Genomic DNA, 54,790 nt, shown 5'->3' with positions numbered 1-54,790 from the left:
AACACTAAGGTCAATACACTTGCGAATGACAATTATGAAGTTGAATTATTCATCACTATTACGGTTAAAAGTGCGGATAAGGTAGCTTTTTTGGTGGAGGTCAAGCAAGCAGGGGTGTTTTTTATCCAAGGTTATGCGCAAGAACAGATCAACCATCTGCTGGCTGCTTATTGTCCTAACATCTTGTTCCCATATGCGCGGGAAGTTATTGCCAGCTTGGTGTCTAAGGGCAGCTTCCCTGAATTGCATCTGTCGCCGATTAATTTTGACGCATTGTACGCCCGCCGTCTGCAGGAAGAGCAGGCGAAAGCCAGCGTGGCATGATGGTGGCGGGCATCCAGTCTGTCGCGGTTTATGGGGCTGGTTCGTGGGGGACTGCACTGGCTTTGCAATTGGCGCGTAATGGACTGGATGTATCATTGTGGGACATCAACTCTCAGCATATTGGCGCGATTAACCGCCAGCGCGAGAACAGTCACTACCTGCCGGGGATTCCATTCCCTGATAATTTGGTTTGTTCCAATGACTTGCAAGCAGTTGCCGCGTTTTCCAATTACCATTTAATTGTGGTGCCTAGTCATGGTTTCCGCAGTTTATTGCATCAGCTCTCAACATTGCTGACAGACCAGGATGCCGTGATTTGGGCGACTAAAGGGCTGGAATTGGACACGGGCAAACTGTTGCATCAGGTGTTGGAGGAGGAGCTGCCCCAGTGTTCCGCTTACGGTGTCGTTTCTGGGCCGACCTTTGCGGCGGAGGTGGCGCGGGGCATGCCGACCGCAATGACTGTGGCGGCCACTCATCATGAGTTGGCGCAGGTTGTGGCCGCAGCATTCCAAGGTTCCAATTACCGGGTTTATTTCAGCCAAGATATTGTTGGGGTGGAATTGGGCGGTGCGGTCAAAAACGTGTTGGCGATTGCGGCAGGCATTTCTGATGGGTTGGGATTTGGCGCTAACGCCAGGGTGGCGATAGTCACGCGCGGTTTGGCGGAGATTATGCGCCTTGGGGTTGGAATGGGTGCCCAGCCGGAAACGTTGATGGGGCTGGCGGGGGTTGGAGATCTGGTGCTGACGTGCACCGATAATCAGTCGCGCAACCGTCGCCTTGGCCTGGCGTTGGGGCAGGGCAAGGACATGGAAACCGCCATTGCAGAAATTGGTCAGGCGGTGGAAGGTGCCAAATCGGCGCGCTCCATCGGTAAACTGGCTGCGCTGGTGGGGGTGGAAATGCCTATTTGTGAAGTGGTTTACCGCATTCTTTATGAACAGCTCCCGCCCCGGCAAGCTGTCCAAGAGTTGATTTCCCGCGACATGAAGGCGGAATTTTAAGTCAAGACAGGGTTGTTACCCATGCAGCAAGCACTCTCTTACGCCGTCGGCGTCATCATGGATCCCATCAGTAGCATCAACATCAAAAAAGACAGCACCTTCGCGATGATGTTGGAAGCGCGGCGGCGCGGATTGCCGTTGTTTCATATCCGGCAGGGTGACCTGTTCGTTGATGATGGCGTGGTCTATGCCAGCATGAATCCCGTCACGGTAACAGATGATCCAGCGGGTTGGTTTGAATTTGGCGCAACAATGGTCAGGCCGTTGCATGAATTGCCGGTGGTGCTGATGCGCAAGGATCCACCTTTTGACATGGAGTACATTTACAGCACCTATCTGCTGGAGTTGGCGCAACGGCGGGGGACGCTGGTCGTCAACCGCCCTGAGAGTATCCGCGCCGCCAATGAAAAATTGTTCGCCACCTGGTTTCCCCAATATTGTCCGCCGACGCGGGTTACCCGTGACATGGGGCGTATCCGCGAGTTTCTGGCGGCGCAACAGCATATTGTGGTGAAGCCGCTGGATGGTATGGGCGGTTCGATGATTTTTCAGATTAGGCAGGGTGACCCCAATAGTAATGTGATCCTGGAAACCATTACTGCTTATGGTCAGCGCACGGTGATGGCGCAACGTTTTTTGCCGGAGTACAAGCAAGGGGATAAGCGGATTTTGTTGATAGATGGGGAGCCATTTCCGCATGCGCTGGCAAGGATTCCGGCGGAAGGTGAGGGGCGGGCGAACCTTGCGGCAGGCGGGACTGGGGTTGGCGTCGATCTGACAGCGCGAGAATTTGAAATCTGTGCAGCAATTGCTCCTGTGCTGCGTGCTATGGGGCTGATGTTTGTGGGGTTGGATGTGATTGGTGATTATATAACGGAAATCAATGTGACCAGCCCTACTTGTATTCGGGAATTGGACAAAATTTATTCCGCCAACATCGCCAGCTTGCTGTTTGATGCCATTGGCCGCAAGCTGGCGCTACCTGTTCAATAAGGCAAAATTTTAGCCAGCTTCCCGTAACATGCCATACAATTCATCTTTCAAGTGCAGGCGGCGTAATTTCAGTTCCTCCACGAAGTCATCTGCGTGAACTTCAATTTCCTGCTCAATCCGGTGTAGCTGTGCATCTACCTCATTATATTCGTCATATAAGCGGGCAAAGTGCCGGTTGTCCTGTTTCAGGGCATGGATTAGCTCCTTGTATTCCGGAAACTCAATCGCCAGATCGTGAGACTCGCCAAACATTTATTACTCTCCTTCATTGAAATTACCAGTTCAGCCTAGCTCGGAGTTTGATGGTTGGCGGGCGTTAAGTCAAAACTATTGTATGTTAACATCAGCCTTTTTCCAGGATAGGAGCGCAACGTGAAAGCCAGGGTCAAGTGGTTGGATAACATGAGTTTCGTCGGCGAATCCGGCAGTGGCCATTCAGTCGTGATGGATGGGCCGCCGGAATTGGGCGGGCGCAATTTGGGGGTGCGCCCGATGGAAATGCTCCTGCTGGGTTTGGGCGGGTGCTCTTCATTTGACGTTGTGCTGATCCTGCAAAAATCCAAGCAGCAGGTGATTGACTGTGAAGTGCAGATTGAAGCGGAGCGGGCGGATAAGGAGCCCAAGGTGTTCACGCGCATTCACCTGCATTTCATTATCAGCGGGCGTAATTTGGCGGTGGACAAAGTGGGGCGCGCCATCAAGCTGTCAGCGGAAAAGTATTGTTCGGCTTCCATCATGCTGGCGAAAACGGCGGAAGTGACACATGACTTTGAAATCGTGGAGGCCGCTTGAAGCATTAATTTCACTTGCACGCATGGGCAGAGTTTTGCATAGTTCACTCCCATGCTGGTTGGGTGCCAACCAGCTATTTTTTTATGCCCATTGAATGAAGAGGATGATGAGAATTGGTTGAGCGTCATCAGAAGCAGATTCGCCTGCACGGGTTCAACAACCTGACCAAGACCCTGAGTTTCAATATTTATGACATCTGTTATGCAAGGAGCCCGGCACACCGGGAAGAGTATCTTGCTTACATTGATGAAGAATATAATGCTGACCGATTGACCAGGATTCTCACGGATGTGGCTGATATCATTGGTGCCAATATCCTGAATGTGGCGCGCCAAGATTATGACCCTCAAGGGGCCAGTGTCACGATTCTGGTGTCTGAGGAGCAGATCATTCCCGAAGAAAAGCTTTCCAACACAGCCCGGCCTGGCCCTTATCCGGAGGATGTGGTGGCGCATCTGGATAAGAGCCATTTGACAGTGCACACTTATCCGGAAAGTCATCCTGACAATGGCATCAGCACATTCCGGGCGGATATCGACGTTTCTACCTGCGGGCGCATTTCTCCGCTGAAAGCATTGAATTATTTAATACATAGTTTCGAGTCCGATATTGTCATCATGGACTATCGGGTGCGTGGTTTTACCCGTGATGTGAAGGGTAAGAAACATTTTATCGACCATAAGATCAATTCCATCCAGAACTTCTTGTCGCCTGAAACAAAGCGCATCTACTCCATGATTGATGTCAATGTCTATCAGGAAAATATTTTTCACACCAAAATGATGCTGAAAGACTTTGATCTAGATAACTATCTGTTTGGCCTGGGGAAAAATGACTATTTTGAGCGTGATATCAAGCAAATCGAAATGCAGTTGCGTAAGGAGCTGAAGGAAATTTTCTACGGGCGCAATATTGGCAGCCTGTAAGGCAGCGTGCATCAAATCATCCCGTTGCCGGGTATATTTTAAAAGTTTTTGATTGGATTATTTTGGGAATAAAAATTAGATAACAATTCAAAGTGTATTGCTTAAACAACAAAGTGGTGTGGTTAGAACAATTGAAACATTCAATGAAAGAATTGATTAAATGTCACTCTTTTATATTGTTTCCTTAATAGAAATGCGGTTAACTTCTCCCCGTTACTTCCCTAGTATGCTTAGTGAATATACTAGGGTCCTGTTAAGGGAAACGTTCTGACTGGAACATGAATAAAAGGTTATAAACTAGATATGAGTAGTGTTAGTGCGAAATCGTTGGTTCTGTGTTTGATGGGATCAGCGGTGCTGTTACTGGCGGGGTGTAACTCTGAAACTGTCAAAACTTCGGATGCCGAAGAGAGTGGCAAGTATAAAGTCCAGCTGGCGCATGCCAAAAATATGGAGCCTGTGGTAAGCCGTATACCGGTTGACAGCAGCAAGGAAGTGACCCTTCTTGACCGCGCTGCATGGGTCGCCCAGAAACAGCAAGGCAAAATGTACCGCTTCGGTGGTGAGAGCCCTAAAACTGGTTTTGATTGTAGTGGCCTTACCCAATTTGCTTTCGGTGAAGGTGCTGGTGTTTCCATTCCACGCACTGCTGCCGAACAGTATGACGCTTCTGTCCGGGTTTCGAAGACACAAGCCGCCAAAGGCGACCTGGTGTTTTTCAGCACTAGGGGACGGCGTGTAGGGCATGTGGGGATTTACTTGGGCGATGGTAAGTTTGTCCATGCACCGCGTGCGGGCAAGGCTATCACCACAGAAAAACTGGAAGGCTATTGGGCCGCTAGGCTAGTGGGCTTTGGGCGCATTCCAGGTGCATGCAAGCCTGCGTATTCTTGATGAGTTCCTAAAAAAAAGGCCGTATCTTCGGCCTTTTTTATGTTTGTCTGTTTAGGGCTTGTTACTGCACACAATAGCGGTTGTTTTTCGGCCTTTGAGTTGAAGTTGTTGGGTCGCCGATATGCTGCCTTTTCGCTTCGGAGCGCCAACTCAGTCCAATGTGCCCGCATGGGTATAGTTGCCCATCCTTTGCAACCAAACTTATCCCTTCTTTTACGGGCGGAAGCATCTGTCCAATCCATATGGATACTCCGGCAATGCGTGATGAAGACGCAGCCGCGGGGCTATTCAGTAATCATGGCCGCCATCATTCAGTGTGATAATCTGACGTTCCGGATGGCGGCGCAAGTTTCAACGCCACAGCCTGTCTGCATCTGTGACTAGGCATGGCATTGGATGTTCTTAACCCAGAAGGAAATATGATCCTGAGTTCATTTTTTTTCTTCCGGTGTGGGTGGTTGTCCGGTGGGTGTGGGCGTTGTTTGGTCAGAATTGACTGATGGGAACGGTGGTGGTGCTGGAATTGGCGCAGGCGCTGTTGGCGCTATCGGGGCTGATGCTGGCTCTGGGGCTGCTGGCGCGGGGGCTGTTGGCTCCGTTGGGGCGGGTTCCGGCGTTGGCGCAGCAGGTGCTTGCCCTGGAGGGGGCGGTGCGGCTAAGGTTTCAGGCTCGGGGGCATTGGTGGGTGGAGCTGCTGGAGTTGTCGGTGCTGGCGTTGTGGCAGCGGTTTCAGGTGCAGGGGTTGGCGCTGGCGTTGTGGCTGTGGCTGTGGTTTCAGGCGCAGGGGCTGTTGCTGGCGCTGGCGTCGTGGCAGTGGTTTCAGGCGCAGGGATATTGGCGGATGGGGCTGCAACCGGTGCTGCTGCCGCGCTTTCAGGCGGGGTGGCATTATCGGCGGTTGGAGCGGCAGGTGTTGCACTGCTTGCTTGGGGAGTCTGGTTAGTTGGTGTTGCGGTGGGGGTTGATTGTGCGGGAGCCGCTTCTGCCGATGTGGATACTTCCACCGGTGGGCGCATAATCATCAAAACCAACACTGCAACCGAGGCGACCGTGTATAGGGCTGCGGCAGCTTTCATTAATACCTCTCCTTAGAAACAAAACAGCGTATTTGTTAAAATCGAATGAAACGTTCAAAATATACGATTGGCAGGGCGTCGTACTTTTGCTTAGAGTACAACGCACTGATCAGTTTAATCAACCACACAACCGAGGAGTCCATCCATGGAACTGAAGGGAAGTAAAACCGAGGGCAACCTGAAAGCCGCATTTGCAGGTGAATCCCAGGCAAACCGCCGTTACCTGTATTTCGCAGCCAAGGCTGATGTAGAAGGCTACAACGACGTGTCGACTGTTTTCCGTTCCACTGCCGAAGGTGAAACCGGCCACGCCCACGGTCATTTGGAGTATTTGGAAGCTGCGGGTGACCCTGCCACTGGCCTGCCGATCGGTGCCACTTCCGATAACCTGCGTGCGGCCATCGCAGGCGAAACCCATGAATACACCGACATGTATCCAGGCATGGCGAAAGAAGCGCGTGATGAAGGCTTCGATGAAATCGCCGACTGGTTTGAAACCTTGGCCAAGGCTGAACGTTCCCACGCCAACCGTTTCCAGAAAGCGCTGGACAGTCTGGACGCTTGATGCTTCCCAAAAAGGGGTGGATGATATTCACCCCTTTGTCCTGTTGTTACGGAGAATAACAAATGGCAACCCCGAAACGCGAAGGCAGCCTCGAAGCCCCCACCCGTCATCCGCTCGACTGGAAAAATCCCGAATTCTACAACGAAGAAGCCGTCCTCAAGGAAATGGAGCGCGTCTTCGACCTGTGCCATGGTTGCCGCCGTTGCGTCAGCCTGTGTAACTCCTTCCCCACACTGTTTGACCTCGTTGACAATTCCGAGAGCATGGAGGTGGATGGGGTCAAGAAAGAAGATTATTGGCAGATCGTGGATCACTGTTATCTCTGCGATTTGTGTTACATGACAAAGTGCCCGTATATTCCGCCGCATGATTGGAACATCGATTTCCCGCATCTGATGCTGCGCGCCAAGGCGGTGAAGTTCAAAAAGGGCGATGTCAAATTCCGCGACAAGGTGCTGAGTTCCACCGATATGGTCGGCAAGCTGGCCGGGATTCCGGTGGTTGCGGATGTGGTCAATAAAGTCAACCAGCATCCGGCCTTCCGGGCGCAATTGGACAAAGTGCTGGGCGTGCATCCGGACGCCAAGATTCCAAGCTATCATAGCGATAAGGGGCGTGACCGCGTTGCCCGCCATAAGACGCTGGATGCCGCCAAAGCGGTTCCGGTAGGGCGCACGACCGGCAAGGTTGCTCTTTTCGCCACCTGCTATGGCAACTATAACGAGCCGCATATCGTCGAAGACCTGCGCAAGGTGTTTGAGCACAACGGCATTCCGGTCACGTTGCTGGACAAGGAGCAGTGTTGCGGCATGCCCAAGTTGGAGCTGGGTGATTTGGAGGCGGTGGCGAACGCCAAGGAAGTCAACATTCCGGCAATGATGAAGCTTGTCAATGATGGTTGGGATATTGTCGGGCCAGTGCCGTCCTGTGTGTTGATGTTCAAGCAGGAATTGCCGTTGATGTTCCCGGATGATGCCGATGTGCAGACGGTGAAAGGGCGTATCTTTGATCCGTTTGAGTACCTGATGCTGCGCCACAAGGAAGGCAAGCTCAACACCAATTTCACTAAACCGTTGGGCAAGGTTAATTATCATACGGCTTGCCACATCCGCGTGCAGAATATCGGTTATAAAACCCGCGAACTGCTGGAGCTGGTTCCTGGCACCAAGGTGGAGTTGTTGGAGCGCTGTTCCGGGCATGACGGCACGTATGCGGTGAAAAGCGAGTTCCACACTATTTCAATGAAAATCTGCCGCCCTATTGTCACCAAGGTCAATCAGGCCAAGCCGGATTACTATGGCAGTGACTGCCCGATGGCGGGGCATCAGATTGAAAATGGCCTGGGTGACGGCGCGCAGGAGCCTACCCATCCATTGACCATGTTGCGGATTGCTTATGGGTTGTGACAACCCGGGAGTATGAGGAAATGGACAAACTGACACGCGCAGACTTGATGGGTCTGGAGCAGTATGCGGTGGAGCGTAAGGCGTTCCGCGAGAAGGTGATTGCGCATAAGGCCAGCCGCAAGGTGCATATTGGCCCGAATGCGACCCTGTATTTCGAAGACCGCCTGACCATGCAGTACCAGATTCAGGAAATGCTGCGCATCGAAAAGATTTTCGAGGCGGCGGGGATTGAAGAGGAGTTGGAAGCCTACAATCCGTTGATTCCGGATGGCTCCAACTGGAAAGCCACGTTCATGGTGGAGTTTCCGGATGTGGATGAGCGCAAGCAGCAGCTGTCGAAGCTGATCGGCATTGAGAAAAAGGTTTGGGTGCAGGTGGAAGGTTTCGATAAGGTTTTCCCGATCGCCAATGAGGATTTGGCGCGGGAAACGGATGAAAAAACCTCTTCCGTGCATTTCCTGCGCTTTGAGCTGACCCCGGATATGGCGGTGGCGGCGCGTGACCGTTCGCCGCTGCATATGGGGGTTGCGCACCCTCACTATGCTTATGAGGTGGAGGTGTCGGCGGCTGTCCGTGATTCGTTGGCGGCGGATTTGCGCTGACGCACAAGCATACGTTGGCGGCGGATTTGCGCTGACGCACAAGCATACGTTGGCGGCGGATTTGCGCTGACGCACAAGCATACGTTGGCGGCGTGGAAATGTTCTACAATTTCTGCGCCGCGTGTCATTTGCCACTTTTATAAGACAGCATTGTTGCGTAGACTGTAATCCAACCTTTCTAGTAATAACAAAAATTTAAAGACGGTTGGAAAATGATTACAACACTCACGTCCCCCCAGATATATGTCGATGACACGGGTAGCTGTGATGGTTTGTTCCAGCACATCGGTGCAGCCATCAATGCCGGGGCGCAAAGCCTGCTGTTGTTGGCCTGTGACGCCAATGCCTTTTCCCCCTTGCAATTGGATGAGCGTCTGCGCAATACGCCGGTTCCGGTGTTTGGCGGCATCTTTCCGCAAATCGTGGTGGGCGAGCGGAAGTTGGAACAAGGCAGCGTCGTGTGTGGGCTGCCTGTTGCGGCCAGTGTCCATTATGTTGAGCGGCTGTCCGATCCCGATGAGGATTACCTGCTGCAAACCCAGGATTTGGCTGCTGACATTCCGCAAGGTTCTGCTTTGGTCACCTTGGTTGATGGCTTGAGCAAGCGCATTTCCGCACTGCTGGAAAGCCTTTATGAGGTGATGGGGGATGGTTGCCAATATGTCGGCGGTGGGGCTGGTTCCTTGAGTTTCGAGCAAAAGCCCTGCCTGTTCAGCAATCAGGGCCTATTGAAAGATTGCGCCCAAATTACGGTGCTCGATTTGCCTGTCAGTGTTGGCATCAGGCATGGCTGGCACAAATTCGCCGGGCCGTTTTTCGTCACGGGGGCGCATGACAACACCATTGTCACGCTGGATTACCGGCCTGCGTTCGAGGTCTACCGTGAGGTGGTGGAGGCTGACAGTGGCAAGCGTTTCAATACGACCGCTTTTTTTGACCTTGCCAAAGCTTACCCGTTTGGCCTGGATAGGCTGAAAGGCGATGTCGTCGTGCGGGACCCGTTGCTCCATGTGGGCGAGTGTTTGGTGTGTGTGGGGGAAGTGCCAGCCAACCATATGATTTACATCCTCAAGGGCGAGGACGAAAACCTGTTGGAGGCTTCCCGGCAATGCGCACTTGATACGGCCAGGGCGCATTCTGCAAGTCTGGCGTTGTTGTTTGACTGCATCAGCCGGACGCTTTTCTTGCAAGGCCGTTTTTCTGAGGAAATCCACAACATCCACTCACGCTTGCCGGAGGGCGTCCCGCTGGTGGGGGTGTTGTCCCTGGGTGAAATTGCCGACGCAGGCAATGCTTGTCTGGAATTCTTCAATAAAACGATTGTGTTGGGTGTTTTGGCCGAGCAAGAAGGGGTGGCTGCATGAATGGCGAAATGAATTCCACCTTTGAGTTGGTTTCAATCCAGTATGCGTTGGCGTTGTTGGTTGGGAAAGACCTGGATTTGCGGGGCATGTTGCGCAAGTTTCTGCCGCCCGCCCTTAAATTGTTGAACTGCCGCAGCGGCTATATCTGGCTGCACACCGGGGATGTGGCAGTGTGCGGGGAACTGGAGCCGTGTTACAGCTATCCGGCGTTGAATGCGCCGCTGGCTGAACGTTGGCCGGAAGTGGCGGGCCGTTTGCAGGCGATTGCCGCCGATGGTTGGCGGGTCAAGCAGTTGGAGGATGTCATCCAAGTGCAGGAATCCTGCTTCCATTTCTTGCCGATAGGTTCCAGTGGCTTGCTGGCGCTGCAACGCAACCCACCTTTGCCATATTCACATTTGCTGGCGTTGGTTCCCGTGTTGCAGCGGTTGGAAACGGCTTGCCTGGCCTGCCAGCAGCATGCCTATGTGGAAATTGCCCGCAAGGAGGCGTTGCAGGCCAAGGAGGCGGCTGAACAGGCGCACCGGGACGCTTTGCAGGCGAAGGAAATTGCTGAACAGGCCAGCAAGGCCAAAAGCGATTTTCTGGCGATGATCAGCCATGAAATCCGCACCCCCATGAATGGGGTGATCGGCTTGACGGATCTGATGCTGTACAGCGAGGTTTCGTCTTCGCAGCGGGAGTACCTCACCATGATCCGCTCCTCCTCCAATGCGCTGTTGGACATTATCAATGAAATCCTTGATTTCTCACGCATTGAGGCGGGGACGTTGACGCTTGCCGTGGCGCCTTTGCGGCTGCGGGATTTGGTGCGGGACACGTTTGTGCCATTGGCGGTGCGGGCGCAGGAAAAGTCGCTGGCCTTCCATTGGGAGGTTGCGCCGAATGTGCCGGATACGCTGGATGGTGATGCAGGCCGTCTGCGGCAGATCATGATCAACTTGGTTGGGAATGCGATCAAGTTTACGGAAAGCGGGGAGGTGAATGTTTCCATTACCCAGCAAAGCGGTGCGCCGGAAGGGCAGGTTTGCCTGCTGTTCGCCGTGCGGGATACCGGCATTGGCATTCCATTGGAGAAGCAGGCCGCGATCTTCCAGCCTTTCCAGCAGGCGGACAATTCCATCAGCCGCCGCTATGGCGGCACCGGGCTGGGCCTGGCGATTTCATCCCAACTGATTGGCATGATGGGTGGGAAATTGCTGGTGGAAAGTGACCCTGGCAATGGCAGCATTTTTCATTTCAGCGCGCCGTTCCAGAAAACTGTCCAGGCGCAAACCCCGCCACCGGAGGGAAGGCGCCATGTATTGGCGCAGGCGGCGCGGCCACTTGACATCCTGTTGGCGGAGGACAACGCCGTCAACAGGATGCTGGCGGTGCGTCTGCTCAACAAGGTTGGTCACCAAGTGACGGTGGCGGAAAATGGCCGCGTCGCGCTGGATAGTTGGATCAGTAAAAAGCCGGACGTTATCCTGATGGATGTGCAAATGCCGGTCATGGATGGATTGGAAGCCACGCAGCAAATTCGCCAGCAGGAGCAGTTGGCTGGCGGGCGTACCCCAATTATCGCGTTGACTGCCAACGCCATGAGCAGCGACCGCGAGAAATGTTTGCAGGCGGGGATGGATGATTTCCTTAGCAAGCCTTTCAATGTGCAGGATTTGCTTGATGTGCTGGAGCGTTGCGCTTCAGCGCCGGTAGTGGAGGATGCCTGCGGTCAGGGCGACGCTGCGGTCGCTTCTGCGGCTGCGGCCTGAGCAGTGAAAGATGGATGAATCAGCGGGATTTTAAAGTGGTCGGAGAGACAGGATTCGAACCTGCGACCCCTACGTCCCGAACGTAGTGCTCTACCAGGTTGAGCTACTCTCCGAGCGTGAATGCTTCTAGTGACTGCGGTTGGTGGCGAACCACGCCAATGCTTCAAGCGCTTGCCGGTGTTCGCTGTTGGGCAGGCATTGTAGGCTGGCGATCGCCTGCTCGGTTTCACCCTTCGCTAGCTCCAAAGTGTAATCAATCGCTTGGGTGTCGGCAATGGCCTGCATGATGACGTCGATGTGCTCCAGTCCACCTTCTTCAATGGATTTGCGCAACAATGCGGCAATTTCTGCTGGGCTGCGCTGCATGGCGATGATGAGCGGAAGGGTTGGTTTGCCTTCGGCGAGGTCATCCCCAACATTTTTGCCCATTTCTTCGGCGTCAGCGGTATAGTCCAACACATCGTCCACCAATTGGAAAGCGGTGCCAAGGTGCATGCCGAAACGCGCCATGGCTTGTTCTTTTTCCTGGCCCAGTCCGGCCAATACCGCCCCTAGCTGGCAGGCGGCCTCAAACAGCTTGGCGGTTTTGGAGTGGATCACTTCCATGTAGCGCTCTTCGCTGGTGTCAGGGTCATGGCAGTTGAGCAATTGAAGGACTTCGCCTTCCGCGATGGTGTTGGTGGTGGTGGACAGGATTTCCATGACACGCATGCTGCCCACATCCACCATCATTTCAAATGAACGCGAATACAGGAAATCGCCGACTAATACAGCAGCTTGGTTGCCCCAGACGTTGTTGGCGGTTTCCTTGCCGCGCCGCATATTGGATTCATCCACCACATCATCATGTAACAAGGTCGCGGTATGGATAAATTCCACAATGGCGGCGACATCGACGTGTCTTTCGCCCTGATAGCCGCAAGCGCGGGCAACCAGCAGTGCGAGCAGGGGGCGCAGGCGCTTGCCGCCACTGCTGATGATGTAGTGGCTGAGTTGGTTGATAAGCACAACTTCAGAGTGCAGGCGGCGCTGGATCAGCGCATTGACGGCCTGCATGTCGGCGTCGGCTAATTGGCGTATTGAATTGAAATCCATGATAATGCAGGGTGCTGAAAGTCCCGAATGCTAGGAACACCCCTACGCCATGTCAAGCGATACCCTCAAACACTGATAATATTTTATTTCCCGTTTGCTTTTGGGTAGTGGTGAAGGTAGAATTCTGCGGCTCTTTAACAGGACATTTTTCTGGAGATTCGTCATCATGTATGCGGTTATCGTAACAGGCGGCAAACAATACCGCGTCGCTCAAGGCGACACGCTTCTGGTTGAAAAACTGGATGCGGAAGAAGGCGCAAGCATTGATTTCGAGAATGTCCTGATGGTCGGGGAAGGTGACGACGTGCAAATCGGCGCACCTTACGTTGCAGGCGGTAAGGTGACTGCAACTGTTAAGGCCCAGACTCGCGGCGAAAAAGTGCGGATCATGAAATTCCGCCGCCGTAAGCACCATCAGAAATGTACTGGTCACCGCCAGTACCTGACACAGATCGAAATCACTGGCATTTCAGCGTAAGGGGAAACAGCAATGGCACACAAAAAGGCAGGCGGTAGTACCCGCAACGGCCGCGATTCAGAATCCAAGCGGCTTGGCGTCAAACGTTTTGGTGGTCAGTTCGTTTTGGCTGGCAATATTCTGGTGCGTCAGCGTGGCACCCAATTCCATCCCGGCGAGAATGTCGGTATCGGCAAAGACCATACCCTGTTCGCGAAAGCGGACGGCGTCGTGGTTTTCCAGCAGAAAGGTGAAAAAAATCGCAGGTTTATCAGCATCCAGCCAGTTGAAGGCTGCGCTAACTGATAGGCACCCGTGAAGCGAATTGTTTAAAGCCCCGCTGGTCGGGGCTTTTTGCGTATATAGGCGCGGGAAGGTAGGAAGGTATGCAGTTTGTTGATGAAGCAATAATCCGCGTCAAGGCGGGCGACGGCGGTAACGGATGCGTCAGTTTCCGCCGCGAAAAATACATCGAATACGGTGGCCCCAATGGTGGCGATGGCGGTGATGGCGGCGATGTTTATCTGGTGGCCGAGCGTAATCTGAATACGTTGGTTGATTTCCGGCATGAACGTTACTACGAGGCGCAGCGTGGCGAAAACGGCATGGGCAACAACATGACCGGCAAGCGCGGCGATGACAAGGAAATCAGCGTGCCGGTCGGCACAGTCGCTTACGATGATGAAACCGGCGAGCTGATCGGCGATTTGACAGGGCCGGGCCAGCGTTTGCTGGTGGCCAAAGGCGGCTGGCATGGCCTCGGCAACTTGCGTTATAAAAGTTCGGTCAACCGTGCGCCGCGCCAGTCCAAGCCCGGCACGCCCGGTGAATTGCGCATCCTGCGCCTGGAGTTGAAGTTGCTGGCGGATGTCGGTTTGTTGGGTTTGCCCAATGCCGGGAAGTCCACCTTGATTAGCGCTGTTTCTGCCGCCCGCCCTAAAATTGCCGATTATCCCTTCACCACCTTGTACCCGAATCTGGGGGTGGTGCGGGTTGGCGAATTGCAAAGTTTCGTCATGGCGGATATTCCCGGCCTGATCGAAGGCGCTGCGGAAGGTGCTGGTCTTGGCATTCAGTTTCTGCGCCATCTTGCCCGCACCAGTTTGTTGCTGCATGTCGTGGACGTGGCCCCGCTGGCGGAGGAGAATGAGCCAGTGCGCGCGGTGCGCACCATTGAGCAGGAACTGGAAAAGTACAGTGACGAGCTTGCCGCCTACCCGCGTTGGCTGGTGTTGAACAAGATTGATGTGTTGCCACCGGAAGAGCGCGGCGCGCATTGCCAGCAAGTGGTTGATGCCCTCGGTTGGACGGGGCTGACCTTCCGTATCTCCGCAGCCACCGGGGAAGGTGTGCAAGACTTGTGTTTTCATATTATGCAGTATCTGGATGAACATGCAGAACAACCATCACCGCAGTGAATTCATGCCCAAAACCCAGCGCTGGGTGGTCAAGATTGGCAGCGCCCTGCTGACCCGCGATGGGCAGGGGTTGGATCGTGAAGCGCTGGCCGACTGGGCTGGGCAGATGGCGCGTTTGCACAAGCAGGGCGTCGAAATAGTGCTGGTTTCCTCCGGGGCGGTCGCCGAAGGCATGAGCCGCATGGGTTGGAAAACCAAGCCCAAGGCGCTGTTTGAAAAGCAGGCCGCCGCCGCCATTGGGCAGATGGGCTTGATTCATGCCTATGAGTCCGTATTTCTGCAACATGGTTTCCATTCCGCGCAAGTGCTCTTGACCCATGATGATTTGGCCAATCGCCGCCGTTATCTCAATGCCCGCAGCACACTTACCGCCTTGATTGAACTTAGGGTTATTCCGGTGATCAATGAAAATGACACGGTGGCCTTTGATGAAATCCGGCTGGGTGACAATGACACGCTGGGGGCATTGGTGGCGAATCTGGTGGAGGCCGATGTGCTGGTCATCCTGACAGACCAGCAAGGTTTGTATGACAAGGATCCACGCAAGTTTGCCGATGCGCAGATGATCCACGAAGGCCGCGCCAACAATCCCGATTATGTGGCGTTCGCCGGTGGGGCGGGAACCTTGATCGGTAGCGGCGGGATGCGCACCAAAGTGCTGGCGGCGCAACGCGCCTCCCGTTCTGGTTGCGCCACGCTCATCGCATCCGGACGTGAGCCTGGGGTGCTGGAGCGGCTGCGGAAGGGCGAGCTGTTGGGGACCTTGCTGTTGCCGGATGCAGCGCCACTGGCTGCCCGCAAGCAGTGGATTGCGGGACAGTTGGCCGCCAAGGGAACCCTGTGGCTGGATTCCGGGGCTGCGGACGCGATCCTGAAAACGGGCAAAAGCTTGTTGCCGGTCGGCGTCACACGGGTGGAAGGCGTCTTTGACCGGGGTGAAGTGGTCAGTTGTGTGGCTGAAGATGGCCGTCTGGTAGCCAAAGGATTGGTGAATTACTCCAGTGAAGAAGCCATTCGCATCAAGCGGCAGCCCAGCAAATCAATTGAACAGGTTTTAGGCTATGTGGATGCGCCAGAGCTGATTCACCGCGATAATTTGGTATTGTTGTAAAAAGTTTGCATTGGTCGGATTTTATTGCCGCGAATGCTGAAAGTGCTATATGTTCTGGCGCAGAGTGTGTGTATGGAGAAACAGGATATGGATGGCGAACGTTACAATATCCAGGTGTCGGTGGAAACCCAGTTCATTGAAAAGGAATCCGACCCGGACCAGGCGCGTTATGTGTTTGCATATACCGTGACTATTGTGAATCAGGGCAGTATTCCCGCCAAATTGCTGACGCGGCATTGGATTATTTCGGATGCGGAAGGGCGTACTCAGGAAGTGCGTGGGGAAGGCGTTGTTGGCGAACAGCCGTATCTTCAGCCTGGGGAAGGCTTCCGCTACACAAGCGGCACCATTCTGGATACGCCGCTAGGGGTCATGCATGGCTCTTATCAAATGCTTGCAGACGACGGGGAGCGCTTTGATGCAGAAGTTTCCCCATTCCGTTTGGTTGATCCGCGAGTGCTTCATTAAATCCAGATAGGCTGCTGACTGAAAAGGCTACACATCGGTGTGTCAGTGTCTGTTGTGCGGTCAGCCTTGTTGCCCTTGTGGATTCCGCAAAATGGTTATGGAGAAATGCTTGCGGTTGGGTGGAGGGTCGGTCGAGGAAAAATCAATCGGCCACTCATCATTCGCCTGCTGGACAGGCATCAAAATGCCGGGATATAGTGACAATAGATTTAATGATTTAAATAAATAGATTGGATATTGGTTGTGTCTGCCAATAGTCGGACAAGCCCATTAAATCAAAAGCTATAAGAACAAAAAGTGGTAACACAATGAAAACCCCAAACAAACCAGATTATGGAAAAAGTCTTCTGGCTTTGATGTGTGTGTGCGGTGGGGTCGCTTATAGTCAAGCGACACAAGCCGCAATCTATACCTATGTTGATAAAGACGGCACGCGCTGGTTAACCAATACGCCAAAAAAAGGTAATAAATATAAATTGGTCGCCAAATATGGCGCGCCGCAGAAAAAGCAGCCGCCCAAAATCGTTAGCCAGGCTCCCGCTCCCATACCCAGCAGCACTCTATTGCCTGTTACGGGCGGTATTTCCAGAGGGCATTGTGGCGGCCTGAGCCAGGAGCAGCTGGAGCGCAAACTGGAGCCACATCTGGATTCCATTCGTGCCCATGCGCGGCGTTACGGCGTGGATGAAAATCTGGTGCGCGCAGTCATGAAGCAAGAGTCCTGTTTCAATCCCAGTGCTGTCTCAAAGGCCGGAGCTGTAGGCCTGATGCAGCTGATGCCAGGCACGGCTGACATGATGGGGGTCGATAACGCCTGGGATCCGCACGAAAACATCATGGGTGGCGTCAAGTACCTGAGCCAAATGTTGCAGGAATTCAACGGCGACAAACAGTTGGCGCTGGCGGCTTACAATGCAGGCCCTGGGGCTGTGCGGAAATACAATGGCATCCCTCCTTACCGTGAAACCCAGACTTATGTTTCCCGGATTATGGGTGAATACAACCGTTTGCAAGGCGCCACCAGTGGGCTGGCGACCGGCTTCCAGCGTACAGCCAAGGTCAGCACAGCGGCTACGCGTGGCTATGGTTGGGCAAAGCCGGTGCAGGAATTTACGGTTTTTCGCGGGCTTGAGCCAAGGTAACTGACGTTTTTCCCGTTAAGTCTCATTGTGTGCTTTTCTCCAGCCCTGTTGAGTTTCACAGGGCTTCTTTTTGTGGGGCGCATGTTGCGTATACTGGCAACAATGCAATGCTGAGTGTATGCTCTATCGTTTCATTTTGACCTGTGGAGATAAGCAATGTCGATGTCTGACCGCGATGGCCTAATCTGGCTGGACGGTGAAATGGTGCCATGGCGTGAGGCCAAGACCCATGTGCTGACCCATACCCTGCATTATGGTATGGGGGTGTTTGAAGGCGTGCGCGCATACAAGACCGACCAGGGCACTGCTATCTTCCGTTTGCAGGAGCATACCGACCGCCTGTTCAATTCCGCCAAAATCATGCGTATGCCAATGCCGTTCAGCAAGGAGCAATTGAACGAAGCGCAACGCGCTGCGGTGCGGGAAAATCAACTGGATTCCGCCTACATCCGCCCAATGTGCTTTTACGGCTCCGAAGGCATGGGCTTGCGTGCTGATAACCTGAAGGTGCATGCAATGGTGGCGGCTTGGACATGGGGCGCTTACCTCGGCGCGGAAAACATGGAAAGGGGCATCCGCATCAAGACGTCTTCCTTTACCCGCCATCACGTCAACATCACCATGTGCAAGGCCAAGGCGAACGGCAACTACATGAATTCCATGCTGGCGTTGCGTGAAGCGCTGGATGACGGTTATGACGAAGCCCTGCTGCTGGACGCCGAAGGCTATGTGGCGGAAGGCAGCGGTGAGAATTTCTTCCTGGTGAAGGATGGCGTCATCTACACGCCAGACCTGACCTCCGCACTGGATGGCATTACCCGCAAGACGCTGTTGCAGATGGCGACGGATTTGGGTCTGGAAATCCGTGAAAAGCGCATCACCCGCGATGAGGTATACATCGCTGACGAAGCTTTCTTCACCGGCACAGCGGCGGAAGTCACGCCGATCCGTGAGCTTGACCGTCGCCCGATAGGCGAAGGCAGGCGCGGCCCGATTACCGGGAAGCTGCAATCCCTGTATTTTGACATTGTGCATGGCCGTGTTGAAAAATACCGTCACTGGCTGACTTACATCTAACACGCCGCAACAAGGGAGGCATCATGTCTGCACCGGCTCCGAGCATTGCTGATTACAAACGTCTGGGCGAAAGCCGCGAAACCGTCGTGAAACAGCAGGACTTGCCCCTGCACTGCCCCACCGATGAAACGGCGCTATGGTGCGCCCATCCCCGTGTTTTCCTGGCGATCGACAGCAGCCCGGATAAAACCGCCCGCTGCCCTTATTGTGGGACGCTGTACCGTCTGATTGATTGACGGGATGGCGTTTGCCCCCCAACGTTGCCTGATCGTCGGCCCTTCCTGGGTTGGCGATATGGTGATGGCGCAAAGCCTGTTCATGGCGCTGAAGGCGCGTTTTCCCCTTTTGCAAATTGACGTGCTTGCTCCGGCCTGGAGCAAGCCGGTTCTGGCTGCCATGCCGGAAGTGCATGCCGCGTTGGAAATGTCGTTGGCGCATGGTGAACTGGGGATGGGCAAGCGCTACCAGTTGGGCAAATCCCTGCGTGCGGGTGCCTATGACTGGGCGATTGTCCTGCCGTCTTCCCTGAAATCCTCACTGATCCCGTTCTGGGCGCAGATCCCGCTGCGCACCGGCTACCGGGGGGAAATGCGCTACGGTTTGCTGAATGACGTCCGTCCCTTGGGCAAATCGGTGCTGACCATGACGGTGCAGCGGTTCGTGGCGCTGGGTTTGCCTGCTGACGCGCCATTGCCGCCAGCGGTGCCGTCACCGCATCTGACCGTGACGGATGGGCAGCGGGCGGCGGCTGGAAAGAAATTTCTGGGCGGTGAAACTGGGCAGCTATTGGCGCTATGCCCTGGTGCTGAATATGGCGGTGCCAAGCGCTGGCCAGCCGAGTACTTTGCGGAAGTCGCCCGGCACCATATTGCACAAGGCGGCCAGGTCATTCTGCTGGGCTCCGGCAAGGACGTGCCTGTGACGGCGCAGATCGCCAGCGCGGTCAATTCCCCGGCCTGTCTCGATTTGGCGGGCAAGACCAGCTTGCAGGAAGTGATGTCCCTGCTGGCGCTGGCCGACCGGGTTGTCAGCAACGACTCAGGTTTGATGCATGTGGCCGCCGCCGTGGGCGCGCCCGTTATTGCGCTGTATGGGTCTTCCGACCCAAGCTATACCCCTCCTTTAAGCGCCGGTGCCCAGATTCTGCACCTTGGTTTGGCGTGCAGCCCTTGTTTCAAGCGGGAGTGTCCGTTGGGGCATTTGGACTGCCTGAGAAAGATCACGCCTGATCAGGTGCTCGCCCGCTTTACTGGCGCGTAAACCTGCAGTTCAAGGGGCTGATTTTCCCGCTGGATCGTGTATGCTGTCGGGCAGAGGAAAATTCGGAGAGAGAGCGTTTTTTTATGTGGAATTGGTTCCTTGGCCTGAGCCTGCATAGCCGTATTGCGATCATGGTTGCCCCAGTCATGCTGATTGGCGGTTACGGTCTGATGGACTTATGGTTGAACAAGGATAAGCCCCAACAGGAAATGCACGTTGCGACGCGGCAATTGGCTGTCGATGGCCAATGCCTGCTGGCGACCAATCAGTGTAACCTCAGCTATAACGGCATGAAAGTTTCCATGATGCGTGGAGAGGCGAGTGCGCCTGGCTTGGTGCGGATTGAAGTCCGGGTCAACCAGCCGATCAGGGGTGTGCAGTTCGCGCTGGTTCACGGGGAGGAGGAGCAGCATGTCATGATTGACCGTCCGCCGGGTGAGGATGTGTGGGTTGGGGAATTCCCCGACAAACTGTTGCAGCCGCAACCGTCAGCTGTGCGTATGGCGCTGGCGCAGACCGGACGGATTTCCTACGCCGAGATTCCGGCCCAGTTTTGAAGGTTTAAAAATAATGGAAGTTGAACAGCTAGAAATTCGTGATTATCTGGCCACCTGCCCGCCACTGACGGAGTTGTCTCAGGATTGCCTGAATGAAGTCACCATGGGGCTGGAGATTGAATATGCCCGCCGTGACAGTGAAGTGTTGAAAATTGGCGAGCGTAATGACCGGGTGCTGCTGATCCGTAGCGGGGCGGTGGAAGTGCTATTGGAAAATGGCCAGCTATATGGGCGTTTTTCCGAAGGCGACTGGGTTGGCTACCGCTCGGTGATTCGCGGCGGGCCGGTCAGCATGGCCGTCAAGGCGATTGAAGACACGCTGTTCTACTCGATTCCTGCCGCCTTATTCCTGAAGGTGGTGGGGCGCTTCGAAAAAGTGAGTAAATATTTCACAGATGGCAAGCCGGAGCGGCTGCGCAGCGCCATTCAGGAAATTCGTGGCAGTGACGGTTTTGCACTGGTGGCGATGCATGTGCGCGACCTGATGAAACTGCCCATGTTGGTGGGTAGGCATGACAGCATCCGTCAGGTTGCTTGCCAGATGAATGAGTTCAATGCCCAGACGGCGATGGTGACCGAAGATGACGGCGGCTTGTGTGGGATTGTCACGGATGTGGACTTCCGCAAACGGGTGGTGGCGGAAGGCCGCAATGTGGATTTGCCGGTGGCGGAAATTATGACACCCAACCCGTTGACGCTGGCACCGCGTGATCAGGCATCCGAAGCCCTGTTGCTGATGGCGCGGCGGAATATCCGCCATTTGCCGGTGGTGGAAAATAACGACGTGGTCGGGGTGGTGTCCGCGACAGACTTGCTGCGCAGCCAGAGCCATAACGCCATTTATTTGGTGGGCGATGTGTTCGCCGCCAAGGATGTCGGCCGTCTGGCCGAACTGAGCCTGACCCTGCCGAAGGTGCTGGTGAGCCTGGTGAACCAAAGCTTGCCCGCCAACGATATAGGGCAGACGATTACGTCCATTGGCCAGGCCATCGCACGGCGTTTGCTGGTGCTGGCGGAGGAAAAATTCGGCGCGCCGCCTATCCCTTACGCGTTCATTGTGGCGGGTTCCATGGCCCGGCGTGAGCAGACGGCGCATTCTGACCAGGACAACGGCATGATCCTGTCGGATGACTATAACGAGGCCGCACATGGCGACTATTTCCGTAATGTGGCGAAGTACGTGAGTGATGGGTTGAACGCCTGCGGTTACGTGTACTGCCCTGGCAATGTCATGGCCACCAACGATGAATGGCGGCAACCCTGGTCGGTTTGGCATGGCTATTTCACCAACTGGATTGAAAATCCGCAGCCGAAAGCCTTGATGTATTCCAGCATTTTCTTTGACTTGCGTTGCCTGCATGGCGATAAAAGTTTGTTGAAAAGCTTGCAGGAAGATGTGCTGGCCAAAACCAAGGTGCAGACGCTGTTCCAGGCGTTCATGGCGGGCAATGCCCTGAGCCATAAACCGCCATTGGGATTCTTCCGTGGCTTTGTGTTGGACAAGGACAACAAGGATGAGGGTGCCGAGAAAGGCATGGACATGAAGAAACGCGGTGTGGTGCCGGTTATTGATATGGCGCGTCTGTATGCATTGGCGGGCGGGATTGAGCCTATCAATACCTGGGAACGGCTGGACGCGATTGCGGATGCGGGTGTGCTGACTGAAGGCACGGTAAACGATTTGCGGGACGCCTTTGAGTTCATCAGCATGGTGCGTTTGCAACATCAGGCCAAGCAGATTGAGAAAGGCCAGAAGCCCAACAACTACGTGCCGCCGGAAGAGCTTTCCGCGCTGGAGCGCCGTCACCTGAAAGACGCCTTTGAAGTGGTTTCCACCATGCAGGACAGCATGGCCAGCCGCTATCAGGCGGATCGGTTCCGCTGATGCTGTGGGGTTGGTTTTCCCTTGAAGCGCAGAAACAGCGCCTGCTGCCGAAAGTGGGGCACCCTGTCGCCCGCCGTTATCTGGAAACCCCGTTTGCGGACAAAAAGACGCCGGTAGAGGATTTGGAGTATCTGGTGCTGGACTTTGAGACCACTGGGCTGGATGCGCGTAAAGATGCCATCCTCAGCATGGGGTATACGGAAATCCGCCAGGGTCGGGTGCAAATGGGGAGCTGTGTCCACCGCATTATCAAGCTCAATATCACGTTGCCGCCGGAAACGGTGGTCGTGCACAAGATCACCGATGACCGCATGAGCCAAGGCATCCATTTGCATGACGCCCTGCATGAGCTGGTGGAGCGCATGACCGGCAAGGTGCTGATCGCGCATTTCGAGCATATTGAGCGCACCTTCCTGCAAGCCGCCATGGAGCGTGTGTACGGGTGCAAAATGCCGTTGCAGATATTGGATACGCTGGAGATTGAAAAGCGCAAGCGTGAACAGCTTCAGCAGGTCATCATTCCCCGCCAGTTCCGCTTGGGCAATCTGCGCCAAGCCTATAACCTGCCGCGTTATGGGGCGCATAACGCCTTGCAGGACGCCATTGCCACCGCTGAATTGTTCCTTGCTGAAATGACTTATATACAAAAGGAGTCAAAAGGGATTAGACTGACTGATTTGCTAGGTTAAAGCTTGAGGGTTGACCTCAACTATAATCGGGCTTAATGTTAGTCAATTGATTTTCAGAGCGGAACAACGATGGCGCGTATTACAGTAGAAGATTGCTTGCAGCATGTGGATAACAATTTTGAACTGGTTCTGAAGGCTGCGAAACGCGCCCGCGACATCTCCCACGGTGCCCAGCCGCTGGTGGATGAAGAGGGCGACAAGCCGACAGTGATTGCGCTGCGCGAAATTGCCGAAGGCTTGTTGAGCCAGAAGCCCGTAGTGATTTCCACCGGTTTTATGGATGATTGACACCGATAAAAACGCCCGCCGAATTTCAGCGGGCGTTTTTATGCTGCAGGTTGCTTGATGGGGCGCTGATTTTGGTTCGCTCGGAAGGAGGTTAATATGTCAGAAGACAGTTTTTACCTAGAGCCACCTCCGAATGATCGCGGGCAAGGTTCTTTGTGGCCAGAACACCTGTATGTTGATGGATGTGTGGGCGATGCCCGTCAGGAAGAGCCGGTGCCAGGGGTTGCCCCTGATTCTGCAACTTCGCCGGATCCTTTGGATTCCTCCCTTTTCCAACTACCCCCAGCCCTGTCCCCTATGTTGACTCCTAAGATCACGCACCCTATTTTTCGCTCCAATGATCTAATGCGTTTGGTGGAGCGCTATATGTTAGCAGAAGACAGCCGCAAGGTTTACGATGCTTTCTTGTTGGCGGCGGAAGCGCATGATGGTCAACTTCGTGCCGACAAGACGCCGTATATCACACATCCGCTGGAAGTTGCCCGTTTCTTGGCCTTGTTGCATCTGGATGCTGACACGATTTGCGCTGCCCTGCTGCATGATGTGCCGGAGGATACCGAGCATACGGTAGAGGAAATTAGCAAGCGCTTTGGGTCGGCAGTGGGCCAGATGGTGGATGGCGTCACCAAGCTGAAGCGCGATGACAATCTTCCGACCAAACAGGCGGTGGCGATTGCCAGCTATCAGAAGATGATGCAGGCCATGACCAAGGATTTTCGGGTGGTCATCGTCAAGCTTGCCGACCGTCTGCACAATATGCAAACGTTGGGAAATGTCCCTCCCGACAAACGTCGCCGGATTGCGCTGGAAACTTCCACCACTTATGTGGCTTTGGCCAGGCGCTTGGGGATGAACAAAATCCGCAGGGATCTGCAATGGCTATGTTTCCAGAACCTGTACCCGTGGCGCAGCCGCATCATGAAGATGGCGCTGGAAAAATATCTGGAGGAAAACGAAGGCAAGCACTTGCAGGTGTACAACAGCATTTCAGATGCGCTACGGATGGAAATTCCCTGTAGCAATGTCATGATCTGGCCAAAAAATCTGTTCCGTGTTTATGAGCAGAGCCGCCGCAAGAAAGTGGACTTCAGCCAGCAGTGCGATTTGCTGGAAATCAGCGTGCAGGTGGGTGAATTGTCAGAGTGTTATCAGGCTTTAGGCATTATCCATGGCGTCTTCAAGCCGCGTATGGGCATGGTCAAGGATTTCATTGCTGCTCCCCGCGCTTATGGTTTTCGGGCATTGCAGACAACCGTGACGGCACCGAGCGGTCAACTGGTGCGTTTTCAGATCCAGACCCGCGAAATGTTCCAGATTGCGCAATACGGCTTGGCGGCGCAGTGGAGCCAGCCGGAAACCCGTGCGTACACACAGGCTGTTTTCGACCAATGGCTGGAACAGGTCGAGGCGTTTGACAGCCAAGCACAAAACCCGGATGAATTTTACGCCGATATGCAGGCGGACATGTTCCAGACCGAAATCTACGCCTATACCCCTGAAGGGGATGTCAAGGAGCTGCCGCGCGGCGCGACGCTGCTGGATTTCGCCTATGCGGTGCATACGGAAGTCGGGCACCATTGCACTGGGGCGAAGGTTGATGGGCGCGAGCTGCCGCTGCGCAGCCGGGTGCCCAACACCATGGCGACCATTGAAATCCTGACCAACAAGGCGCACAAACCACAGTTGTCGTGGCTGAATTTCGTCAAGACCAGCCGGGCCTATGCCAGCATCCGCACTTGGTTGCGGCAGCATGACGCGATGCCGGAGCGCGGCGACAATGTTGATGGCCAGAAGATGTCTGTGGGTGTTGTGGTCGAGGTCAGGGACATCAAAGGCATGTTGCGTCAAATCACCAAATGCCTTGATGGGTTGGATGTGAATATTGTTGACCTGAAAATCAGCGGGGAAGGGCGTATCAAGCTGGATACCTTTACTTTGCAAGTGGATGATCAGGGGCATTTACAAGAAGTCATTCGTCAGTTAAAACGTATCCCCAATGTGTTGAATGCAAGCAAATTGACGAAATAAGGACCCCAATGAACAAGACGATCATTTCCACGCCTGATGCCCCTCAGGCGATTGGCGCGTATTCGCAAGCCGTGCGGGCGGATAATACGGTCTACCTTTCTGGTCAAATTCCCCTGGTTCCGGCCACCATGCAGATGGTGGAGGGCGATATTGCTGAACAAGTGCGCCAAGTGTTCCGCAATCTGGCCGCAGTCGCCAACGCGGCGGGCGGTTCGTTGGATGATTGTGTGAAAGTGCATGTCTTCCTGACGGATTTGGCGAATTTTTCCACCGTTAATCAGGTGATGGCGGAGTTCTTTGCACAGCCGTATCCTGCGCGCGCTGCCATTGGGGTGGCCTCGCTCCCGCGCGGGGCTGAGGTGGAAGTCGACGCCATCATGGTGCTTGGGTAAAGCTACCAACAACATGCCACAAACCCTGTAGGAGCTTGCCCCATACGCAAGAGTGTGGGTCTGCGCCTACGGTATACAGGGGGTAAATATGACTGACGGGCAAGCACCGTACAAGCTGGCGGCGATCGACCTCGGCTCCAATAGTTTCCATATGATTGTTGTGCAAATCGACGCCTTCGAGCAGGTCAATGTGCTTGATCGCCTGCATGAGGCGGTGCGTTTGGGCGGTGGGTTGGACGCCAAGGGGCATCTCAATAAGGAGGCGCAACAACGGGCGATTGATTGCCTGCGCCGGTTTGGTGAGCGTATCCGGGCTTTTCCATCCGAAAATGTTGCTGCGGTGGGCACGAATACCCTGCGCCAGAGCAAAAATGCGCGTGAATTCCTCCATCAGGCGGAAGCTGCCTTGGGGCACCCCATTTCCGTCATCAGCGGCCGTGAAGAAGCGCGCCTGATCTATCTTGGGGTGGCACATTCGCTGGCCACAGACCAGCAAGGCAAGCGCTTTGTCATGGACATCGGCGGCGGCAGCACCGAGCTGATCATTGGGCAAGGTTTTGAACCCCTGCATCTGGAAAGCTTGCGTATGGGTTGCGTCAGCAGCAGCCGCGCCTTTTTTCCAGACGGTAAGTTGGGCAAGTCCTGCTGGGAGAAGGCGATTACCGCCGCGCATCTGGAGTTAAGGCCGATCAAGGCGTCGTACCGGGATATTGGCTGGGAATCGGCCACCGGTGCGTCCGGCTCCATCCGTGCAGTGAAAAGGGTCATCCAGCAAACCGGGCTGGCCCCTTACGGCATTACCCTGGAGCACATGTACCGTTTGCGGGAGATGATGATTGACGCCGGGCATGTCGACAAGCTCAAGCTGGCGGGGTTGAGCGATGAGCGCAAGCCGGTGTTCGCGGGTGGCGTGGCGATTCTGATCGCCACGTTTGAGGCGTTGAAAATCGACCGGATGTACGTCTCTGACGGCGCATTGCGGGAAGGGCTGATTTATGACCGGCTGGAGCGTTATCAGCACGAGGATATTCGCGACAAGACCGTGCGCGCCTTGCAGCAGCGTTTCCAGGTCAACCAGAAGTATGCCGAAGCGGTGCGGGATACTGCGCACAAGTTGTTTAACCGTTGCCGGGACGACTGGAAGTTGCCCTGCCATCTGGATCAGTTGCTGAGTTGGGCGGCGGATCTGCATGAAGTGGGGCTGGCCATTTCCCATAGCAGCTATCACAAGCATGGCGGCTATCTGTTGGCGAACGCCGATTTGCCGGGGTTTTCCACGGAGGAGCAGCGGTGGCTGAGTGTGTTGGTGCGCACCCACCGGCAGAAAATTTCGCCCAAATTGTTTGAGTTGCTGAATTCGGAACATTACCAGAATGCGCTTTACCTGAGCGTGCTGCTGCGTCTGGCTGTGTTGCTGCACCGCTCCCATAAGGACGCCGCCCCACGGATCGAACGCATGAAGTTGAGCAAAAACCGTATTGAATTGCAGTTTCAGGACAGCGGGCTGAAAAACAAGCGTCCCTTGTTGTTGGCGGATCTGGAGCGTGAGCAGGCTTTTCTGAAGGGCGTAAAGTTTGAGCTGGCGTTTTAACGCTGCCGCCGATATTGGTGGTCGATGTCAGGGTTGTAGCTGTAGGCTGCCGTCTTGCGTTCTTCGTCAGCTTCTTTCACCACTTTCGGCGCAAGTTCGCGTAGCTGGTTGAGTAGCCAGGAATAGTTGCGGTTGTTTGCGGGGATGCCCAGCCGTTCAAGGATTTCCAGTGTTTCCACGCTGAACAGGATGCGGTATTGGGCGTATTGGTTATACACCAGCGCCCCATTCCAGGTCTGGACCAGTTCATTGACCTCGCTCAACAGGTCGGTGTTGATTTTCCGGTATTCCAGCATGTAAGCAAGTTTGTCCCGAATCTGGGCTTCGCTAGTCTGCAACTGCCCCAAGTTGGCCAGGATGCTGTTTTCCTGTTTGCGGGCCAGCATGTCCATGACCCGCTGACGGTTTTGCCCACTATAAGGCAGGAAGGCATTGGCGCGGCCTTTGGGCGGTTTGGGAAGCTTGGCGGCGTTCAACAAATCCACACAGCTGTGCGCTTGGTTGCTGATGGCGTCGGCTTCCTCAAGCTGGAATTTGTGGCTGTCGCCCAGGGCGTCTTGGATGCGCTTTTGCAGGCGCACGGCTTCTTCGCCAAACATTTGCCGGACGTAGTGGTCTTCGCCCGTATGGTAATGCAGCCAGAATTCCCGGCGGCTGCGGTCGATTGCCTGGTAGGATTTGATCAGCGCCTGATTGCGTTCCCAGCGGATATCGATGATTTTTTGCAGAAAAGGTCGCTGGACGGGCATTTCTTCTGCCCATGCCCTGACATTGACGAAGAACGTGTGCAGTTCTTCCAATTGTTTGAGCATTTCCTGGCGCAAACCGTACAGGTCGGGGTAAGCGGCGCTCTCGTAGGCGTCAAGGTCGGTTTCTGTCTGGGGCTTTTGCGCTTGGCCGTTTTGATCGGTTTTGGCCGGTGGCTCAGGGGCAAGGCTGGCGCTTTGTTGCCATAGGAAATTCAGGCTGGCGACCAGGACAACACCGACGAAGGAAATCAAGACCAGCAGGCGGGTGTCCGGCGGCAGTTCAAAGCGGTTCAGGAAGCGCCCCAGCCAACGGGCAAACAGGAAAATGCCGGTGAGCGTCGCCAGGGTGAGAATGAATAAGGTCAGGCCGTGGGAGTCCATTTGTAAAGGGCCGCTTTTCCTGTTGGGTTGTATCAATTAGGCTGGATTGTAGTGGTTTTTGCTGGTCTGTGCAGTTAGGGGCGCTGTGAATTGCCAGTTCACATCCCTGGCACATTAGTTCTTGACAACATTCGGTCAAAACGCTGTAATAGCGCCCTCAGTGGCCGGGTAGCTCAGTTGGTAGAGCAGGGGATTGAAAATCCCCGTGTCGGCGGTTCGATTCCGTCCCCGGCCACCACCGAATTTCATGGTTACCCCCTTTAGCCCACCCATCAGTGGGCTTCCTTTTGCAGACCAGCCCCTCCCCGTCCTTTTCATTGTGCCTTGGTGTATAGTGGTTCCTTTGCCGTTGACGAAGGAGTTTCCATCATGTCCCAACCTGCCAAGCTGGAACTGGTCAGTTTCAAAGTGTGCCCTTTTGTACAGCGTTCCGTCATTGCCCTGAATGAAAAAGGTGTAGGTTACACCTTGACCCATATCAATTTGCAGGAGCCGCCTGACTGGTTCACCGCCATTTCCCCATTAGGCAAAGTGCCGGTTTTGCTGGTGGATGGCAAACCGCTGTTTGAGTCCGCCGTTATTCTCGAATATTTGGACGAAGTTTACCCTCCTTCCCTGCACCCTGCCGATCCGTTGCAAAAAGCCCAGCATCGGGCCTGGATTGAATTCTGTTCCGAACTGATCGTGCGCCAATTCCACATGCTGACGGCGAAGGAAAAAACCGCTTTCGACGAAGCCTATGATTCACTGCGGCTCGGTTTGCAGCGGTTGGATGGCGAACTGGCGGCAGACGGGCCCTATTTTTCCGGCGCGGTTTTCCGGCTGGTGGATTGTGTATATGCACCCTTGTTCATGCGTCTGGCATTGGTGAAAAAGCATTTCGGCGTTGACCTGCAACTGAGCGGGCGCATGCAGGCCTGGAGCGATGCGTTACTGGCGCTGGAGTCGGTCAAGGCTTCGGTAGTGGAGGATTTTGAAACTGTATTTTTGAATTTCCTAAAAATGAAGGAAGGCTATCTGCTTGAACGTTAAGTCTATTTGTCATCAGGCTGCGGAGGGTTGAGGTGATGATAGGTTAGCCTGATGGATGCGGCAGCATATGCTATATACGTGTTGACCTTTATTAAACATTATAGGGTAACACGTATGAAAAAGGGTTATGTTCGGGCAGCACCCATGTCTGGTGCCGTATTTTCAAGCGCTTCTTCTTCAGGTTTTCTCGGGCAGGGACTGGTGGTCGCAGCCATTTCTACGGCGGTTTTGTTGGCAGGTTGCGGCGGCGGTGGGGACACCAGCAAGAACACCGTGGTGAACAACACCAATGTCACGACCAGCGCCGCCAAGACCTTTGTTGGCATGGATGATTCCGGCGACACCACGATCACGCCGCCAGAACGGTTGGCCTGTGTGCAAGACCAGACGACCAAGCTGTATTGGGAAGTCAAAAGCGATGAAGGCGCAGGCGCGCAGCCGGATTTCCGCGACAAGGACTACGGTTATAACTGGTATGACGGTCAGAATGGCTACCAGGGCCTGCCCGCTGGCGATGCCTCCACCGCCAGTATTCTGGGGTCTTATCCGTGCCAGAAATCCGGCACCAATCTGGTCCGCTGCGATACGGGTTCCTACGTCCGGGCGGTGAATGCAGCGGGTTTGTGCGGCTTCAAGGATTGGCGCCTTCCCAAGGTAAGCGAACTGCTGGGTTTGGTTGACACCAGCCGCACTTCAGCCCCTTATATTTATTCGGCTCTGGGCAGCACCTCTTGGGATCCGGAGCAACTGGGCAATCCAGTGCGCGGTTACTGGACTTCTGACCCGGCAGCGTCCGGCTACTGGCAGGCGGTGAGCTTTTCCCTCAAGGACGGCAACCGGGCGCAAGGGCATAGCAACAGTTACAACTATATCCGCCTAGTGCGCCCATAGGTTCCGTTGGCTTCAGCCGGTAAAGGCTTCCTTGGAATGGAGGTAGGCCAGTTCTTCCGGTGTGCTTTCCCGCCCGAGAATGGCATTGCGGTGCGGGAAGCGGCCAAAGCGGCGCACGATTTCACGGTGGTGGTGGGCGAAGCGGGCGTTGCCCGCAAGCCCTGTCGCCTCAAATAGGCGCACAGATTCATCCTGATCCGCCAGGTTCTCGCTGTGCATCAGCGGCATGTAGAGGAACGTCAGCAGATCGTGCGGAAGTTGCCGGTCAAACCCTTGGGTGACTGCGTGTTTGCTGATGGCGACTGCCTGCTGTTCGGTGGAAAAGCAGTGTGGGTGGCCGCGAAACATGTTCAGCGGAAACTGGTCGAGGACGATGCAAAGTGCCAGACAGCCTTCTGGCGTTTGCTGCCAATCGTCCAGTTCGCCCTGGGCGGCTTGTCGCCATAAGGTTTCGTAGCGGGCGCGGATGCCATCGTCAATGGCCGGGGTGGAATTGAACCAATGTTCGGGCATCGGCGCGGCGCGCCAGAAGGTGAGGATCTCGCCAGGAGTGGTCATGTTGGCAGTTTCTGTCAGATGATTTTCAATGCCAGCCATATTCCCATAAACAGGCAGGCCAGCAGAAATATCAACAATTGCAAGCGGGCGAGGTGTTTGATGGACAGCCCCATGCCATCCTTGTACTGGTAAATGCTGTCCACCGTTGGCAGGCGTTCCACCAAGGAAGCCAGCGCCCGTCCCAGCAGGATCGCGCACAGCACCGAGGCCAGAAAGGTGATGATGGCCAGAACCATGAACAAGCGTGACATGCCCGCGCTATTGCCGGTTTGCAATATGGTCAAGCAGCCGCCGCCCAGTACGGAGTTCATTCCGATCAACCATCTGCTCCAGTCACGTAGGGCATTGATGGCGTCCATTTGTGCTGATTTTTCCATAGTGTTTCCTCTGGCGGCATTTCTCTGGATGGTAGTACATAACTATTGATCGAAGAACGTGCTTTTTGCCTGAAAAAGCAGTTTTCGGTCAGTTTCGTCAGGGTGGGGGTCAAAAAAGCCGCTCAGTGAGCGGCCTCTTGCGCCCTTCGCCCCTTGCGGGGGAAGGGCTGGGGATGAGGGAGTAAGGTGCAGCCTTAGAAGAACAACGCCACCTTCGCTTCCTGACGGTACTTGTGCAGCAGTGGTTCAGTGTAGCCATTCGGTTGCTCACGCCCCTTGAACACGAGGTCACAAGCGGCCTTGAATGCCACGCTCTTGTCGAAGTTGCCGCTCATTTTGGTGTAGGTCGGGTCGCCTTCGTTCTGCGCATCGACTTTCACCGCCATGCGTTTGAACGCTTCCATCACTTGGTCGGCGGTGCAGATGCCATGGTGCAGCCAGTTGGCCATGTGTTGGCTGGAAATGCGCAGGGTGGCGCGGTCTTCCATCAGGCCGACGTCGCTAATGTCCGGCACTTTGGAGCAGCCGACGCCCTGGTTGACCCAGCGCACCACGTAACCCAGGATGCCTTGCGCATTGTTGTCCAGCTCCTGCTGGATTTCCGTTGCGCCCCAGTTCGGGTCAGCCGCCACCGGAATGGTCAGGATGTCGTCGAGGTTGGCGCGCGGACGGCTTTTCAGCTCTTCCTGGCGGGCGAACACGTTGACTTTGTGGTAGTGCAGCGCGTGCAGGGTCGCCGCTGTCGGGGACGGAACCCAGGCGGTGTTGGCGCCTGACAGCGGGTGGCCGATCTTGGTGGCCAGCATGTTCGCCATCTGGTCTGGAATGGCCCACATGCCCTTGCCGATCTGCGCATGGCCCGGCAGGCCGCATTCCAGGCCGATGTCCACGTTCCAGTCTTCATAAGCCTTGATCCAGGCGGAGGACTTCATGTCGTTCTTGCGGATCATCGGGCCCGCTTCCATGGAGGTGTGCATTTCGTCGCCGGTGCGGTCAAGGAAGCCGGTGTTGATGAAGACGACGCGTTCCCTGGCGGCGCGGATGCATTCTTTCAGGTTGACAGTGGTGCGGCGTTCCTCATCCATGATGCCGACTTTCAGGGTGTAACGCAGCAGGCCGAGCGCGTCTTCGATGCGGCCAAACAGCTCGTTGGTGAACGCGGCTTCTTCTGGGCCGTGCATTTTCGGCTTGACGATGTAGACCGAGCCGGTGCGGGAGTTGGCGACACTGGCGTCGCCCTTGAGATTATGGATGGCGATCATGGAGGTCATGTAGCCATCCATGATGCCTTCAGGAATTTCAGCGCCGTTTTTGTCCAGGATCGCCGGGTTGGTCATTAGGTGGCCAACATTGCGCACGAACAGCAGGCTGCGGCCCGGCAGGGTCAGGGTGGAGCCGTCCGCTGCGGTGTATTGGCGGTCAGGGTTCATGGCGCGGGTGAAAGTTTTGCCGCCTTTTGCCACCTGTTCGGTCAGGTTGCCTTTCATCAGGCCCAGCCAGTTGGAGTAGACCAGCACCTTGTCCACATCGTCGACGGCGGCGACGGAATCCTCACAGTCCATGATGGTGGTCAGGGCGGCTTCCATCAGGATGTCGTTGACGCCAGCAGGGTCGCCCTTGCCGATCATGCCGGTGCGGTCAATCTGGATTTCAAAATGCAGGCCGTTGTTGCGCAGCAGGATGGCGGAAGGCGCATCCGCAGCGCCCCGGTAACCGGCAAGCTGGCTGTCGTCACGTAGGCTGGCGGTGCCGCCACCGATCATGTCCACCACCAGCGCGCCGTTGTCAATCCGGTAGCCGCTGGCGTTGTGGTGGGAAAGCTGGCTAAGGGGGGCAGCTTCGTCGAGGAAGGTGCGGGCGAACTCAATGACTTTTTTGCCGCGCACCGGGTTGTAGGCCGAGCCGGTTTCGGCACCATCGGTGGCGGGGATTGCATCCGTGCCATAGAGGGCGTCATACAGGCTGCCCCAGCGGGCGTTGGCGGCGTTGAGGGCGAAACGCGCATTCATGACCGGCACCACCAGTTGCGGCCCTGCGGTGGTGGTGATTTCCGCATCCACATTGGCGGTTGCCACCTGGAAGGTTTCGCCTTCCGGCAGCAGGTAGCCAATATCCTGGAGAAAGGCTTTATAGGCGGCGAGGTCAAATTTGCCTTTGTTGGCCAGATGCCAGGCGTCAATCTTTGCCTGGATGCTGTCGCGTTTGGCCAGCAGTTCACGGTTGCGCGGGGCAAGGTCATTGACGATGGCTTCCAGTCCTGCCCAGAAGTTTTCCGGGGTCAAACCTGTGCCAGGCAATGCCTGGTTGTTGACGAAGTCATGGAGGAGTGTTGACACTTGTAAGCCGCCAACCTGAATTCTGTCACCCATTAGTCACGATCCTCAAATAAAATAAACAAAATTGTCGACATTAACGGTTATAACCCAAATGCCACAAGCGCCAAAAATTGGAATTCTCAATGGTGAGGATTAATATTTGATATGGTTCTGTGTCGCTGAGTTGACACGGTTGCCGGTATCGGTAATGCCTGTGCTTCTTATATACTTTTGGCCATGAGCCGATCGCAGCAATTACAGTTTTTACATCGCTTTGCTTGTTTGGTCGCAATCAGTGTTGTGCTGGTTGGCGTAGTGGTGCTGTTGGGCTGGATCAATAATATGCCCGTCTTATACCGGGTGGCGCCGGATTTGCCGCCCATGAGCCCTGTTACCGCCGCTTCCTTTATCTTTACGGGAATGGCGTTGTTATTGTTGCAGCCTGAGAAGCCTGGGGTGCTCCGGCTGATGGTCGGGCAGGCGTTGGCGGTTGGCGGCATCCTGATGGGGGGGATGATGCTGACAGGGTTTATGTTTTCTCTCCCGGCCACCGTGCTGGGTTGGGTCATGGAAATATTGGGGTTGGCGGGGCTATCGCCGTTGCCAGCTTCGCCGCATACGGCGGCAGCCTTTATTCTGACCAGTACAGCCTTGCTTTTTCTGGGGCTTGATCGGCCCAGGTTGGTGAGCGTGGCGCAGTGGGCGGCCCTGTGCAGTGTGATGGCGCTGGTGGTGGTGTTTTTCGGTTACGCCCACGAAGAGAACATGTTTTACCTGTTCTCCGGCGATGTGGGGATGGCGCTGCATACGGCGACAGCGTTTGCCCTGACCAGTTGGGGCATTATCTTGGCGAAGGTCGAAAAAGGTTTCTTCAGCATTATGGCCAATGACAGCCCAGGGGGGCTGGTGGTGCGGCGGGTGATGTTCCTGATGGCGTTGTTCCCGCCTTCGCTGGGCTGGCTGCCGGTATTGCTGCATTCGGCCTGGTTGACCCATACCCAGGTGGAATCGCTGTTGGCGGCAGGGATGGTGCTGGCTATCGTGGTCATTGTCATCCGCCTTGCTTACCGTCTGGACCATGAAGAAAACCTGCGCCTCCAGGCGGAGGAGAACGCCCGCCAGCATCAGGCCGACCTTGCCCACATGGTGCGCTTGAACACAATGGGGGAAATGGCTTCCGGCATCGCCCACGAACTCAACCAGCCGCTGGCCGCCGTTGCCAATTATGCCAACGCCTGCATGCGCATGATCCAGGCCGGGCAGGAGGCGCAGCGTTTGCTGGAGCCGTTAGACGGCATCCAGAAGCAAGCGTTGCGGGCGTCAGAAATCATTCGCCGCCTGCGGGCGTTCGTGCGCAAGCAACAGCCACAAAAGACGCTGGCGAATATAGGGCAGATCATCGGTGACGCATTGGTGCTGACCAACACGTCCGGCAGCAAGCACAATGTCCCTTTGCTGCTGGAGCTGGAAAATAACTTGCCAGGCATCCATATGGATGTCATCCAGATTGAGCAGGTCATCCTGAATATTGTGCAAAACGCCATTGACGCCATGCGGGAAATCACCAGCCAGCGCCGTCAGGTCATGGTGCGCTGTTTCATCAATCCGGATGGCATGGTGCAGGTGGATATTTCCGACACCGGGCCGGGAATGGACGCGAACCTCAAAGAGCACGTATTCGATGCTTTTGTGACCACCAAAGGGCAAAAGGGCATGGGGATCGGTTTGTCATTGTGCCGCTCCATCATTGAAGGGCATGGCGGGCATTTGTGGGTGAAGTCGGAACCCGGCCAGGGCGCGACGTTTTCGTTCACCCTGCCGGTCAAGTGAAGGGCGATTGCCGCCCCTCCTGTCGAATTTGATCAGTTAAAAGCTTGGCCTGGTTGGAAGCCAAGCTTTTTCAGGATGATGGCGGCTGGGCAGAAGCCTGTGAAAGCGGACTGGATCAGGTTGGCGGCAATGAATACCATCAGCCAAAAGCCTACTGCTTCAGAGACAAAAGCCCCTAGCAGGAGTGCAACAAGAATCATGGTGCCTGCGATGACCAATACTGCGCGGTCAATACTCATGGTGTCGTCCCTCTTTTCGTTTCAGGTGGTTAGGTGGGTGATCAATGGCCGTCAAGTATATTAGGAACTGTTAATAAACACAATTGAGCCTTTTCAATGCAGGGGCTCCGCCTATCCAGGATTATCTTCCTTTTGGTATGGCGGGGTGCAGACAAAATCCTTATGTTGACTTTCAAATCGCGTTGGATAGTGGGTGCGTTGGGTGTTGTGATGGGCGCAACAGGTGCAAAGCTTTGGTGCGGACACCAATATCCGGGGCGGCCGCTGTTTGTGACGGTCGCCAACCTGCGCGAAGAAACGATCCCTCTGCTGAAAATTGAGCATGGCAATGACCTCAGCCAGGAGAAAATTCTTCTCACCCAGTTAAGGGCCGGGGAAACCCGCATCATCACGCTCAACCATGAGCCGGGCAAAGGCTACAGCGTGGAGGCGCAACTGGCGGACGGCAAAAAGGTGGAAGCTTGCGTCGGCAAGTTGTCGGAACGCTGGGTGAACCGCGTGATCATTACCGGCAACGGCATTTTCAGCAAGGACTGACGCCTAGCCAAAGTATTGAGCTTGATGCCTGAGTGTGGCAAATGACACAGTTACGCCGTGTCCCTGCTGGGGTAGAATCTCTAGGGTTTTTTGGCGAAGCTGGCGACCCTGCCAGTAAAAGGTGTGTCATGGAGTTTCTGCAAGCCAATCTGGATTATCTGGTGCTGGGGACGCTCGGTTTGATGAGCTTTGTCATGCTGGCGCTGGTGATTGAACGCTATTTCTACCTGAGCCGCGTCCAGGTTCGGCAGTTCGAGCATATCGAAACCCTGAAGATCGACCTGACCCGCAACCTGACCACCATTTCCAGCATTGGCGCGAATGCGCCGTATGTCGGCTTGCTTGGCACCGTGCTGGGCATTTTGGTGACGTTCTACAGCATGGGCAAGGGCGGCAAAATCGAAGTCCACAGCATTATGCTCGGCTTGGCGCTGGCGTTGAAGGCGACGGCGGCGGGCTTGGTGGTGGCGATTCCGGCGATCATGTTTTACAACGCACTGTTGCGCAAGGTGGAGGTGCAGGTCGCCCGCTGGCAGGCATGGCGGGATGGTAGCCGCGCATGAAGCGTTTCGACCAGATCAATATGATCCCCTTTATCGACATCATGCTGGTGTTGCTGGCGATTGTGCTGACCACTGCTTCGTTCATTTCGCAGGGGCTGATTCCGGTGGATTTGCCGAAGGCGGAGCAGGGCGAGCAGGCGGGCGGGGATGAAAAAAGCCTGGAAATCGCCATCAATGCGCAAAACCAGATTTTCTTCGACGGGGAACTGGTGATAGCTGAGGCGCTGGCGGGCAAACTGGCCCCACATGCGGCTCATGCTGCTGATACGCCCATCCTTTTGCGGGTGGACAAGGCCGCCGCTTTCGAATCTTTCATCCGTGTGGTGGACGTGCTGAAAGCCGGGCATTTCGACAGGCTTGCCATCCAGACCGAGCAGGCGCAGTGAAATACCACCTGACCGGCTTTGGCGTTTCGGCGCTGGCGCACGCAGGGGTGTTGCTGGCGGTGTTGCCATTGCTGTTTTGGCAGGGCAAGACGGGGCAAGTGGAAGCGCCACAGGCTGTGCAGTTGTCATTGGCGCAATTCGTTCCCGCGCCGAAGCCGGTAGAGAAGCCAGTAGCATCGCCTGTGCCGCCGCCCGTGCAGGAAGCGCCAAAGCCGGAGTCCAAGCCACAACCCAAGCCGGTTGAAAAAACCAAGGTGAGCAAACCGCTGCCCAAAAAGCCCAAGCCTGAAAAAAAGCCGGTCAAGAAACCAGAAGCCGTTCCCCAAAACGTTGCTCCCAAAGCAGAACCGCAGCCAAAACGCCAGCCCGACCCGGTAGCGGTGGCCAAACCGCAGCCACAAGTGGCGGCAGCCGTTGCCCATCCTGTTGCGGTGCCCTCTCCGGCTGCCCGCCCGGTTGCGCCGGTTTCCCGAGCCGCGCCGCTGGCTCCAGCGGTTGATAACAAAGCGGCGGAGGCGGCTTACAAAGCCCGCTTGCAAAGCTTGATTGCATCCCGCAAGCAATACCCGCGTTTGGCGGAAAAGGCGGAAGTGGAAGGCAGTGTGGTGGTGTCATTCACCGTCTTGCCCAATGGGGCGATCACGGGAGTCCGGGTCAGCAAAAGCGCTGGCAATGATTGGCTGGACAAGGCAGCGGTGCAGGCGGTGAACGCCGCATCCGGCGCGTTGCCATTTCCGCCGGAAATCCGCAAGCCGCAATGGGTGTTCAGCCTAACGGTGAATTTCAAACTCGACGGGTAAAAAAATGCGGGCCGAAGCCCGCACCGGATCGCACCTGAAGAGAGGCAGGTATTTCAGGCGACTTTACAAAGCGGGTGACGTACAGCAGGTTCGGCGGTCTGCTCGCGTTTGAGCAACCCGGAGATAATGTCCAAACCGATCTCGTCACGGTATTGCAGCAACCAGCGGCGGGTTTCGCGGCTGACATGGTTGCTGACCACAAAGCCAGTGGCTCCGTAGTTGCGGCTGACCAGCGCCTGCAACAGCAGGCAGCGTTTTTCTCCCAGACCTTCCACGCAGGGCAGCAGTGACAGCTTGATCTGGCGGGCTGACTGGCATTTGACCTGGCCGCGCAGCTTGCGCATGTGGTCGTGGAAATCCGGCTGGGTTTCATCCGCGCCTACCTGCACCAGCAGGCCGCCGCCGATATTGCTGGCGGTGAGCCATTCGCAAGCTTGCCGCAGGTCGGATTCATCCAGTTCAGGAGTCGCCTGTACGGCGACCACGCTATCCCAGTCCTGTAAATGCTGGCGCAGGGCGGGGACGTTGAAGCGGATGCTGTTGAATGCAGGGTGCAGGATTTTCTGCAAGGGCTGCACGGTTCCGCTGGCATACCAAGTGTCAGTCGTGCCGATGGCTTGCGCCAACACCGCCACATCGGCAGGCAAACGGTAGAAACTGTCAACCGCCACTTCGGCGATGGCGCGCCGCTCCGCCGCATCCACCAGGACGATACGGCCACTTAACTGGGCTTCGCGTTTTTCCGCAGGCGTCAATACCAATGCCAGTGGCAGCGGCCACAGGACGCCATTGGCCAAGCGGTTGTTGCGCAATACATTGCTGTGGTCGGCTTGGTTCAGGTAGCCGGTGATAGGGGTCAGCGCTCCATTCAGCAACAGTTCCAGTGTGCTGATTTCATCTTGGTCAAGGATTTTGTGCAAAATGCTCATGAGGCTTCCCCTCTGTTCAGATTCAATGCTTGCAGGCTATTATGCTGCGGTGCGTGAATTCTTGGAAAACGATATAATTAGATATGAATATCTGATAATGAGATAATGAATGAAACTGTTCCAACTTCGTCTGCTCAAAACCCTGCTGAATAACGGCATGAATGTCTCCCGCGCCGCTGAACAACATTTCATCGTGCAATCCGCCGTGAGCCGTCAGTTGGGCTTGCTGGAGGATGAGTTGGGCATGCCGCTGTTCGAGCGCAAGGGCAAGCGCTTGGTGGAGCCGACGCCGGTTTGCCGGGCGATTGTGGGTGAGTTGGAGCGCATCGAGCAGTCGCTGGAAAATATCCGCGCCGTGGCGGATGACTACCGCTTGCAGACGCGTGGTGAAATCCGCATTGCGACGACCCATACCCAGGCGAAATATTTCCTGCCGGAAGTCATGCTGGAATTTCGGCAACGCTACCCTGATGTCGCCATCCATTTCCTGCAAGGCACGCCCGTTGAGCTGGTGAGGATGCTGCATGACGGCAAGGCTGACATCGCGGTTTGCACTGAAGAGTTGGGGGATGACACGGCGTTGGATAGCCGCAAATGCTACGACTGGAACCACGGGTTGGTGTTGCCGGACGGGCATCCCCTTGCCGAGGGCGCACTGAGCTTGCAACGGATTGCGCAATATCCGGTGCTGACCTACATTTTTGGCTTTACCGGACGTTCCAAGATCCACGAAACTTTCCGCAAGGCCGGGTTTGAACTGGATGTCACCTTCGCCGCCACTGATACGGATGTCATTATCAGTTATGTGCGGCTGGGGTTTGGCGCAGGCATCATCGCCAAAATGGCCTATTCCCACATCCACGACGACGATCTGACGTTGCGCGACCTGTCGGCCTTGTTCCCGGTTTCCACTACCCGCGTGGCGTGGCTAAAAAACAAATACCTGAAACAGTACGTCATGGAAATGGTGGATTTGCTGGTGGAGCAAGGCGAGAGCGAGGAGTGGTATGCCTGAGTTGAATTCAGGGTATAATCACACCATGTTGGATGCATGGATGGCAGTCATGAGTGCTGTGGATGATTTGCGGGAGGAGTTGGAGGGGCAAAAGTTTGCCACTATTCTGGCGGATCCACCATGGCAGTTCTCCAACCGTACTGGAAAAATGGCTCCTGAACACCACCGGCTTTCCCGTTATCCCACCATGACGCTGGATGACATCAAAGCTTTGCCGGTCAGTGACGTTGCTGAAGACACTGCCCATTTGTACTTATGGGTGCCGAACGCTTTGCTGGCGGAAGGCTTGGAAGTCATGAGTGCGTGGGGTTTCACTTATAAAACCAATATCGTCTGGTACAAAGTGCGTAAGGATGGTGGCCCTGACCGGCGCGGCGTCGGTTTTTATTTCCGTAACGTAACCGAAATGATCCTGTTTGGCGTGCGTGGAAAAAATGCCCGTACCCTGCAACCGGGCAGAACCCAACCCAATATCATCACTTCACAAAAGCGCGAACACAGCCGCAAGCCGGATGAGCAATATACGGTGATCGAAGAATGCAGTTGGGGGCCATTCCTGGAGCTGTTCGGGCGTGGTGGGCGTAAGGGTTGGAAAACATGGGGTAACCAATCTGATGCCTATACGCCAGATTGGCCGACTTACTCCAACCATTCCCAGGCTGATGCAAGCAGTGAGCAGCAAAAATTATTCTGAGACAAAGGTTTCCCCATGAAATACGCAGTGATGGGCGGTCTGTTGGCCCTGCTTTTGGGCATTGCCGGTTGTGACCAGTCGCCCCAGCATCCGGATGATTTGCCGTGGCAAATTTCCGTCACGCCGGAAGGCCGCCCGCAGGTGTTCCACTTGGAAATCGGCAAGTCGACCCTGCGGGAGGTGATTGAGCACTTGCATAGTTTTCCGGAGATTGCGGTGTTTGCCCATGAAAGTGGCAAGCGCACGTTGGAGGCCTATTTCGGTTCCCAACGCGTTGGTTTGTTTGAAGCCAAGATCATCGCCGAATTGCAGACAGATGATGCCACGTTGAACAAATTCCAGACCGGAGCCGTCAAGCGTGAAGGGATGGCCAGCGGGCAGTGGAAATATCCGTTGTCCGAAGCCGATGTCAAAGCGGCGGATGCATTGCCGGTGCACAAGCTGGTGTATATGCCGTCGGTCAATTACGATCCTGACATTGTTACCGCCCGTTTTGGCCAGCCTGCCGAGCGGTTGCCTTCGCAGAAAGAGGGGGTGGAGCTTTGGTTCTACCCACAGAAAGGGTTGGCGATCCTGATGAATAATGACGGTGGCGAAATCCTCTATTACACTGATCCGCAACACTATGCTGCATTGAAACAGGAATTGCTGGAGGCAAAACCGAAGAATGCCAACTGAAACCCGCGCCGTTCCGTGGTGGAAAGCCAAGGCGCTTGCTGATATGACCCTCGATGAATGGGAAAGCCTTTGCGACCATTGCGCCAAATGTTGCCTGATCAAGCTGGAAGACGAAGCAGATGGCACCGTGTATTACACCGATGTGGCTTGCGACCTGTTGGAAGGCTCAACCTGCCAGTGCAAAGACTACCGTAACCGCGAAACCTTGGTGCCGGATTGCCTGCGCCTGACGCCGGACAACCTCGACCAGCTTTATTGGATGCCGCCCAGTTGCGCTTACCGCCTGCTGCATGAAGGCAAAAATCTGCCAACGTGGCACCATCTGGTTTCCGGCGACAAACAGAGCATCCAGCGCACCCAACAGTCCATCGCCGGGCGTTTTGTGTATGCGTCCGCCGTGGATGAAGAACATTGGGAGGAGCATGTCGTCACATGGCCGCTGAAGCGGAAATTGTAAGCCAACGCATTGACAAGTGGCTGTGGGCGGCGCGTTTTTTCAAGACCCGCCCGCTGGCGGTTGAAGCCATCAATGGCGGGCATGTCCACATCAACAAGGAGCGGGTCAAACCATCACGCAATGTCCGTCCGGGCGATGAAATCCGCATTACCAAAGGGTTTGAAACCTGGGTCATCACGGTCAAGGGGCTGAATGAGCAGCGCCGCCCGGCCAGCGAAGCCCGTCTGTTGTACGAAGAATCCGAACACCACCGTGAACAGCGTGCAGCTGTGATTGAGGAGCGCCGCCTGCATGGCGTCAATATCCGGGTAAAGAAACCGGGCAAGCACGAACGCCGCCTGATCGACCAGATAAAAAGGAGTTGGTGAAAATGAAACACCCTGCCATGATTTTCGCCCTGCTGTTCAGCGCAGCGGGCAATGCCTCTGCTGACTGGTTTGACTTTTTTGATATGGGTGATTTCTTCGGCAATACCCGGCAGGGGCAAGATCACCGGGCTATTGGCAATACACAAGGACAGGGTAATGCTGTCGGCCAGTCAGAAGGCCGTTCTCACGGGCGCGGCGCAGCTGACATCAATATGGATTTTGACCTGAATTTTCGGGCGAAGGGTTGGGGCGGTGCCGATGCGCAAAGCAAAGGCAGAAGTGGTGGCAACGCCGCCCAGGCTCAGTACCTGGCCAGCCAGTACAACGCCTGGGGTACGGGTTATAACAATCTGCACACGTATACTTTTCCTGATGCAAACGCCATCAATGCTGCGACGGCTTATGGGGCTGCGTACCCTTATGCCTACAGTTATCCATCATACAATTATTACGCTTACACGCCCTACGTGCAGCAGGGGTACCAACCGGCGTATGCCTATCCGCTGTATTACCCCTACTACACGCAACCTTACTACGGTTTTAGCCCTGTTCCAGCAGGCGGCGCAGGTCGATGACGGCGGCGTTCGCCCGCGACAGGTATGAGGCCATGATCAGCGAGTGATTGGTGACGAAACCAAAACCGTTGCCATTCAGGATCATCGGGCTCCAGATGGTTTGCTGGGTGGATTCCAGTTCGCGGATGATCTGTTGCAGGCTGATGCGCGCATTTTTCTTGTCCAGCACCGGCGCAAAGTCCGTTTGCACGGCTTTCAGGAAATGCAGGAGCGCCCATGATTGCCCCCGTGCTTCATAGAACACGTTGTCGATTTGTGTCCATGGCGTTTTGGTGTATTGCTGGGAAGGGGTTGGGGTGGATTGCTGCGCGGCGCTGTCGCCTGCCAAGCCGAGATTCAGGTTTTCCTGGCCAACACTGGCGCTGAGGCGTTGGGAAAGTGAGCCGAGGCGTTTTTCCACCTGTGCCAGCCAGTCGCGCAGGTTGTCGGCGCGGGCGTAGAACTGGGCGTTCATTTGCTTGGGGTCGCTCAGGCGCAACAAGTAGCGGTCAAGCGCTTTGATGGACGTGCGGTATTCGGTTTCGGTTGGTGGGAACAACCAGGATTCGGAGTCGAAGTTAAAATGCGGTTCGGCAATGATCAAATCCTTGTCTTCAGTCGACTGTGACTGTGAACGGCTGAAGTCATTGCGGAAGGTGCGCGCCATGTCGCGGGTCTGCACCAGGACGCCGAATTCCCATTCAGGGATATTGTCCAGATAAACGCCAGGCGGGGTGACATCATTGCTCAGGTAGCCGCCTGGCTTGTCCAGCAGTGTGCTCGCCACCTTGATCAAGGTGGCTGTCGTGGTGAAGCCGGGGACAACGCTGGTTTTGGTTTCTTCCGCCTTGAGCTTGGCGTTTTCGTTGACATCAAAAGTGTCCGGCTCATTGCTCCAATAAAGGCCGAGCACCAATACGACAATCAGGTAAGTGATGAGAAACAGGCCGAGAGTCCACCATAGGCCTTTTTCTTTCCAGGTTTTTGGGTGGTAGAAACCAAGCACTTTTTTGCTGCCTGAGGCGGAGGCGCTGAGTATGGGCATGACGATTCCTTCATGATGTAGACGTTTTCGTTAGTGTATAGTCAAAGATTTTAGGCTACAGGATTCGTCCGCGATATTAAAACCATTCCGGACGGTTTATCAGGAGAGATTAATGTCGGTTTTACGTCCCATTGCATGGTTATTGGCGTTGATGTTGCTGGTTGTGGCGGCGATCGCGGTGTTTGCGCTGACGTTTGACGCCAACCGTTACAAGCCGGAAATCATGGCGCTGGTGAAGGAAAAGACCGGACGTGAACTCAATATTGATGGTGACATCAAGCTTTCTTTTTACCCCAATATCGCCCTGGAGCTGGGGCAGGTGAAGCTGGGCAACGCCCAGGGGTTTGCCGGTGATGTGTTCGCCGAAGCAGATAACGCACGGGTGGCGGTGCAGTTTCTGCCATTGCTGGAACAGCAGTTGAAAATCAACGAAGTCCACCTGCTTGGTCTGAAGCTGAACCTGCATCGCGCCCAAAATGGCCAAACCAATTGGGAGGATCTGCTGCCGGAAGGTTCAGAGCCGCAAGATGAGGAGGCTGGTGAAGCCATGACCAAATTGCTGGGCGGCTTCGTGGTGGCGGGGGTCAGCGTGGAGGATTCCCTGGTGCGTTGGCAAGATGATTCCCAGGGAAAGATTCTGGTGCTGGCACCGCTCAATCTGAAAACGGGTTCATTTCACCCCGGCGAGCCAGTGGATATTCATCTCGAAGCTGACCTCAAACAAAACCAGCCGGTGCTGGATGTGCACCTGGACATCGCCACCACGGCGCAGTTGGGCGACAATAAAAATGACTTTACGCTATCCAACCTCAAGGTGCAGGCGCAACTGCCGGACAAGCTCGACGCCAGCGTCAGCGGCAATCTACAGGGCAAACTGGATAGCCAACAACTTACTGTCCCCGATTTGCAGGCGGCGCTTAAGCTGGCGGGACAGGGAACCGTCAATCTCAACGGTAGCCTGAAAGCCAATTTGCAGAAACAAACCATTGATTTGGGTGGTTTGCAGGCCAAGGCGCAACTGACGCCCGCCGCTGTTGGCAAAGTGGACGCCGATCTGGGCGGTGACGCCCATTACAATATGGCCAAACAGATTTTGAGCATCAGTGGAATGCAGATGCAGGCCACCCTGCAAGGCGAAACCCTGCCAGTACAGGGTTTGGGTGCGAAAGTGAGCGGGCACCCCACTTTCAAGGTGAAAGAACAGCAACTTGACATTGATGAACTGCAATTGACGACGGATGTGAAAGCAGACCAGATTCCTGGCGGGCAGTTGCAGCAACAGGCCAGCGGTACGCTGAAGCTCAATCTGGAAACCGGCAAGGGCTTGTTGGATCTGCCGAAAACCTGGCTGCAAACCAAGGATTACCAACTGGATGGCAAGCTGCAAATACAGGATCCGTTACTGCCAGGGCGGGTGCTGGACGGCAGTTTCAAATCAGCGGTGTTGAGTTACCCGCCCTTTGAATTGCAGCAGGCCACGCTCGGCCTGCATATGGAAAACGGCCAGCTTCAGTTGACGCCCGCAGGCACGTTGTTCAAGGGCAATTATCAAGGGGCCATCAACATCGACACCTTGCAATCGCCGCCGATTCTGCGCACGGTGCACAAGGTGCAGAAATTGCGCACCGAAGACTTGTTCTTTGCGCTTACCAATGACCGGCTGGTGACTGGGGCGTTGGATTTGAACGCCAAACTGGATTCCGTGGGGGGTGACGTTCAGGCGTTCAAGCAAAACCTCAATGGGGTGATCGACCTCGGACTGCATGATGGCACTATCCGGGATGCCAATTTTGCGCAAAAAACCAAGGAAGTCGTCAAGCTGTTCGAAAAGGAAAAGGTCAACGAAATGGGGGAAAAGGAAGTCGCCTTTACGACACTCTCAGGGCAGTGGGAGGTCAAGCAGGGCGTGTTCAGTACGGCTGAAAACGTGATGACCGCACCGCATTTCCAGGTCAAGGGCAATGGCGATGTCAATATCGTTGACGAATCACTCGACTTCAAACTGAGGGTGGGTGAAAAACCCAAGCCAGACAAGCCGGAAGGGTTGTTTGCGCCGCTGCATATCTTTGGCCCATGGAAAAAACCGAACTATGAGCTGGAGGTGGATGTGCTGCTCAAGGAGCTGGCCAAACGTGAGCTTGAGCAGGAAAAGGGCAAACTGAAGGATAAGTTTGAAGCCGAAAAGCAGAAACAGATTGACGCCCTTCAGCAAAAGCGTGATGACGCCAAGGATCACCTGAAACAGGAGTTGCAGGACGAAAAGGATAAGCTGGAAAAGCGTGTGCAGGATCAATTGCAGAAAAGCCTGGGTGGTTCCGGCAATCCACAACAGGATGGGGCCAGCCCGGAAGACCAGCTCAAGAAAAAGCTGGAAGATGGCCTAAAGGACAAACTGAAAGGCTTGTTCTGACCGCCCAGTGCCAAAAGGCCCAGGAAACCCCACGTTGTTTGGCCAAAAAAACCGGATAGCCAATCTTCCTTTATACTGGGTCGGTAATAACAAGGAGGATGTCGCATGTTCCCGTTTCCTGAAGCATACCGGGTTCCGTTTGACGGGGGCTTTGACCTGTCAGCGGCACCCACCAATCCACCTAAAGACGTTCCAGATGAAAAGGCGCTGGAAAAGCGGCTGGAAAAACTGGTCGCCCGTTTCGATGAACTCCAACAGTTGTTCTTTGCCCATGACAAGCATTCCTTGTTGCTGATCTTCCAGGCGATGGATGCGGCGGGCAAGGATGGGACTATCCGCGCCGTTACCCGTGGCGTCAACCCATCCGGGTTTCAGGTTTACGCGTTCAAGCAGCCCTCGGCGGAAGAGCGTGACCATGATTTCCTGTGGCGCACGGCCAAGTGCTTGCCAGAACGCGGGCGAATCGGTATTTTCAACCGCAGCTATTATGAAGAGGTGTTGGTGGTGAGGGTTCACCCGGAATATCTGGATGGGCAGAACCTGCCAGCGGAAGCCAGCCATGATACGTTGTGGGCTGACCGGTTTGAATCCATCCACGAGCATGAAAAGCATCTGGCGCGTAACGGTACGGTAATCCTCAAATTCTGGTTGAATGTGTCGCGCGGGGAGCAAAAAAAGCGGCTTCTGAAACGGCTGGACAACCCGCACAAACACTGGAAGTTTTCGCCGACGGACGTGCAGGAGCGGCAGTATTGGGACGCTTACATGCAGGCGTATGCGGAGGCTCTGGGTGCGACCTCCCGCAAGCAGGCACCGTGGTATGCGGTTCCTGCTGACAACAAACCCTATATGCGGGTCGTGGTGGCGGAAACCATTGTGCAGACGCTGGAATCGCTGCGGATGGATTACCCGGAACCCGACGCCGCCCACCTGGCCCGTTTTGAAGAGTGCCGACGGCTATTGGAACACGAAGGAGAATAATGAGTGACTGCGCTTTACCCACCTATCCGCGATAACCGCCATTTCTACTTGCAGGTGGATGATGTGCACGAAATTTATGTGGAGGAATGCGGTGTGGCGGAAGGGCTGCCGGTCGTGTTCCTGCATGGCGGGCCAGGGTCAGGCTGCGAGCCGTGGCATCGGCAGTTTTTCGACCCCAACCGTTACCGCATTATCCTGTTTGATCAGCGTGGGTGCGGGCGTTCACGCCCTCATGCGGTGTTGGAGCGTAATACGACCTGGGATCTGGTGGCCGACATGGAATTGATCCGTGAGGCGCTTGGCGTTGACCAATGGGTGCTGTTCGGCGGCTCGTGGGGTTCGACGCTGGCGCTGGCGTATGCCGAGGCGCATCCGGAACGGGTTTGCGGCATGATCCTGCGTGGCATTTTCCTTTGCCGTCAGCAGGATATCGATTGGTTCTACCAGCTTGGGCAGGGTGTTGAGCGAATCTACCCTGATTATTGGCAGGACTATCTTGCGCCCATTCCGGATGCGGAGCGTGGTGATATGGTGGCCGCTTACTACCAGCGCCTGACCGGGGACAATGAGATCGCGCGGATGCAGGCGGCAAAAGCTTGGTCTGGTTGGGAAGGCCGTTGCGCCAACCTGCAACCCAAGGAGGCAGTGCTTTCCCATTTTACAGACCCGTACACGGCGATGAGTGTGGCGCGGATTGAGGCGCATTATTTCGTCAACAAAGGCTTTTTTGAACCTAACCAGTTGTTGCGGGATGCGCATCGTATTGCGCATTTGCCAGGCAGCATCATTCATGGCCGCTATGACATGATTTGCCCCTTGGAACAAGCATTCGCGTTGCATGAAGTGTGGCCGAACGCCGATTTCCATATTGTTTCCGACAGTGGCCACGCCGCCAGTGAAGTGGGTATCCAGCAGGCACTGGTGCAGGCGACGGATGATTTGTTGGAGCATCTGGAGTGATCGGCCTGATTCAGCGGGTGTCCCGTGCGCAGGTGGACATCGCGGGGGAAACGGTTGGCAGTATCGGGCGCGGTGTCCTGTTGTTGCTGGGGGTGGAAAAGGACGATACTGAGGCGAAAGCCGACCGTCTGCTGGAGCGGGTGCTGGGTTACCGGATTTTTCCGGACGGGGTTGGCAAAATGAACCTGTCGTTGCGGGATGTCGAAGGTGATTTGCTGATTGTCTCGCAATTTACCTTGCCTGCTGACACTGGCAAGGGGATGCGGCCCAGTTTTACGCCTGCCGCGCCCCCTGAGTTGGGCGAAAAACTATATGGGTATTTTGTTGCGCAGGCGCAGAAACAACAGAAAGAGGTTCGAACGGGCGTATTTGCAGCGGATATGCAAGTCTCATTGATTAATGATGGGCCTGTAACTTTTTGGTTGAAGGCGTAGCCTATTGATTGGGCTTATTTAAAAATTTTAATAAATAAAAAGAATTGGAATCTGTGTGCTAAAGCTGAAAGGCGCTCTATATTTATAGAGGTGTTGCGAGGATTCTTCGATAGATAAATAAGCAAACAGGCAATTCGGCAGAGAAACTTGATAAGAGATGAAAGCACAATTTATAATAAAAAATATTCATAAATTTCGAACCCCTCTTATGACACTTGATCGGCTCATCCTATTGCTACATCTTGACAGCTGGGAACAGTGCGCTAGTGTATGTTAAAAATCCTATTAATACATTTATGGAATTATTCTGGAGCGAAACCTGATGTTCTCCGAAGTTTCTTCTAATATCAAAAGGATGGAAGGGCAGCCAATATTGTTTTCGGCACGGCCTACCCGTCTGTCATTACAGCAGTTGGACGTGGGCGAAGACTGGAACCGGGCGGTTTCTGTCAACGTTTGGCGCAACCATGCGATGGAGGCTATCGCCAGCTTGGCTCAACCGTATTTTGCTTTTGGCCGTTGGCAAGTGGCGTTTAATTTCAAGGACTATGATGACTCCCTGATGTTTGGCGGGCATAGTGCCGCTGATATTGAGCTGCTATGGTTGGATAGTAGCCGCTATTTGGAAAATACGGATTTTGCTGCTTGGAGCGAATGGTTATTGTCGCGGTTGGGAGTGTTGCGCGCCGCAACTTCCGCGCCAATCATTGTTGCAACCTGGTTGGAAACTGACGAACAGCGCCACCGGATGCAAGCCATTGTTGATGCCTTGCCGGATATTTATTTCGGCGATATAGGTGGTGTATGTGCTGATGCGGGCGTGGAGCTGATTGACCGGCGCATTGCGGTGGCGACAGGGTCTCCTGTCAGCAACGCGGCTCAAGCTGTGTTGGCGCGGAAGATTGCCTGCCATTGGTTTCCGGCTGCCATTTCCCCACCCATCAAGGCCTTGGCGCTGGATCTCGACAACACCTTGCATAAGGGTATTCTGGGCGAGGACGGCATTCAGGGTGTTGAATTGACCGCACAACACAAGGCGTTGCAGGAGGCTGTCAAATCTTTGCAGCAAAAAGGCATTTTCTTGGCGCTGGTGTCCAGAAACGAGCGTGAGGATGTGGAAAACCTGTTTGCCCAACGCAGCGATTACCCGTTGAAATGGGATGATTTTACGGTCACCGAAGTTTCTTGGGGTGATAAGGCCAGCGCGATTGCCCGCGCCGCCCAAGCGCTGCGCATAGCGCCGGATGCGGTTCTGTTTGTGGATGACAATATCGGCGAGTTGGCGGCAGTTACGGCCCAGTTGCCGCAGGTGCACGCGATTCATGCGCATGAAAACGCTGAACTTACCCAGCGGGCCATGGAGTTCTATCCAGGCTTGTGGCGCTGGAAAGTGACGGCTGATGATGTCAAGCGCAACCAGGACATGAAAGCCAACGCCATTCGCGAGTCGCTTCTCAATGAGGTGACTGACCCGGAGGAATACTTACGCAATCTGCAAGTCAAATTGGTGTTTAACCATTCGCCTGAAGCCCACTTGCAACGCTTGGCCGACTTGTGCAAAAAAACTAACCAGTTTAATCTGGCGATGCGCCGCTTCAGTTTATCGGAGCTAACCGAGCGCCATCGCAGTGAAAATGCCTGTGTGGCGTGTGTACAATTAACGGATCGGCTGTCTGATAGTGGTATTATCGCGGTGATCGTCGCCGAATTGCATGGCGATTTGCTGATAGTGGAAGAATTGTGTGTCAGTTGCCGCGCCTTGGGGCGTCAATTGGAGGATACGATTGTATTGTGGACGATCCGCAATATGCCGCAATTCCAGCAATGTCAGCAGGTTTGTTTCCGGGTTACGCATGGCCCACGCAATCAACCAGCGATCAAATGGCTGGCCGAGCATCTGGAAGTGGCTCCTGAAGCCGTTCAAGAAGGGCTGAACGGTATTCCCAAAACCAAACTGGAACAGTTTACGCCAGTACAAAGCGTTCAATTAAGCGAGGAATAACAAAATATGGATTCAGCAAAAGTCAAGGAAACCCTGAAACAGGCGATCACTGCTGTTTTAGGCAAGCCGTTGCCTGAGGATGAAAATGTGTGGCTGGGTATGAATGGCCGCAAAGACTGGGATTCGCTCAAACAGGTCGAGATACTGTTGGTGCTGGAAGAGGAGTTTGGCATCCGTTATACGGAAGAGGAATTCGCGCAACTGGATACGGCGGCTGACATTGTGGCGTTGACCGTGCATAAATGTAATGAGGAAACCTCCGCTCCCACTGATGATGGTTTGTTTAGTTATTATTGATAAATAAGGCCTTGGCTAACATAAAGGGGCAAATATGGCTCGTTTTGATGAAATTCTGGTTGGGCAGGTGGCTGAACTGGAACATGTTGTCACGGAAAAGGATCTGGAGCGTTTTGTCGAACTGACAGGCGATGACAACCGTTTGCATGTTGACCCGTCCTTTGCTGCCCGCACCAGTTTCAAAAAGCCGGTTGCCCATGGAATGTTGGGGGCTTCCTTCATTTCCACCATCATTGGCACCCGTTTGCCGGGGGATGGCGCGCTGTGGTTTTCCCAGAGTTTTGAGTTCCTGCTCCCTGTCAGGGTGGGGGACAAACTCACTGTCAGGGCTGAGGTGCTGAAAAAAATTGACCGGATGCAGGTTATTGAGCTGCAAACGGACATTTACAATCAGCTGCGGCAGAAAGTGACTACAGGTGTCGCCAAAGTCAAAGTGGTGGAGTTTGAGGAAGAGTCTGTTGCTGAGCCAAAGCCAGCGCGATCAGTTGCGCTGGTGGTGGGAGGGTCTGGTGGAATTGGCGCTGCAGTTTGCCGCAATTTGGCCGCCGCAGGGTTTGATGTGGCGGTGCACTGCCGCACTCAAACTGAAAAAGCGGCGGTTGTGGCCAGAAGTGTCGAAGAAACTGGCCAAAAATCCATAGTGGTGACGGCGGACATCCGTCAGGAAGCGACAGTAGGTGAAATGGTTCACAAGGTGCAGCGCCATTTGGGTGACATCACTGTATTGGTGAATTGTACGACAGCGCCAATGGCACCTATCCGCTGGTCAGATGTGCAGTGGCAGGATTTTGAGGCGCATCTGCAGACTGCGTTGCAGGGCGCGTTCCATCTTGTGCGTCATGTGGCTCCACAGATGGAAGCCAATAATTATGGCAAAATCATTCACATCACGGCGCAAACCATTGATGCGCCAATGGGTGGGCTACTGCCCTTCATTACCGCAAAAGCCGCGTTGCAGGGTTTCAGCAATGCATTGGCGATTGAGCTGGCCCATGCTGGGATTCGTGTGAATCTGGTGTCGCCCGGTATGACGGACACTGACCAGCTTTCTGAGGTGCCGGAGCGGATCCGTTTGATGGCGGCTGCGCGTGTACCGTTGCGCCGACTGGCAAAGCCGGAGGATGTGGCGGGTGCGGTCGCGTTTCTTGCGTCCAAACAGTCTGATTACCTGACCGGAGAAACCATTCGTGTTAATGGCGGGCAGGTCATGTCCTGATCCCGCTGTTCAGCGTTACTCATTGATGACATCAACAACTAGAAAAGGGATTGATCATGTTCACGTCTATCGCCTTGTTTTTTGATAATTTGCTTAGAAGCGCAATCCGTAATATCAGTGGCCCGGTAGGGCGCAAATTACGTTATCTGTATTACAGCCGTCGTTTGGGTGGCTGCGGTAAGAATGTCATCATTGATGAAGGCGTTATTATTCAAGGGTCAAGAGATATTTATCTGGGGGATGATGTCTGGATTGATCGCTACTGCATTTTGATGGCGGGAAAGGTTCCGCTTGAAGAGGGTGCAAAGATTAACCCCAATCCGAATTTCAAACATGAAATTGGTGAATTGCATATTGGCAACAATGTCCATATTACCCCTTACTCCTTGATTCAGGCGCATGGTGGTGTGCAAATTGGCAATGATTGCGGCACTGGGGCTGGCGCGAAGATTTATTCGTTAACCAATTTACCGACGGACTCTTCCAATCCTGACCGTCGAGTGTGCTATAGCTGGGGAGGGGAACTGGCACAATTGTCCTCCCCTATCGTGATCGGCAATAATGTGGGGATCGGTTTGGGTGCAGTCGTGTTGCCTGCGGTCACTATCGAAAATGATTGCTTTGTTGCTCCTTATTCCATCGTCATGAGTCCGGTTAAGGAGAATAGTTTTGTCTCGGGCAACCCTGCACGCAAAATCAAGGATCGGTTCCCTGTTGCAGAAATTGCTAAAACGGAATAGCGATTTTAGATGGTGGTCGGCACATTTGAGGTGCGCCAACATTAGTGGAAAAGATTAAAGGCCAGTAATGTACTGGCTTTTTTGTTTAAGACGTTGTTCGCTCTTGAATTAGCACCCAAGGAGCAACTACAACAGCCCAAAGATTGTGCGGTTTTGTTTTTGCCCATCTTTTGGCTATGTCATCAGGAAGCGGCAAGATTTGCTCGTTATGAAGCCAGCTTTTTATCTGGGTGACATTATCTTGAGCAAATTCTGCGGCGACATCCACCAAGTCAAGCCCTGTTGCCACTTGTATAACCTTGCCCGCCGCAAAAAAACGTTCCAGTTCGGCCCAATTGATACGGGCTGTCTCCAAATTGAGGCGATCTCGTAGTGGCAGCATTTCTTCCATTGAATGGCCTTCTTTGTTCGGTAAAAACACCGCCCTATTCTATGCTAGACAGGAGGGGTAGATACAAGCCCAGCCGCCCGGTTGCCTGCAATCTGTCAATGGCGAGTTGCAGGTTTGCCTGAATGCGGGAGGGGGTTTCAGCAGATGGCTTTGCCTCTAAAGCAGGCTTTTTGCAAAACTGAGGTTGGACGCTAGACGTTGTTTTTCTCCTGTCGGGGTTTTGGGCAAATTTATCAGGATTTCGATCATTTGAGCCGCCTCTTGTGGATGGTCGGCGTAAACCGCACAGATGGAAAGTTCATCCTGAAAGCGCCAATCATAGACAGATGGGTTGAGGAACAGAACATCGTCAGGAAGGGGAGTCTGCTTGACTGTATGCCCAAGTTGATAGCCAAGATGAAAATGACCGTTCAGACGACAAAGCCTGACAGCCTCATATAATGCTTCGAGACGTTGCGGCCGGTAGAAGTGGGCTTTCAAGTAATCGTTGATGACCTCCTGACCGGATACACCCGTTCTGCGTTTGTTATGGGCGACTTCCAACAGGGAATAAAAGACTTCTTCCGCCCAACCTCCCATATTGGCGCGCTTTTGGTAGTGGACGATGGCTTGTTCCAGATTGCCATCATCCCGGTAACTTTGGGCAAGGTAAAATTGGTAGCGGGCATTGTCAGGTTCTTCAAGTAGGGCTGCTTCCAACACCTTGATGTCATTTTTATATTTTTCGGGGTTTTGGCTGCGGGCACCGTCTGTGGTGGACTGGATTATATAGTCACCCTGTAATTGTTCGGTGGTATGGGGTTGTTGGCAGTCCAGGTATTCATGCAGTACGCCATGCCATTTCCAAGGCAAATGGCCTCGTACAAGTCGGGTATTGTAGTAGGAAAAACCGCTGCGTTGCATTTTTAGCATGTAACTGTCAGCTGATAGCATATTCAAGTTGAAGCCATCACTTTTGGATAGGAAATCATCCGCATCCATGATCAAAATATAGTCTGCTTTGTTTAGCGCATGCTCCAGTGCGAGCGTGCGGTTATGGCCAAAATTCTTCCATTCGTTTTCTATCAACAATCCGGGTATGTTGTGACGTTTGAAATACTCGGTAATGATTTGTTGGGTGCCATCAGTGGAGCCGGTATCACTAATCACCCAGTAGTCAATGATCTCTTTGACGCTATCGAAGCAACGGGTAATGGTTTCGCTTTCGTTTTTGACAATCATATTCAAGCAAATACTTGGTTTGATCATATTCATTAATGGATTCCTCCTGTTGTCGAAGAAAAGCCCACCTCAAGGCGGGCTTTCTGTCAGGTTAAGAAGCGGCAACTCTCTTTGGGGAGTTGCCGCCCGTTATCCGAAGATAACGTCAGTCCGGCTTAACAGACCTTGCCGGTCAAGTCCATGCCAGTTTTCAGGTCAGCCTCGAACGAGTAATACCCATCAGCCCCTTTAGTGCCAAGTTTGAAGACGTAACCGTCTCCATCATTGTCTTTCAGGGTGCCGCACCAGGAGCCATACGAACCACTACCGCCAGTTGCCACCAAGGAGCCATCGGCCAGCTTTTGGACGCCTGTTAGGCAGATGGTGCCTCTGGAGGTGTTTAACGTAGCGGTGCTGCCGCCATTCCAGGTCAGTTGTACATTGGCGTTGCAGCCATCAGTAGTTTTGCCGGTATGGCATCCTGGAGGGATCATGGTGCCACCGGTGCCGCCACTCGGGCCTGTTGGGCCAGTAGGTCCTGTCGGGCCAGTAGCACCTGTTGCGCCAGTAGCACCTGTTGCGCCAGTAGCACCTGTTGCG

61 protein-coding genes and 2 tRNA genes (1 of these 63 cut by a window edge) are annotated in these 54,790 nt (G+C 54.6%); 50 read left to right on the top strand and 13 right to left on the bottom strand.

Annotated elements, in window-relative coordinates:
- The 3 genes in view from secB to gshB are tightly spaced (at most 21 nt apart) and all read left to right on the top strand, a layout consistent with a single transcriptional unit that may run on beyond the window.
- Positions 1-324, top strand: partial view of a protein-export chaperone SecB gene (gene secB, locus VSS37_RS05455; RefSeq protein ID WP_324693720.1) — the 3' portion only. 129 nt of this gene lie to the left of the window's left edge; 324 of the gene's 453 nt are visible here — the last part of the coding sequence; its start codon lies off the left edge, out of view; the stop codon is at positions 322-324.
- On the top strand, positions 321-1,331 hold the full coding sequence (locus tag VSS37_RS05450; protein ID WP_324693719.1) for an NAD(P)H-dependent glycerol-3-phosphate dehydrogenase: 1,011 nt from the start codon (positions 321-323) through the stop codon (positions 1,329-1,331). The genes secB and VSS37_RS05450 overlap by 4 nt, the downstream gene beginning before the upstream one ends.
- A gap of 21 nt (positions 1,332-1,352) precedes the next feature.
- Entirely contained in the window at positions 1,353-2,324 is a 972-nt protein-coding gene (gshB, locus tag VSS37_RS05445) for a glutathione synthase (protein ID WP_324693718.1), read from the top strand.
- A gap of 9 nt (positions 2,325-2,333) precedes the next feature.
- On the opposite strand, the gene VSS37_RS05440 is transcribed toward gshB, so the two are convergent.
- Positions 2,334-2,576, bottom strand: coding sequence for an HP1242/YdcH family protein (locus tag VSS37_RS05440; RefSeq protein ID WP_324693717.1), 243 nt, complete (start codon positions 2,574-2,576; stop codon positions 2,334-2,336).
- 120 nt (positions 2,577-2,696) lie between these two features.
- Here VSS37_RS05440 and VSS37_RS05435 point away from each other — a divergent pair, with 120 nt between their 5' ends.
- From VSS37_RS05435 to VSS37_RS05395, 9 genes are all read left to right on the top strand, one after another.
- Entirely contained in the window at positions 2,697-3,116 is a 420-nt protein-coding gene (locus VSS37_RS05435) for an OsmC family protein (protein WP_324693716.1), read from the top strand.
- A gap of 113 nt (positions 3,117-3,229) precedes the next feature.
- Positions 3,230-4,042: an adenosylmethionine decarboxylase gene (gene speD / locus VSS37_RS05430; RefSeq protein WP_324693715.1), complete on the top strand. Its 813-nt coding sequence runs from the start codon at positions 3,230-3,232 to the stop codon at positions 4,040-4,042.
- A gap of 459 nt (positions 4,043-4,501) precedes the next feature.
- A complete protein-coding gene (locus VSS37_RS05425; protein WP_324693714.1) occupies positions 4,502-4,936 on the top strand; it encodes a C40 family peptidase in 435 nt (144 codons plus the stop codon).
- A gap of 499 nt (positions 4,937-5,435) precedes the next feature.
- Positions 5,436-5,879: a hypothetical protein gene (locus VSS37_RS05420; protein ID WP_324693713.1), complete on the top strand. Its 444-nt coding sequence runs from the start codon at positions 5,436-5,438 to the stop codon at positions 5,877-5,879.
- A 278-nt stretch (positions 5,880-6,157) separates the two neighbouring features.
- Positions 6,158-6,577 (top strand): rubrerythrin family protein, encoded by a 420-nt coding sequence (locus tag VSS37_RS05415; RefSeq protein ID WP_324693712.1) that lies wholly within the window; start codon positions 6,158-6,160, stop codon positions 6,575-6,577.
- A 62-nt stretch (positions 6,578-6,639) separates the two neighbouring features.
- On the top strand, positions 6,640-7,983 hold the full coding sequence (locus tag VSS37_RS05410; protein WP_324693711.1) for a heterodisulfide reductase-related iron-sulfur binding cluster: 1,344 nt from the start codon (positions 6,640-6,642) through the stop codon (positions 7,981-7,983).
- Positions 7,984-8,003: 20 nt separating this feature from the next.
- On the top strand, positions 8,004-8,585 hold the full coding sequence (locus VSS37_RS05405) for a DUF3501 family protein (RefSeq protein WP_324693710.1): 582 nt from the start codon (positions 8,004-8,006) through the stop codon (positions 8,583-8,585).
- 212 nt (positions 8,586-8,797) lie between these two features.
- Positions 8,798-9,949 (top strand): FIST signal transduction protein, encoded by a 1,152-nt coding sequence (locus VSS37_RS05400; protein ID WP_324693709.1) that lies wholly within the window; start codon positions 8,798-8,800, stop codon positions 9,947-9,949.
- Entirely contained in the window at positions 9,946-11,703 is a 1,758-nt protein-coding gene (locus VSS37_RS05395; protein WP_324693708.1) for a response regulator, read from the top strand. The genes VSS37_RS05400 and VSS37_RS05395 overlap by 4 nt, the downstream gene beginning before the upstream one ends.
- Before the next feature lie 36 nt (positions 11,704-11,739).
- Here VSS37_RS05395 and VSS37_RS05390 read toward each other — a convergent pair.
- Together VSS37_RS05390 and ispB are read right to left on the bottom strand one after the other, a co-directional pair.
- Positions 11,740-11,816 (bottom strand) — tRNA-Pro (locus tag VSS37_RS05390).
- 13 nt (positions 11,817-11,829) lie between these two features.
- Positions 11,830-12,798 (bottom strand): octaprenyl diphosphate synthase, encoded by a 969-nt coding sequence (gene ispB / locus VSS37_RS05385; protein WP_324693707.1) that lies wholly within the window; start codon positions 12,796-12,798, stop codon positions 11,830-11,832.
- A 166-nt stretch (positions 12,799-12,964) separates the two neighbouring features.
- Between ispB and rplU the strand changes: the two genes are divergently transcribed.
- The 16 genes from rplU to ppx all read left to right on the top strand — a co-directional run bounded on the left by rplU (position 12,965) and on the right by ppx (position 27,161).
- Positions 12,965-13,276 carry a 50S ribosomal protein L21 gene (gene rplU, locus VSS37_RS05380; RefSeq protein WP_324693705.1) on the top strand — a complete coding sequence of 104 codons (312 nt, stop codon included), beginning with the start codon at positions 12,965-12,967 and terminating at the stop codon, positions 13,274-13,276.
- Positions 13,277-13,288: 12 nt separating this feature from the next.
- Positions 13,289-13,561 carry a 50S ribosomal protein L27 gene (gene rpmA / locus VSS37_RS05375; RefSeq protein WP_324693704.1) on the top strand — a complete coding sequence of 91 codons (273 nt, stop codon included), beginning with the start codon at positions 13,289-13,291 and terminating at the stop codon, positions 13,559-13,561.
- 80 nt (positions 13,562-13,641) lie between these two features.
- Positions 13,642-14,673 (top strand): Obg family GTPase CgtA, encoded by a 1,032-nt coding sequence (cgtA, locus tag VSS37_RS05370; protein ID WP_324693702.1) that lies wholly within the window; start codon positions 13,642-13,644, stop codon positions 14,671-14,673.
- On the top strand, positions 14,648-15,784 hold the full coding sequence (proB, locus tag VSS37_RS05365) for a glutamate 5-kinase (protein WP_324693786.1): 1,137 nt from the start codon (positions 14,648-14,650) through the stop codon (positions 15,782-15,784). The genes cgtA and proB overlap by 26 nt, the downstream gene beginning before the upstream one ends.
- 72 nt (positions 15,785-15,856) lie before the next feature.
- Complete coding sequence (apaG, locus tag VSS37_RS05360; protein WP_324693701.1) at positions 15,857-16,252, top strand: Co2+/Mg2+ efflux facilitator ApaG/CorD; 396 nt, start codon at positions 15,857-15,859, stop codon at positions 16,250-16,252.
- A 308-nt stretch (positions 16,253-16,560) separates the two neighbouring features.
- Positions 16,561-17,394, top strand: a complete 834-nt coding sequence (locus VSS37_RS05355; RefSeq protein ID WP_324693700.1) for a lytic transglycosylase domain-containing protein — start codon at positions 16,561-16,563, stop codon at positions 17,392-17,394.
- Between the two features lie 156 nt (positions 17,395-17,550).
- The gene (locus VSS37_RS05350) at positions 17,551-18,471 is read left to right on the top strand and encodes a branched-chain amino acid transaminase (RefSeq protein WP_324693699.1); all 921 of its coding nucleotides are present in this window, start codon (positions 17,551-17,553) and stop codon (positions 18,469-18,471) included.
- A gap of 23 nt (positions 18,472-18,494) precedes the next feature.
- Positions 18,495-18,707, top strand: a complete 213-nt coding sequence (locus tag VSS37_RS05345) for a zinc-finger domain-containing protein (protein WP_324693698.1) — start codon at positions 18,495-18,497, stop codon at positions 18,705-18,707.
- A 4-nt stretch (positions 18,708-18,711) separates the two neighbouring features.
- Positions 18,712-19,731, top strand: a complete 1,020-nt coding sequence (gene waaF, locus VSS37_RS05340) for a lipopolysaccharide heptosyltransferase II (protein WP_324693697.1) — start codon at positions 18,712-18,714, stop codon at positions 19,729-19,731.
- 83 nt (positions 19,732-19,814) lie between these two features.
- Positions 19,815-20,288 (top strand): hypothetical protein, encoded by a 474-nt coding sequence (locus VSS37_RS05335; RefSeq protein ID WP_324693696.1) that lies wholly within the window; start codon positions 19,815-19,817, stop codon positions 20,286-20,288.
- A gap of 13 nt (positions 20,289-20,301) precedes the next feature.
- On the top strand, positions 20,302-22,173 hold the full coding sequence (locus VSS37_RS05330; protein WP_324693695.1) for a putative nucleotidyltransferase substrate binding domain-containing protein: 1,872 nt from the start codon (positions 20,302-20,304) through the stop codon (positions 22,171-22,173).
- Entirely contained in the window at positions 22,173-22,862 is a 690-nt protein-coding gene (locus tag VSS37_RS05325; RefSeq protein ID WP_324693694.1) for an exonuclease domain-containing protein, read from the top strand. The genes VSS37_RS05330 and VSS37_RS05325 overlap by 1 nt, the downstream gene beginning before the upstream one ends.
- Before the next feature lie 69 nt (positions 22,863-22,931).
- Positions 22,932-23,150: a DNA-directed RNA polymerase subunit omega gene (rpoZ, locus tag VSS37_RS05320; protein WP_324693693.1), complete on the top strand. Its 219-nt coding sequence runs from the start codon at positions 22,932-22,934 to the stop codon at positions 23,148-23,150.
- 366 nt (positions 23,151-23,516) lie between these two features.
- A complete protein-coding gene (locus VSS37_RS05315; RefSeq protein ID WP_324693692.1) occupies positions 23,517-25,178 on the top strand; it encodes a RelA/SpoT family protein in 1,662 nt (553 codons plus the stop codon).
- Positions 25,179-25,186: 8 nt separating this feature from the next.
- Positions 25,187-25,570 (top strand): deaminase RidA, encoded by a 384-nt coding sequence (ridA, locus tag VSS37_RS05310; RefSeq protein WP_324693691.1) that lies wholly within the window; start codon positions 25,187-25,189, stop codon positions 25,568-25,570.
- A gap of 88 nt (positions 25,571-25,658) precedes the next feature.
- On the top strand, positions 25,659-27,161 hold the full coding sequence (ppx, locus tag VSS37_RS05305) for an exopolyphosphatase (RefSeq protein ID WP_324693689.1): 1,503 nt from the start codon (positions 25,659-25,661) through the stop codon (positions 27,159-27,161).
- Here ppx and VSS37_RS05300 read toward each other — a convergent pair.
- On the bottom strand, positions 27,158-28,291 hold the full coding sequence (locus VSS37_RS05300; protein ID WP_324693688.1) for a hypothetical protein: 1,134 nt from the start codon (positions 28,289-28,291) through the stop codon (positions 27,158-27,160). The two genes, ppx and VSS37_RS05300, sit on opposite strands and share 4 nt — an antisense overlap.
- Positions 28,292-28,453: 162 nt before the next feature.
- Between VSS37_RS05300 and VSS37_RS05295 the strand changes: the two genes are divergently transcribed.
- The 3 genes from VSS37_RS05295 (at position 28,454) to VSS37_RS05285 (ending at position 30,214) form a co-directional block, all read left to right on the top strand.
- Positions 28,454-28,529: transfer RNA gene (locus VSS37_RS05295), tRNA-Phe, on the top strand.
- Positions 28,530-28,660: 131 nt separating this feature from the next.
- Complete coding sequence (locus VSS37_RS05290) at positions 28,661-29,323, top strand: glutathione S-transferase family protein (protein WP_324693687.1); 663 nt, start codon at positions 28,661-28,663, stop codon at positions 29,321-29,323.
- A gap of 114 nt (positions 29,324-29,437) precedes the next feature.
- On the top strand, positions 29,438-30,214 hold the full coding sequence (locus VSS37_RS05285; RefSeq protein WP_324693686.1) for an Lcl C-terminal domain-containing protein: 777 nt from the start codon (positions 29,438-29,440) through the stop codon (positions 30,212-30,214).
- A 12-nt stretch (positions 30,215-30,226) separates the two neighbouring features.
- Here VSS37_RS05285 and VSS37_RS05280 read toward each other — a convergent pair whose 3' ends face one another.
- The 3 genes from VSS37_RS05280 to VSS37_RS05270 form a co-directional block, all read right to left on the bottom strand.
- Positions 30,227-30,772 carry a DUF924 family protein gene (locus VSS37_RS05280; RefSeq protein ID WP_324693685.1) on the bottom strand — a complete coding sequence of 182 codons (546 nt, stop codon included), beginning with the start codon at positions 30,770-30,772 and terminating at the stop codon, positions 30,227-30,229.
- 14 nt (positions 30,773-30,786) lie between these two features.
- Complete coding sequence (locus VSS37_RS05275) at positions 30,787-31,149, bottom strand: hypothetical protein (protein ID WP_324693684.1); 363 nt, start codon at positions 31,147-31,149, stop codon at positions 30,787-30,789.
- 194 nt (positions 31,150-31,343) lie between these two features.
- Positions 31,344-33,518, bottom strand: coding sequence for a malate synthase G (locus VSS37_RS05270; protein ID WP_324693683.1), 2,175 nt, complete (start codon positions 33,516-33,518; stop codon positions 31,344-31,346).
- Between the two features lie 327 nt (positions 33,519-33,845).
- Between VSS37_RS05270 and VSS37_RS05265 the strand changes: the two genes are divergently transcribed.
- A complete protein-coding gene (locus VSS37_RS05265; RefSeq protein ID WP_324693682.1) occupies positions 33,846-35,294 on the top strand; it encodes a sensor histidine kinase in 1,449 nt (482 codons plus the stop codon).
- Positions 35,295-35,326: 32 nt separating this feature from the next.
- Here VSS37_RS05265 and VSS37_RS05260 read toward each other — a convergent pair whose 3' ends face one another.
- The gene (locus VSS37_RS05260; RefSeq protein ID WP_324693681.1) at positions 35,327-35,533 is read right to left on the bottom strand and encodes a YgaP family membrane protein; all 207 of its coding nucleotides are present in this window, start codon (positions 35,531-35,533) and stop codon (positions 35,327-35,329) included.
- A gap of 162 nt (positions 35,534-35,695) precedes the next feature.
- On the opposite strand from VSS37_RS05260, the gene VSS37_RS05255 reads away from it, so the two are divergent.
- From VSS37_RS05255 to VSS37_RS05240, 4 genes are all read left to right on the top strand, one after another.
- Entirely contained in the window at positions 35,696-36,070 is a 375-nt protein-coding gene (locus tag VSS37_RS05255) for a hypothetical protein (RefSeq protein WP_324693680.1), read from the top strand.
- Positions 36,071-36,198: 128 nt separating this feature from the next.
- Positions 36,199-36,633: a TonB-system energizer ExbB gene (exbB, locus tag VSS37_RS05250; RefSeq protein WP_324693678.1), complete on the top strand. Its 435-nt coding sequence runs from the start codon at positions 36,199-36,201 to the stop codon at positions 36,631-36,633.
- Positions 36,630-37,019 (top strand): TonB system transport protein ExbD, encoded by a 390-nt coding sequence (gene exbD, locus VSS37_RS05245; RefSeq protein WP_324693677.1) that lies wholly within the window; start codon positions 36,630-36,632, stop codon positions 37,017-37,019. The genes exbB and exbD overlap by 4 nt, the downstream gene beginning before the upstream one ends.
- Positions 37,016-37,819 carry an energy transducer TonB gene (locus tag VSS37_RS05240; protein WP_324693676.1) on the top strand — a complete coding sequence of 268 codons (804 nt, stop codon included), beginning with the start codon at positions 37,016-37,018 and terminating at the stop codon, positions 37,817-37,819. Before exbD ends, VSS37_RS05240 begins: the two co-directional genes overlap by 4 nt.
- 53 nt (positions 37,820-37,872) lie before the next feature.
- On the opposite strand, the gene VSS37_RS05235 is transcribed toward VSS37_RS05240, so the two are convergent.
- Entirely contained in the window at positions 37,873-38,748 is an 876-nt protein-coding gene (locus VSS37_RS05235; RefSeq protein ID WP_324693675.1) for a bifunctional sulfate adenylyltransferase/adenylylsulfate kinase, read from the bottom strand.
- Between the two features lie 109 nt (positions 38,749-38,857).
- On the opposite strand from VSS37_RS05235, the gene VSS37_RS05230 reads away from it, so the two are divergent.
- Genes VSS37_RS05230 through VSS37_RS05205 form a run of 6 tightly spaced genes read left to right on the top strand, consistent with a single transcriptional unit; the run spans position 38,858 to position 42,535 of the window.
- Positions 38,858-39,763 carry a LysR substrate-binding domain-containing protein gene (locus VSS37_RS05230; RefSeq protein WP_324693674.1) on the top strand — a complete coding sequence of 302 codons (906 nt, stop codon included), beginning with the start codon at positions 38,858-38,860 and terminating at the stop codon, positions 39,761-39,763.
- A gap of 49 nt (positions 39,764-39,812) precedes the next feature.
- Entirely contained in the window at positions 39,813-40,457 is a 645-nt protein-coding gene (locus tag VSS37_RS05225) for an MT-A70 family methyltransferase (protein WP_324693673.1), read from the top strand.
- Between the two features lie 15 nt (positions 40,458-40,472).
- Positions 40,473-41,135: a hypothetical protein gene (locus tag VSS37_RS05220; RefSeq protein WP_324693672.1), complete on the top strand. Its 663-nt coding sequence runs from the start codon at positions 40,473-40,475 to the stop codon at positions 41,133-41,135.
- Positions 41,125-41,592, top strand: coding sequence for a YcgN family cysteine cluster protein (locus VSS37_RS05215; protein WP_324693671.1), 468 nt, complete (start codon positions 41,125-41,127; stop codon positions 41,590-41,592). Before VSS37_RS05220 ends, VSS37_RS05215 begins: the two co-directional genes overlap by 11 nt.
- Complete coding sequence (locus VSS37_RS05210; protein WP_324693670.1) at positions 41,568-41,960, top strand: Hsp15 family ribosome-associated heat shock protein; 393 nt, start codon at positions 41,568-41,570, stop codon at positions 41,958-41,960. The genes VSS37_RS05215 and VSS37_RS05210 overlap by 25 nt, the downstream gene beginning before the upstream one ends.
- Positions 41,961-41,962: 2 nt before the next feature.
- The gene (locus VSS37_RS05205; RefSeq protein WP_324693669.1) at positions 41,963-42,535 is read left to right on the top strand and encodes a hypothetical protein; all 573 of its coding nucleotides are present in this window, start codon (positions 41,963-41,965) and stop codon (positions 42,533-42,535) included.
- On the opposite strand, the gene VSS37_RS05200 is transcribed toward VSS37_RS05205, so the two are convergent.
- On the bottom strand, positions 42,501-43,559 hold the full coding sequence (locus VSS37_RS05200; RefSeq protein WP_324693667.1) for a DUF2333 family protein: 1,059 nt from the start codon (positions 43,557-43,559) through the stop codon (positions 42,501-42,503). The genes VSS37_RS05205 and VSS37_RS05200 overlap by 35 nt on opposite strands.
- A 112-nt stretch (positions 43,560-43,671) precedes the next feature.
- Here VSS37_RS05200 and VSS37_RS05195 point away from each other — a divergent pair, with 112 nt between their 5' ends.
- The 8 genes from VSS37_RS05195 (at position 43,672) to VSS37_RS05160 (ending at position 52,599) form a co-directional block, all read left to right on the top strand.
- Positions 43,672-45,969 (top strand): AsmA family protein, encoded by a 2,298-nt coding sequence (locus VSS37_RS05195; RefSeq protein ID WP_324693665.1) that lies wholly within the window; start codon positions 43,672-43,674, stop codon positions 45,967-45,969.
- A gap of 105 nt (positions 45,970-46,074) precedes the next feature.
- The gene (locus VSS37_RS05190; protein WP_324693664.1) at positions 46,075-46,950 is read left to right on the top strand and encodes a polyphosphate kinase 2 family protein; all 876 of its coding nucleotides are present in this window, start codon (positions 46,075-46,077) and stop codon (positions 46,948-46,950) included.
- A 3-nt stretch (positions 46,951-46,953) separates the two neighbouring features.
- Positions 46,954-47,910 (top strand): prolyl aminopeptidase, encoded by a 957-nt coding sequence (gene pip / locus VSS37_RS05185; RefSeq protein WP_324693663.1) that lies wholly within the window; start codon positions 46,954-46,956, stop codon positions 47,908-47,910.
- Complete coding sequence (gene dtd / locus VSS37_RS05180; RefSeq protein WP_324693662.1) at positions 47,907-48,344, top strand: D-aminoacyl-tRNA deacylase; 438 nt, start codon at positions 47,907-47,909, stop codon at positions 48,342-48,344. Before pip ends, dtd begins: the two co-directional genes overlap by 4 nt.
- A 322-nt stretch (positions 48,345-48,666) precedes the next feature.
- Positions 48,667-50,346, top strand: coding sequence for an HAD-IIIC family phosphatase (locus VSS37_RS05175; RefSeq protein WP_324693661.1), 1,680 nt, complete (start codon positions 48,667-48,669; stop codon positions 50,344-50,346).
- A 6-nt stretch (positions 50,347-50,352) separates the two neighbouring features.
- Positions 50,353-50,643, top strand: a complete 291-nt coding sequence (locus tag VSS37_RS05170) for an acyl carrier protein (RefSeq protein WP_324693660.1) — start codon at positions 50,353-50,355, stop codon at positions 50,641-50,643.
- Between the two features lie 34 nt (positions 50,644-50,677).
- Positions 50,678-51,859: an SDR family oxidoreductase gene (locus VSS37_RS05165; RefSeq protein WP_324693659.1), complete on the top strand. Its 1,182-nt coding sequence runs from the start codon at positions 50,678-50,680 to the stop codon at positions 51,857-51,859.
- Between the two features lie 56 nt (positions 51,860-51,915).
- Entirely contained in the window at positions 51,916-52,599 is a 684-nt protein-coding gene (locus tag VSS37_RS05160; protein ID WP_324693657.1) for an acyltransferase, read from the top strand.
- Positions 52,600-52,684: 85 nt separating this feature from the next.
- Here VSS37_RS05160 and VSS37_RS05155 read toward each other — a convergent pair whose 3' ends face one another.
- From VSS37_RS05155 to VSS37_RS05145, 3 genes are all read right to left on the bottom strand, one after another.
- Positions 52,685-52,990 (bottom strand): DUF2288 domain-containing protein, encoded by a 306-nt coding sequence (locus VSS37_RS05155; RefSeq protein WP_324693655.1) that lies wholly within the window; start codon positions 52,988-52,990, stop codon positions 52,685-52,687.
- A gap of 156 nt (positions 52,991-53,146) precedes the next feature.
- Positions 53,147-54,244, bottom strand: a complete 1,098-nt coding sequence (locus tag VSS37_RS05150; RefSeq protein ID WP_324693654.1) for a tetratricopeptide repeat-containing glycosyltransferase — start codon at positions 54,242-54,244, stop codon at positions 53,147-53,149.
- Between the two features lie 122 nt (positions 54,245-54,366).
- Positions 54,367-54,684 carry a hypothetical protein gene (locus VSS37_RS05145; protein WP_324693653.1) on the bottom strand — a complete coding sequence of 106 codons (318 nt, stop codon included), beginning with the start codon at positions 54,682-54,684 and terminating at the stop codon, positions 54,367-54,369.
- Positions 54,685-54,790 lie beyond the last annotated feature (106 nt).

Origin of the sequence: Candidatus Thiothrix phosphatis, assembly GCF_035668035.1 — a bacterium.
In the GTDB taxonomy this organism is placed as follows: domain Bacteria; phylum Pseudomonadota; class Gammaproteobacteria; order Thiotrichales; family Thiotrichaceae; genus Thiothrix; species Thiothrix phosphatis.
Note: the sequence above shows the minus strand (reverse complement) of the source record. Positions and strands in the feature narration are given on the sequence as shown.

Excerpts from the sequence above, each read along its gene's own strand:
- VSS37_RS05275 (WP_324693684.1), bottom strand. The coding sequence starts at position 31,149 with ATGGAAAAATCAGCACAAATGGACGCCATCAATGCCCTACGTGACTGG.
- VSS37_RS05285 (WP_324693686.1), top strand. The coding sequence starts at position 29,438 with ATGAAAAAGGGTTATGTTCGGGCAGCACCCATGTCTGGTGCCGTATTT.
- exbB (WP_324693678.1), top strand. The coding sequence starts at position 36,199 with ATGGAGTTTCTGCAAGCCAATCTGGATTATCTGGTGCTGGGGACGCTC.
- VSS37_RS05335 (WP_324693696.1), top strand. The coding sequence starts at position 19,815 with ATGTGGAATTGGTTCCTTGGCCTGAGCCTGCATAGCCGTATTGCGATC.
- VSS37_RS05395 (WP_324693708.1), top strand. The coding sequence starts at position 9,946 with ATGAATGGCGAAATGAATTCCACCTTTGAGTTGGTTTCAATCCAGTAT.
- VSS37_RS05150 (WP_324693654.1), bottom strand. The coding sequence starts at position 54,244 with ATGAATATGATCAAACCAAGTATTTGCTTGAATATGATTGTCAAAAAC.
- VSS37_RS05255 (WP_324693680.1), top strand. The coding sequence starts at position 35,696 with ATGTTGACTTTCAAATCGCGTTGGATAGTGGGTGCGTTGGGTGTTGTG.
- VSS37_RS05265 (WP_324693682.1), top strand. The coding sequence starts at position 33,846 with ATGAGCCCTGTTACCGCCGCTTCCTTTATCTTTACGGGAATGGCGTTG.
- VSS37_RS05350 (WP_324693699.1), top strand. The coding sequence starts at position 17,551 with ATGTCGATGTCTGACCGCGATGGCCTAATCTGGCTGGACGGTGAAATG.
- VSS37_RS05400 (WP_324693709.1), top strand. The coding sequence starts at position 8,798 with ATGATTACAACACTCACGTCCCCCCAGATATATGTCGATGACACGGGT.
- VSS37_RS05415 (WP_324693712.1), top strand. The coding sequence starts at position 6,158 with ATGGAACTGAAGGGAAGTAAAACCGAGGGCAACCTGAAAGCCGCATTT.
- VSS37_RS05440 (WP_324693717.1), bottom strand. The coding sequence starts at position 2,576 with ATGTTTGGCGAGTCTCACGATCTGGCGATTGAGTTTCCGGAATACAAG.
- VSS37_RS05300 (WP_324693688.1), bottom strand. The coding sequence starts at position 28,291 with ATGGACTCCCACGGCCTGACCTTATTCATTCTCACCCTGGCGACGCTC.
- VSS37_RS05145 (WP_324693653.1), bottom strand. The coding sequence starts at position 54,684 with ATGATCCCTCCAGGATGCCATACCGGCAAAACTACTGATGGCTGCAAC.
- VSS37_RS05220 (WP_324693672.1), top strand. The coding sequence starts at position 40,473 with ATGAAATACGCAGTGATGGGCGGTCTGTTGGCCCTGCTTTTGGGCATT.
- gshB (WP_324693718.1), top strand. The coding sequence starts at position 1,353 with ATGCAGCAAGCACTCTCTTACGCCGTCGGCGTCATCATGGATCCCATC.
- VSS37_RS05355 (WP_324693700.1), top strand. The coding sequence starts at position 16,561 with ATGAAAACCCCAAACAAACCAGATTATGGAAAAAGTCTTCTGGCTTTG.
- VSS37_RS05260 (WP_324693681.1), bottom strand. The coding sequence starts at position 35,533 with ATGAGTATTGACCGCGCAGTATTGGTCATCGCAGGCACCATGATTCTT.
- VSS37_RS05175 (WP_324693661.1), top strand. The coding sequence starts at position 48,667 with ATGTTCTCCGAAGTTTCTTCTAATATCAAAAGGATGGAAGGGCAGCCA.
- VSS37_RS05270 (WP_324693683.1), bottom strand. The coding sequence starts at position 33,518 with ATGGGTGACAGAATTCAGGTTGGCGGCTTACAAGTGTCAACACTCCTC.
- VSS37_RS05410 (WP_324693711.1), top strand. The coding sequence starts at position 6,640 with ATGGCAACCCCGAAACGCGAAGGCAGCCTCGAAGCCCCCACCCGTCAT.
- VSS37_RS05165 (WP_324693659.1), top strand. The coding sequence starts at position 50,678 with ATGGCTCGTTTTGATGAAATTCTGGTTGGGCAGGTGGCTGAACTGGAA.
- VSS37_RS05205 (WP_324693669.1), top strand. The coding sequence starts at position 41,963 with ATGAAACACCCTGCCATGATTTTCGCCCTGCTGTTCAGCGCAGCGGGC.
- VSS37_RS05420 (WP_324693713.1), top strand. The coding sequence starts at position 5,436 with ATGGGAACGGTGGTGGTGCTGGAATTGGCGCAGGCGCTGTTGGCGCTA.
- VSS37_RS05280 (WP_324693685.1), bottom strand. The coding sequence starts at position 30,772 with ATGACCACTCCTGGCGAGATCCTCACCTTCTGGCGCGCCGCGCCGATG.
- rpmA (WP_324693704.1), top strand. The coding sequence starts at position 13,289 with ATGGCACACAAAAAGGCAGGCGGTAGTACCCGCAACGGCCGCGATTCA.
- VSS37_RS05170 (WP_324693660.1), top strand. The coding sequence starts at position 50,353 with ATGGATTCAGCAAAAGTCAAGGAAACCCTGAAACAGGCGATCACTGCT.
- VSS37_RS05210 (WP_324693670.1), top strand. The coding sequence starts at position 41,568 with ATGGCCGCTGAAGCGGAAATTGTAAGCCAACGCATTGACAAGTGGCTG.
- VSS37_RS05290 (WP_324693687.1), top strand. The coding sequence starts at position 28,661 with ATGTCCCAACCTGCCAAGCTGGAACTGGTCAGTTTCAAAGTGTGCCCT.
- rplU (WP_324693705.1), top strand. The coding sequence starts at position 12,965 with ATGTATGCGGTTATCGTAACAGGCGGCAAACAATACCGCGTCGCTCAA.
- VSS37_RS05230 (WP_324693674.1), top strand. The coding sequence starts at position 38,858 with ATGAAACTGTTCCAACTTCGTCTGCTCAAAACCCTGCTGAATAACGGC.
- VSS37_RS05330 (WP_324693695.1), top strand. The coding sequence starts at position 20,302 with ATGGAAGTTGAACAGCTAGAAATTCGTGATTATCTGGCCACCTGCCCG.
- VSS37_RS05160 (WP_324693657.1), top strand. The coding sequence starts at position 51,916 with ATGTTCACGTCTATCGCCTTGTTTTTTGATAATTTGCTTAGAAGCGCA.
- VSS37_RS05450 (WP_324693719.1), top strand. The coding sequence starts at position 321 with ATGATGGTGGCGGGCATCCAGTCTGTCGCGGTTTATGGGGCTGGTTCG.
- VSS37_RS05235 (WP_324693675.1), bottom strand. The coding sequence starts at position 38,748 with ATGAGCATTTTGCACAAAATCCTTGACCAAGATGAAATCAGCACACTG.
- proB (WP_324693786.1), top strand. The coding sequence starts at position 14,648 with ATGCAGAACAACCATCACCGCAGTGAATTCATGCCCAAAACCCAGCGC.
- VSS37_RS05405 (WP_324693710.1), top strand. The coding sequence starts at position 8,004 with ATGGACAAACTGACACGCGCAGACTTGATGGGTCTGGAGCAGTATGCG.
- VSS37_RS05195 (WP_324693665.1), top strand. The coding sequence starts at position 43,672 with ATGTCGGTTTTACGTCCCATTGCATGGTTATTGGCGTTGATGTTGCTG.
- cgtA (WP_324693702.1), top strand. The coding sequence starts at position 13,642 with ATGCAGTTTGTTGATGAAGCAATAATCCGCGTCAAGGCGGGCGACGGC.
- VSS37_RS05215 (WP_324693671.1), top strand. The coding sequence starts at position 41,125 with ATGCCAACTGAAACCCGCGCCGTTCCGTGGTGGAAAGCCAAGGCGCTT.
- VSS37_RS05345 (WP_324693698.1), top strand. The coding sequence starts at position 18,495 with ATGTCTGCACCGGCTCCGAGCATTGCTGATTACAAACGTCTGGGCGAA.
- rpoZ (WP_324693693.1), top strand. The coding sequence starts at position 22,932 with ATGGCGCGTATTACAGTAGAAGATTGCTTGCAGCATGTGGATAACAAT.
- ppx (WP_324693689.1), top strand. The coding sequence starts at position 25,659 with ATGACTGACGGGCAAGCACCGTACAAGCTGGCGGCGATCGACCTCGGC.
- VSS37_RS05200 (WP_324693667.1), bottom strand. The coding sequence starts at position 43,559 with ATGCCCATACTCAGCGCCTCCGCCTCAGGCAGCAAAAAAGTGCTTGGT.
- VSS37_RS05225 (WP_324693673.1), top strand. The coding sequence starts at position 39,813 with ATGAGTGCTGTGGATGATTTGCGGGAGGAGTTGGAGGGGCAAAAGTTT.
- ridA (WP_324693691.1), top strand. The coding sequence starts at position 25,187 with ATGAACAAGACGATCATTTCCACGCCTGATGCCCCTCAGGCGATTGGC.
- waaF (WP_324693697.1), top strand. The coding sequence starts at position 18,712 with ATGGCGTTTGCCCCCCAACGTTGCCTGATCGTCGGCCCTTCCTGGGTT.
- VSS37_RS05155 (WP_324693655.1), bottom strand. The coding sequence starts at position 52,990 with ATGGAAGAAATGCTGCCACTACGAGATCGCCTCAATTTGGAGACAGCC.
- VSS37_RS05190 (WP_324693664.1), top strand. The coding sequence starts at position 46,075 with ATGTTCCCGTTTCCTGAAGCATACCGGGTTCCGTTTGACGGGGGCTTT.
- ispB (WP_324693707.1), bottom strand. The coding sequence starts at position 12,798 with ATGGATTTCAATTCAATACGCCAATTAGCCGACGCCGACATGCAGGCC.
- exbD (WP_324693677.1), top strand. The coding sequence starts at position 36,630 with ATGAAGCGTTTCGACCAGATCAATATGATCCCCTTTATCGACATCATG.
- apaG (WP_324693701.1), top strand. The coding sequence starts at position 15,857 with ATGGAGAAACAGGATATGGATGGCGAACGTTACAATATCCAGGTGTCG.
- VSS37_RS05315 (WP_324693692.1), top strand. The coding sequence starts at position 23,517 with ATGTTAGCAGAAGACAGCCGCAAGGTTTACGATGCTTTCTTGTTGGCG.
- VSS37_RS05325 (WP_324693694.1), top strand. The coding sequence starts at position 22,173 with ATGCTGTGGGGTTGGTTTTCCCTTGAAGCGCAGAAACAGCGCCTGCTG.